This window comes from Nocardioides sp. P4_G4 (assembly GCF_056401085.1).
In genome coordinates this window covers 1-42,067 of sequence record NZ_JBFUKA010000030.1, presented here as the reverse complement: position 1 = coordinate 42,067, position 42,067 = coordinate 1, and the positions used below count along the sequence as shown (strand labels likewise).

Annotated in this window: 46 protein-coding genes; 23 read left to right on the top strand and 23 right to left on the bottom strand. The window is 71.7% G+C overall.

Translation table 11 applies throughout. The features are described 5' to 3' along the window. Position 1: 1 nt before the first annotated feature. From AC1DQF_RS09125 to AC1DQF_RS09115, 3 genes are read left to right on the top strand one after another with little or no spacing between them, the layout of a single operon-like run. Positions 2-175, top strand: a complete 174-nt coding sequence (locus AC1DQF_RS09125; RefSeq protein ID WP_477524905.1) for a C40 family peptidase — start codon at positions 2-4, stop codon at positions 173-175. A gap of 37 nt (positions 176-212) precedes the next feature. Continuing rightward, positions 213-1,433 (top strand): hypothetical protein, encoded by a 1,221-nt coding sequence (locus AC1DQF_RS09120; protein WP_477524903.1) that lies wholly within the window; start codon positions 213-215, stop codon positions 1,431-1,433. Between the two features lie 21 nt (positions 1,434-1,454). Further along, positions 1,455-2,681 carry a M48 family metallopeptidase gene (locus tag AC1DQF_RS09115; RefSeq protein ID WP_477524902.1) on the top strand — a complete coding sequence of 409 codons (1,227 nt, stop codon included), beginning with the start codon at positions 1,455-1,457 and terminating at the stop codon, positions 2,679-2,681. Positions 2,682-2,698: 17 nt separating this feature from the next. Here the strand turns inward: AC1DQF_RS09115 and AC1DQF_RS09110 are convergent, their stop codons facing one another. The 11 genes from AC1DQF_RS09110 to AC1DQF_RS09060 all read right to left on the bottom strand — a co-directional run bounded on the left by AC1DQF_RS09110 (position 2,699) and on the right by AC1DQF_RS09060 (position 14,256). Next, positions 2,699-2,854: a Flp family type IVb pilin gene (locus AC1DQF_RS09110; protein ID WP_477524901.1), complete on the bottom strand. Its 156-nt coding sequence runs from the start codon at positions 2,852-2,854 to the stop codon at positions 2,699-2,701. An 86-nt stretch (positions 2,855-2,940) separates the two neighbouring features. After that, the gene (locus AC1DQF_RS09105) at positions 2,941-3,117 is read right to left on the bottom strand and encodes a Flp family type IVb pilin (protein ID WP_477524900.1); all 177 of its coding nucleotides are present in this window, start codon (positions 3,115-3,117) and stop codon (positions 2,941-2,943) included. A 252-nt stretch (positions 3,118-3,369) separates the two neighbouring features. Continuing rightward, a complete protein-coding gene (locus AC1DQF_RS09100; protein WP_477524899.1) occupies positions 3,370-3,546 on the bottom strand; it encodes a Flp family type IVb pilin in 177 nt (58 codons plus the stop codon). 167 nt (positions 3,547-3,713) lie between these two features. Further along, positions 3,714-4,361, bottom strand: a complete 648-nt coding sequence (locus tag AC1DQF_RS09095; RefSeq protein WP_477524898.1) for a response regulator — start codon at positions 4,359-4,361, stop codon at positions 3,714-3,716. Further along, on the bottom strand, positions 4,333-5,838 hold the full coding sequence (locus AC1DQF_RS09090; RefSeq protein ID WP_477524897.1) for a sensor histidine kinase: 1,506 nt from the start codon (positions 5,836-5,838) through the stop codon (positions 4,333-4,335). The genes AC1DQF_RS09095 and AC1DQF_RS09090 overlap by 29 nt, the downstream gene beginning before the upstream one ends. A 77-nt stretch (positions 5,839-5,915) precedes the next feature. Next, positions 5,916-6,860, bottom strand: coding sequence for a type II secretion system F family protein (locus AC1DQF_RS09085; protein ID WP_477524896.1), 945 nt, complete (start codon positions 6,858-6,860; stop codon positions 5,916-5,918). 3 nt (positions 6,861-6,863) lie between these two features. Beyond that, positions 6,864-8,768 carry a type II secretion system F family protein gene (locus AC1DQF_RS09080; RefSeq protein WP_477524895.1) on the bottom strand — a complete coding sequence of 635 codons (1,905 nt, stop codon included), beginning with the start codon at positions 8,766-8,768 and terminating at the stop codon, positions 6,864-6,866. Continuing rightward, on the bottom strand, positions 8,768-10,228 hold the full coding sequence (locus tag AC1DQF_RS09075; protein ID WP_477524894.1) for a CpaF family protein: 1,461 nt from the start codon (positions 10,226-10,228) through the stop codon (positions 8,768-8,770). The genes AC1DQF_RS09080 and AC1DQF_RS09075 overlap by 1 nt, the downstream gene beginning before the upstream one ends. A 1-nt stretch (position 10,229) precedes the next feature. Beyond that, on the bottom strand, positions 10,230-11,450 hold the full coding sequence (locus AC1DQF_RS09070; RefSeq protein WP_477524893.1) for a CpaE/TadZ family protein: 1,221 nt from the start codon (positions 11,448-11,450) through the stop codon (positions 10,230-10,232). Beyond that, positions 11,447-12,220 (bottom strand): Flp pilus assembly protein CpaB, encoded by a 774-nt coding sequence (gene cpaB / locus AC1DQF_RS09065; RefSeq protein WP_477524892.1) that lies wholly within the window; start codon positions 12,218-12,220, stop codon positions 11,447-11,449. The genes AC1DQF_RS09070 and cpaB overlap by 4 nt, the downstream gene beginning before the upstream one ends. A gap of 239 nt (positions 12,221-12,459) precedes the next feature. Beyond that, positions 12,460-14,256, bottom strand: a complete 1,797-nt coding sequence (locus AC1DQF_RS09060; RefSeq protein ID WP_477524891.1) for an AMP-dependent synthetase/ligase — start codon at positions 14,254-14,256, stop codon at positions 12,460-12,462. Positions 14,257-14,378: 122 nt separating this feature from the next. Here AC1DQF_RS09060 and AC1DQF_RS09055 point away from each other — a divergent pair, with 122 nt between their 5' ends. From AC1DQF_RS09055 to AC1DQF_RS09040, 4 genes are read left to right on the top strand one after another with little or no spacing between them, the layout of a single operon-like run. Continuing rightward, positions 14,379-14,822 carry an SRPBCC family protein gene (locus AC1DQF_RS09055; RefSeq protein ID WP_477524890.1) on the top strand — a complete coding sequence of 148 codons (444 nt, stop codon included), beginning with the start codon at positions 14,379-14,381 and terminating at the stop codon, positions 14,820-14,822. A 42-nt stretch (positions 14,823-14,864) separates the two neighbouring features. Beyond that, complete coding sequence (locus tag AC1DQF_RS09050) at positions 14,865-16,034, top strand: ArsA family ATPase (RefSeq protein ID WP_477524889.1); 1,170 nt, start codon at positions 14,865-14,867, stop codon at positions 16,032-16,034. After that, on the top strand, positions 16,031-16,504 hold the full coding sequence (locus AC1DQF_RS09045) for a hypothetical protein (protein ID WP_477524888.1): 474 nt from the start codon (positions 16,031-16,033) through the stop codon (positions 16,502-16,504). The genes AC1DQF_RS09050 and AC1DQF_RS09045 overlap by 4 nt, the downstream gene beginning before the upstream one ends. Beyond that, a complete protein-coding gene (locus AC1DQF_RS09040; protein ID WP_477524887.1) occupies positions 16,501-17,451 on the top strand; it encodes an ROK family glucokinase in 951 nt (316 codons plus the stop codon). The genes AC1DQF_RS09045 and AC1DQF_RS09040 overlap by 4 nt, the downstream gene beginning before the upstream one ends. A gap of 32 nt (positions 17,452-17,483) precedes the next feature. Here the strand turns inward: AC1DQF_RS09040 and AC1DQF_RS09035 are convergent, their stop codons facing one another. Beyond that, positions 17,484-18,659 carry a TadE/TadG family type IV pilus assembly protein gene (locus AC1DQF_RS09035; protein WP_477524886.1) on the bottom strand — a complete coding sequence of 392 codons (1,176 nt, stop codon included), beginning with the start codon at positions 18,657-18,659 and terminating at the stop codon, positions 17,484-17,486. Further along, positions 18,656-19,081: a TadE/TadG family type IV pilus assembly protein gene (locus AC1DQF_RS09030; RefSeq protein ID WP_477524885.1), complete on the bottom strand. Its 426-nt coding sequence runs from the start codon at positions 19,079-19,081 to the stop codon at positions 18,656-18,658. Before AC1DQF_RS09030 ends, AC1DQF_RS09035 begins: the two co-directional genes overlap by 4 nt. Positions 19,082-19,255: 174 nt before the next feature. Between AC1DQF_RS09030 and AC1DQF_RS09025 the strand changes: the two genes are divergently transcribed. After that, positions 19,256-20,227, top strand: coding sequence for an ROK family protein (locus AC1DQF_RS09025; protein WP_477524884.1), 972 nt, complete (start codon positions 19,256-19,258; stop codon positions 20,225-20,227). Here AC1DQF_RS09025 and AC1DQF_RS09020 read toward each other — a convergent pair. From AC1DQF_RS09020 to AC1DQF_RS09010, 3 genes are read right to left on the bottom strand one after another with little or no spacing between them, the layout of a single operon-like run. Further along, positions 20,212-21,438 (bottom strand): ornithine cyclodeaminase, nickel-pincer nucleotide-dependent, encoded by a 1,227-nt coding sequence (locus AC1DQF_RS09020; protein ID WP_477524883.1) that lies wholly within the window; start codon positions 21,436-21,438, stop codon positions 20,212-20,214. The genes AC1DQF_RS09025 and AC1DQF_RS09020 overlap by 16 nt on opposite strands. Positions 21,439-21,467: 29 nt before the next feature. After that, positions 21,468-21,893, bottom strand: coding sequence for a hypothetical protein (locus AC1DQF_RS09015; protein ID WP_477524882.1), 426 nt, complete (start codon positions 21,891-21,893; stop codon positions 21,468-21,470). Next, on the bottom strand, positions 21,890-22,711 hold the full coding sequence (locus AC1DQF_RS09010) for an alpha/beta hydrolase (RefSeq protein WP_477524881.1): 822 nt from the start codon (positions 22,709-22,711) through the stop codon (positions 21,890-21,892). Before AC1DQF_RS09010 ends, AC1DQF_RS09015 begins: the two co-directional genes overlap by 4 nt. A 62-nt stretch (positions 22,712-22,773) precedes the next feature. Between AC1DQF_RS09010 and AC1DQF_RS09005 the strand changes: the two genes are divergently transcribed. Genes AC1DQF_RS09005 through AC1DQF_RS08995 form a run of 3 tightly spaced genes read left to right on the top strand, consistent with a single transcriptional unit; the run spans position 22,774 to position 25,180 of the window. Continuing rightward, positions 22,774-23,505 carry a lysophospholipid acyltransferase family protein gene (locus tag AC1DQF_RS09005; protein WP_477524880.1) on the top strand — a complete coding sequence of 244 codons (732 nt, stop codon included), beginning with the start codon at positions 22,774-22,776 and terminating at the stop codon, positions 23,503-23,505. Continuing rightward, on the top strand, positions 23,502-24,662 hold the full coding sequence (gene macS, locus AC1DQF_RS09000) for a MacS family sensor histidine kinase (RefSeq protein WP_477524904.1): 1,161 nt from the start codon (positions 23,502-23,504) through the stop codon (positions 24,660-24,662). The genes AC1DQF_RS09005 and macS overlap by 4 nt, the downstream gene beginning before the upstream one ends. After that, entirely contained in the window at positions 24,659-25,180 is a 522-nt protein-coding gene (locus AC1DQF_RS08995; protein WP_477524879.1) for a flavin reductase family protein, read from the top strand. Before macS ends, AC1DQF_RS08995 begins: the two co-directional genes overlap by 4 nt. Positions 25,181-25,184: 4 nt before the next feature. On the opposite strand, the gene AC1DQF_RS08990 is transcribed toward AC1DQF_RS08995, so the two are convergent. Genes AC1DQF_RS08990 through AC1DQF_RS08980 form a run of 3 tightly spaced genes read right to left on the bottom strand, consistent with a single transcriptional unit; the run spans position 25,185 to position 27,300 of the window. Beyond that, complete coding sequence (locus AC1DQF_RS08990) at positions 25,185-25,877, bottom strand: hypothetical protein (protein WP_477524878.1); 693 nt, start codon at positions 25,875-25,877, stop codon at positions 25,185-25,187. Then, positions 25,874-26,539, bottom strand: coding sequence for a class F sortase (locus AC1DQF_RS08985; RefSeq protein WP_477524877.1), 666 nt, complete (start codon positions 26,537-26,539; stop codon positions 25,874-25,876). The genes AC1DQF_RS08990 and AC1DQF_RS08985 overlap by 4 nt, the downstream gene beginning before the upstream one ends. After that, a complete protein-coding gene (locus tag AC1DQF_RS08980) occupies positions 26,536-27,300 on the bottom strand; it encodes a DUF4397 domain-containing protein (RefSeq protein ID WP_477524876.1) in 765 nt (254 codons plus the stop codon). The genes AC1DQF_RS08985 and AC1DQF_RS08980 overlap by 4 nt, the downstream gene beginning before the upstream one ends. A 143-nt stretch (positions 27,301-27,443) precedes the next feature. On the opposite strand from AC1DQF_RS08980, the gene AC1DQF_RS08975 reads away from it, so the two are divergent. Genes AC1DQF_RS08975 through AC1DQF_RS08960 form a run of 4 tightly spaced genes read left to right on the top strand, consistent with a single transcriptional unit; the run spans position 27,444 to position 30,307 of the window. Further along, positions 27,444-28,088: a response regulator gene (locus AC1DQF_RS08975; protein ID WP_477524875.1), complete on the top strand. Its 645-nt coding sequence runs from the start codon at positions 27,444-27,446 to the stop codon at positions 28,086-28,088. Next, positions 28,081-28,953 carry an arylamine N-acetyltransferase family protein gene (locus AC1DQF_RS08970; protein WP_477524874.1) on the top strand — a complete coding sequence of 291 codons (873 nt, stop codon included), beginning with the start codon at positions 28,081-28,083 and terminating at the stop codon, positions 28,951-28,953. Before AC1DQF_RS08975 ends, AC1DQF_RS08970 begins: the two co-directional genes overlap by 8 nt. Beyond that, positions 28,950-29,420 (top strand): GNAT family N-acetyltransferase, encoded by a 471-nt coding sequence (locus AC1DQF_RS08965; RefSeq protein WP_477524873.1) that lies wholly within the window; start codon positions 28,950-28,952, stop codon positions 29,418-29,420. The genes AC1DQF_RS08970 and AC1DQF_RS08965 overlap by 4 nt, the downstream gene beginning before the upstream one ends. Then, positions 29,417-30,307, top strand: a complete 891-nt coding sequence (locus AC1DQF_RS08960) for a hypothetical protein (RefSeq protein WP_477524872.1) — start codon at positions 29,417-29,419, stop codon at positions 30,305-30,307. The genes AC1DQF_RS08965 and AC1DQF_RS08960 overlap by 4 nt, the downstream gene beginning before the upstream one ends. On the opposite strand, the gene AC1DQF_RS08955 is transcribed toward AC1DQF_RS08960, so the two are convergent. Beyond that, the gene (locus AC1DQF_RS08955; protein ID WP_477524871.1) at positions 30,297-31,553 is read right to left on the bottom strand and encodes an FGGY family carbohydrate kinase; all 1,257 of its coding nucleotides are present in this window, start codon (positions 31,551-31,553) and stop codon (positions 30,297-30,299) included. The two genes, AC1DQF_RS08960 and AC1DQF_RS08955, sit on opposite strands and share 11 nt — an antisense overlap. A gap of 99 nt (positions 31,554-31,652) precedes the next feature. Between AC1DQF_RS08955 and AC1DQF_RS08950 the strand changes: the two genes are divergently transcribed. Then, complete coding sequence (locus AC1DQF_RS08950) at positions 31,653-32,258, top strand: class I SAM-dependent methyltransferase (protein WP_477524870.1); 606 nt, start codon at positions 31,653-31,655, stop codon at positions 32,256-32,258. Here AC1DQF_RS08950 and AC1DQF_RS08945 read toward each other — a convergent pair. Further along, positions 32,255-33,067 carry a DUF1028 domain-containing protein gene (locus AC1DQF_RS08945; protein ID WP_477524869.1) on the bottom strand — a complete coding sequence of 271 codons (813 nt, stop codon included), beginning with the start codon at positions 33,065-33,067 and terminating at the stop codon, positions 32,255-32,257. The two genes, AC1DQF_RS08950 and AC1DQF_RS08945, sit on opposite strands and share 4 nt — an antisense overlap. Before the next feature lie 54 nt (positions 33,068-33,121). Here AC1DQF_RS08945 and AC1DQF_RS08940 point away from each other — a divergent pair, with 54 nt between their 5' ends. From AC1DQF_RS08940 to AC1DQF_RS08920, 5 genes are all read left to right on the top strand, one after another. After that, positions 33,122-33,934, top strand: coding sequence for an HAD-IIA family hydrolase (locus tag AC1DQF_RS08940; RefSeq protein WP_477524868.1), 813 nt, complete (start codon positions 33,122-33,124; stop codon positions 33,932-33,934). A 45-nt stretch (positions 33,935-33,979) separates the two neighbouring features. Next, positions 33,980-35,008 (top strand): 6-phosphofructokinase, encoded by a 1,029-nt coding sequence (locus tag AC1DQF_RS08935; RefSeq protein WP_477524867.1) that lies wholly within the window; start codon positions 33,980-33,982, stop codon positions 35,006-35,008. Positions 35,009-35,090: 82 nt separating this feature from the next. Continuing rightward, the gene (locus AC1DQF_RS08930) at positions 35,091-36,542 is read left to right on the top strand and encodes an APC family permease (protein ID WP_477524866.1); all 1,452 of its coding nucleotides are present in this window, start codon (positions 35,091-35,093) and stop codon (positions 36,540-36,542) included. A 76-nt stretch (positions 36,543-36,618) separates the two neighbouring features. Further along, positions 36,619-37,962, top strand: a complete 1,344-nt coding sequence (locus AC1DQF_RS08925; protein ID WP_477524865.1) for a class II 3-deoxy-7-phosphoheptulonate synthase — start codon at positions 36,619-36,621, stop codon at positions 37,960-37,962. Between the two features lie 229 nt (positions 37,963-38,191). Then, positions 38,192-39,202: a threonine aldolase family protein gene (locus AC1DQF_RS08920; protein WP_477524864.1), complete on the top strand. Its 1,011-nt coding sequence runs from the start codon at positions 38,192-38,194 to the stop codon at positions 39,200-39,202. On the opposite strand, the gene AC1DQF_RS08915 is transcribed toward AC1DQF_RS08920, so the two are convergent. Beyond that, positions 39,171-39,653 carry an N-acetyltransferase family protein gene (locus AC1DQF_RS08915; protein WP_477524863.1) on the bottom strand — a complete coding sequence of 161 codons (483 nt, stop codon included), beginning with the start codon at positions 39,651-39,653 and terminating at the stop codon, positions 39,171-39,173. The two genes, AC1DQF_RS08920 and AC1DQF_RS08915, sit on opposite strands and share 32 nt — an antisense overlap. Positions 39,654-39,774: 121 nt before the next feature. On the opposite strand from AC1DQF_RS08915, the gene AC1DQF_RS08910 reads away from it, so the two are divergent. Together AC1DQF_RS08910 and AC1DQF_RS08905 are read left to right on the top strand one after the other, a co-directional pair. After that, positions 39,775-40,671: an ABC transporter ATP-binding protein gene (locus AC1DQF_RS08910; protein ID WP_477524862.1), complete on the top strand. Its 897-nt coding sequence runs from the start codon at positions 39,775-39,777 to the stop codon at positions 40,669-40,671. Then, positions 40,668-41,486 (top strand): ABC-2 transporter permease, encoded by an 819-nt coding sequence (locus tag AC1DQF_RS08905; protein WP_477524861.1) that lies wholly within the window; start codon positions 40,668-40,670, stop codon positions 41,484-41,486. Before AC1DQF_RS08910 ends, AC1DQF_RS08905 begins: the two co-directional genes overlap by 4 nt. 55 nt (positions 41,487-41,541) lie before the next feature. On the opposite strand, the gene AC1DQF_RS08900 is transcribed toward AC1DQF_RS08905, so the two are convergent. Further along, the coding region (locus tag AC1DQF_RS08900) for an NADase-type glycan-binding domain-containing protein (RefSeq protein WP_477524860.1) at positions 41,542-42,067 on the bottom strand (526 nt) is incomplete at its 5' end.

Here is a 42,067-nt window from a genome sequence, read left to right as displayed (position 1 = left end):
CATCGCGGCGAGCGCCCTGCAGCCCGGCGACCTGGTCTTCTACTACAGCCCGATCAGCCACGTCGGCATGTACATCGGCAACGGCATGATCGTGCACGCGGCCAACCCGGGCACCGGTGTCGCGGTGGCGGGCCTGTACTCGATGCCCTTCGTCGGCGCGGTCCGCCCTGGCTGACAGCTCGACCTCGAGGACCGGTCACCCACGCCTGTGGGTGGCCGGTCTTTCGCTGTTCGCGGCCCTTGCGGTCGTCGTCGCCCTGCTCGTCGGCCAGCGTGGGGACACCCACCTGGCCACTCCCGGCGCTCCCGCCGTGGACGGGCCACGGCCCGGTGCGGCGGCGGCGACCCTGCACCTGCTCGAGGAGGCCGTCGGGTCGCAGGACCCGGATGCGGCACGTGCCCTCGCACCGTCGGACGACAGCGTCGCGCGCACCCTGCTGGCCTCGGTCGCCGACAACGCCGGGGCCCTCGACGTCACGGACTTCTCCGCGCGGTACGTCGACGAGACCGGCGCCGGCGCCGGCGATGGCTCGTGGACGGCCGAGGTGGCGCTCACGTGGGCCTTCGGGGGCTTCGACCGACGGCCTGCCAGTGCGGAGGTGGCCGTCACCTTCGTCTCGGACGGCGACACGGTGTCCATCCGCCGCTTCGGTGGCGTCGGCGACGGTGTCGAGCCGCTGTGGTTGCAGGGCGCCGTGGCGGTGCGCCGTACCGGCACCACGCTGGTGGTGGTGTCCGCGGTGCGGCCGGGAGCCGGCCGGGAGGTCGCGACGTACGCCCGCCGGGTCGCACGGGGGATCGAGGTCGTGCGCCGCGTGCTGAYGGACTGGCGCCCGTCGGTGGTCGTCGAGGTGCCGTCCTCGGCCTCGGCGCTCGACGCCACCCTCGATGCGGCCGACGGGACCTACGCCGGCATCGCCGCCGTGACCACCACGGTCGACGGGTCGGGGCGGACCGGGGCGCCGGTCCACGTCTTCGTCAACCCCGACGTGACCCGCGGACTCAGGGGCGCCGGGGCGCAGGTCGTGATGAGCCACGAGCTCGCCCACGTCGCGACGGGTGCCGCCACCAGCGCGGTGGACCTGTGGCTGCTCGAGGGCTTCGCCGACTACGTGGCGCTGCGGGACGTGCCGCTGCCGCTGTCCACCACCGCGGGCCGTGCCGCCGAGCTGGTACGCCGTGACGGCCTGCCCCGCAGCCTGCCCGGCCCGGAGGAGCTCGACACCCGGGCCACCGACCTCGAGGCGGCCTACGAGCTGGCGTGGCTGGCCTGTGACACCCTCGCCGAGCAGGTGGGGGAGCAGGCCCTCCTGGACATCTACCGCCGGGCCTCGGCAGGGATGCCCCTGGCCGCCGCCCTGCGCCGTCACGGCGCCACCGTCGAGGGTCTCGTCGAGCGGTGGCGGGACCGGCTGGCCACGTTGGCGTCGTGACGGGCTGGCTACGTTGACGTCGTGACCGGGTGGAGCGAGCGACGTACGGCGGCGACCGTCACGGCGGTCGCCGGGCTCGCCCTCGTGGTGCTCGCGGTCGTGCTGGTGCCGTGGCACCCGGTCCCGGGAGGATCGCGGCCGCCGGTCGATGCCCACGACCTCTTCACCGCCGAGCAGCTGGCGCGTGCCGAGACCTACGCCCGCTGGAGCCGGTTGTGGGGCTGGAGCGGCCTCGGGGTGTCCCTCGCGGTCACGTGCGCGCTGGGCTTCAGCCGCTGGGGGCGCCGGCTGGTCGACCGGTTGCCGGGCCCCTGGTGGGTGCAGGCCGTGCTGGCGGTCCTCGGCCTCGGGCTCGTCGGCCGTCTCGTGACCCTGCCGTTCTCGGTCGCGAACCACCGCCACCGGCTCGGCTACGGGCTCACCACGCAGACGGCGGCCGGCTTCGCGGGCGACGTCGTCCGCAGCGAGCTGGTGGGAGCGGTCAGCACCTCGATCGGCGTGCTGGTGTTGCTTGCGATCGCCCGGCGCTGGAGGCGCGCCTGGACCGCCGTCGCGGGCCTCGTCATGGCCGGGCTGGTGGTCGTCGCGTCGTTCGCCTACCCGCTGGTGGTGGAGCCCGTCTTCAACCACTTCGAGTCGCTGCCGGCAGGTGAGCTGCACACCGGGATCCTGCAGCTGGCGGACACCGAGGGGGTGCCGGTCGACGAGGTGCTGGTCGCCGACGCGTCCCGGCGCACGACGTCGCTGAACGCCTACGTCTCCGGGTTCGGCGGCACCCGGCGGGTGGTCGTCTACGACACGCTCGTCGAGTCGCTGCCGCAGGACCAGGCGCTCAGCGTGATCGCCCACGAGCTGGCGCACGCGCGCCACGACGACGTGATCGTCGGCACGGTGCTCGGTGCCCTCGGGGCGGCGGCCGGAGTGGGGTTGCTCGGCCTGTTGATCGGGTCCCGGCTCAACCGTGGGGGAGCGCGGGCGGGAGATGCGGCGGTCGTGCCGTTCGTGCTGGCGGCCCTGGCGGTGGGGACGCTGCTGTCCAGCCCGGTCCAGGCGGGGATCAGCCGGCAGATCGAGACGCGGGCCGACGTCGAGGCCCTGGTCGCGACGCGTGACCCGGATGCGTTCGTGCAGGTGCAGCGCACGTTGGCGCTGCGGTCGATCGCGGATCCCATCCCACCGGCGTGGTCACAGTGGTGGKGGGGAAGTCATCCGACGGTGCTGGAGCGGGTGGCGCTGGCGAAGCGGTGAGAACCGGGGACCGCCAGTCAGAGACCGGCCATCACGGGCGAGAAGAGCGCCGCGACCTGGGCGCCGAAGGTGGTGACGGACCCTGCGATCACCACGGCGATCATCGTGCACATGATCGCGTACTCGGTGGCCGTGRCGCCGTCGTCGTCCCGCCGGGGAGGCGTGAGGTTCATGGGGGTGTCCGTTCGCGGGGGGTGCGGAGAAACGGCGAAGGCCGGCGCCGCCGAGGGCGACGCCGGCCTTCCGTGGCTGACTCAGGTCAGAGCGAGCCGGAGATCTGGGTGAAGAGGCCGTTTAGCTTGCCACCGAGGGCGCCGACGGTACCGATGATCGCGACCGCGATGAGGGCGACCATCAGGCCGTACTCGACGGCGGTGGCGCCCTTGTCGTCGCGCTTGGCGAGCATGAGGGTCAGGAAGTTCTCGATGATCTGCATGATGAATCCTCTGGATGGCAGTGATGAGTCCGGATGTGTCCGAGTCCAGGAGGACCCGTCGATGACAATCTTGGACTTTCGGCGACCGTGCCGAATCGGGTGATCGGACGTACGTGGGTAGTTCGATGTGACTAGCGCAGATCCTCACCAGGACCGGCCCCGCATGGTCCTGCCGGGCGGGGCGTGCACGCTGTCCGGGAACGCCGAAGGCCGGCGTCGCACACGCGACGCCGGCCTTCGGTGGAGATGGGATCAGAGCGAGCCGGAGATCTGGGTGAAGAGGTCGTTCAGCTTGCCGCCGAGGGCGCCGACGGTGCCGATGATCGCCACGGCGATGAGGGCGACCATCAGGCCGTACTCGACGGCGGTGGCGCCCTTGTCGTCGCGCTTGGCGAGCATGAGGGTCAGGAAGTTCTCGATGAGCTGCATGGTGCTTCCTCGGGGTCGTGGTGACGAACGGAGACGGGGGCCTTGACCCGAGAGGCCCTCACGCCCGATTGTCCGGGCCGCCGCACAGGAGCACGTCGGACGGTCGGCTCGACCCCGCTGGTCCTTTGTGACCACCTCACCGCAGCCCGGATGGATGGCGGGAGTGGTCAGAACTGCTGCGGGGAGAGGTGGTCCAGGAGACCCATCCGCATCGCGGTGACCAGCGCCTGCGCCCGGTTGGCGGCGCCGAGCTTCTGGTAGATGTGCGTGATGTGCGTCTTCGCGGTGGACTCGCTGAGGTAGAGCCGTCCCGCGATCTCGCCGGTCCCGAGCCCGTCCGCCAGCAGTGCGAGCACTTCCTCCTCGCGCCCGGAGAGCTTCGGCGTCACCGGCGCGGTGGCCCGGCGCATCATGGCAGCACTCAGGGCCGAGCACAGGAAGGTGCGAGGGGCGACTGCGGCGTGCTTGGCGGCGCTGATGACCTCGGTGGCGCGACGGTCCTTGCCGACGAAGCCCGAGGCACCCGCCTCCATGGCGGCGAAGATCTGGTCGTCGCCCGCGTGCATGGTGAGGACCACGACTCCGGCGGTGTCGTTCACCGCGCGGATGGCGCGTACGACGTCGAGGCCGTGGCCGTCCGGGAGCTGGAGGTCGGTCACCACCACGTCGGGGTCGAGCTCACCGAAGGCCGCGACGGCCTCGGCCACGCTTCCGGCCTGGCCGACGACGGTCATGTCCTCGTCGCGCTCGAAGGCTCGGGCGAGGCCCTGGCGGATCAGCTCGTGGTCATCGACGAGAAGGACTGTGGTGCTCATGTGAGCGGTTCCCTTCGGGTAGCGCGGCGTGGCGGGTCTGGAGGCGGACGACGGTGCCGCCGTCGTGCCGCGGGATGATGCGCAGGTCGGCACCGACGGTCTCGGCCCGCTCCCGCATGGTCTGGAGGCCCCAGTGACGTTCCTTCGGCAAGGCGTTGCCGACCCCGTCGTCCTCGATCTCGAGCCGCACGCACGAGCCGTCCGAGACGAGGGTGACCCACAGGTTGGTCGCGTGAGCGTGCCGGCGCACGTTGCCGATGGCCTCCTGCGCGATCCGGAGGAGCTCCATCTCGGTGCGCGAGGGCAGAGCCGGTCCGGACTCGTCGAGGAGGAGGTGGACACGCAGGTCGCTCCCGTGACTTACCTCGCGGACGTATTCGGCGAGCGCCCCTGAGAGGCGGTGGTCGGCGATCTCGTGGCGGAGGTCGAAGATGGAGAAGCGCAGCTCGGTGACGACCCGGCTGATCTCCTCGCGCAGCGACGAGGCCAGCTCCTGGGTCTGGCGCTGGTCGGAGACGGACTCGATCTCGTCGACGATGTAGCCGAGGGCGACGATCTCCTGTGCCACCCCGTCGTGCATCTCCCGAGCGATCCTGTTGCGCTCCTCAGCGGTGGCCATGAGGCGTACGTCGTCGAAGAGGACCGCGGTGTCCAGGCGCAGGACGAACTCGTCGGCGATGGCCTGGGCCTGCTCTCGCAGCACGTCGTTCCACCCCGCGTCGCGCACCAGGACGACGGAGCCGAGCTGGTGCTCCCCGCGGTGGAGCCACACCGTCAGGATGCTCGGGTCGGTCTGGGCGGAGGCCCCGGCGGGGGGTGCGACGACGCCGTCGCCGAACGACGAGAGCAGGTCGGGCTCGGACCGTCGCCCGCGGACGAAGACGGCGGACCGGTCGGCGCCCGTGGCGGAGCGCAGGGCGGTCTCCAGCTCCGCCGCGAGCTGGACGCTGTCCAGACCGACCGCTCCGCGGCTGGCCAGGGTGTGGAGCTGCGACACCAGCTGGTTGGCCGTGGCGTACGGCGCCTGGCGGGTCTCGAGCTCGCGCATGGAGCGGGACTGCCAGCTGGCCAGCAACCCGACCCCCATCCCGATGACCAGCCAGGGGGCCGACTCGGTGATCCGGTCCCGCATCAGTGCCGCGGGAGTCATCAGGGCCAGGGTGGACAGGGTGGTGGCGACGAGGACGACTGCGGCGTTGACCGTGGTCACCCAGCCGTGCCGCACGCCTGCCGCGATGGGCGGAACGCTCAGGTAGACGAGCAGGCTCGGCTGAGAGGGGGCGCTGGCCAGCAGGACCCCGATGAGCAGTGCCTCGCCGACCGGGATCCACGGACGGCTGAGCCGGGGCGCGTTCCACTCGAGGGCCGACGACACCCCCGCCACCAGCGTGATCGCGGCGAGCAGGGGGGCCACCTCGCGGGCCGACCCGGCACCGAGCGCGGTGCCGAGGGCCAGGGAGAGCGCAAACGCGCGCACCGCAGTCGTGACCCGCCATGGGGTCAGCGCTGGGCTCGGTGGAGTGTGGACGGGAGGTACGGTACGCGACCGCATCGTCACTGTCCGGTGGCGGAGAACGTCTGCACGATCTGGATGCCGGCGGGACCGAGGATCACGATGAAGAGGCAGGGGAGGATGAAGAGCACGAGCGGGATCATGATCCGCACCGGCACCTGCTGCGCCTTCTCCTCGGCGCGCTGGCGGCGCATGGTCCGCATCTCCTGGCTCTGGATCCGCAGGACCCGTCCGATCGGGATGCCGAGACTGTCGGCCTGCACCATGGCCAGGCAGAAGGACTTGAGGTCGCCCAGCGAGGTGCGCTCGGCCATGGCGCGCATGGCCTCGGTGCGTCCCACGCCGATCTGCATCTCCTGGAGCAGTCGGGCGAACTCCTGGGAGAGCGGGCCCTTGGTGTTCTTCGCGACCCGGCTGACGGCTGCGTCGAACCCGAGCCCGGCCTCGACCGAGACGGTGAGCAGGTCGATGGCGTCCGGGAGGGCGTTGCGCATCAGGGACTCACGCTTGCTGCCGGCGTTGTAGAGCAGCACGTTGGGCAGCACATAGCCGAAGGCGGCGGCGGCCAGCGTCGCCAGGACCACCCGGTAGAAGGGCCAGCCGAAGCCCAGCAGGTACAGGAAGCCCACGGAACCCAGGACCGACATGCCCAGGAACTTGAGACCGATGAGCCGGTTCACGTCCCACGCCGGCGGGTTGCCGGCGATGTCGAGGCGGTACTGGAGTCGCTGGGCGGTGTCCGCACGCACGAGGCGGCGACCGATGTCCACGAAACGGTCACCCAGGGGACCCAGGACGCGCTCCGCGAAGGGTCGCTCGAGCTCCTCCTTGAGCACGTCCGGAGCGGAGTCGATCGCCTGGACGGCGGCGATCGAGCGGGCCACTCCCCGACGTTCGCTGGTGGCGACCCCGATGAGGGACAACGAGAGTGCCAGGGCGACGAAGAGGAAGCCGGCACCGAGGAGCAGGGTCATCGAGCTGGACATGGATCAGACCTCGACCTTCGCGAGTCGGGACATGGCGAACGTGCCGATTCCGAGCAGTCCTGCTGCGGCGGCGAGGAGCAGGGCTCCGGGGAAGGTGGTGTAGAGCACCTCCATGTACGAGCGGTTGACGAAGTACATGTACACGGCGATCAGCGGAGGCAGCCCGGTCAGGATGTAGCCCGACAGGCGACCTTCCGCGCTCAGGGCGCGGACCTGGCGCCGGAGGTACTCGCGTTCGCGCAGGGTCTCGGCGACGGTGTGCAGGATCTCGGCGAGGTTGCCACCGACCTCGCGCTGGATGCGGATGGCCATGACCACCCAGCCGAAGTCCTCGCTGTCCATCCGCTGCCCCACCCCCTCGAGGGCGTCCGAGATGTCGATGCCGAGGCGCTGCTCGACCAGGGCACGGCGCAGCTCGCCCGCCATGGGCTCGTGCCCCTCGCGCACCACCGTGTCCACTGCCTGGGGGAGTGACAGGCCGGCCTGCAGCCCACCGGCCATGAGGCCCAGGGTCTGGGCCAGCTGCCCGTTGAACGTGTTGAGGCGGCGACGGTGGCGCCACTTGAGGTAGACCCAGGGGATCGCCACGCCACCGAGGAGACCGATGACGCCCAGCACCCCTCCGCCCATCAGGAAGCCGACCGCGGCAGCGCCGACAGCGATGCCGGCGTGGAGGAGGACCCACTCGGCCGCGGTGAGGGCCGAGCCCGCGCCGGCCAGGCGCTGGGAGATGCGAGTCTCGAGGTCGGCGTTGACGACCTTGGAGGTCATCGCGACGGCGGACTCCTTCAGGTCGGCGGAGCCGGAGCCGGAGGCACGTCGCTTGCCGCTCTTGCCTCCCGCGCCGCCCTCGAAGTAGGCGTCGAGGCGTCGCTCGGCGGAGGACTTGCCGGGCGACGCGAGCACCATGGTGAGCAGTCCGACGAGGCCGAGGAACACTGCGAGAGCGCCGGCGAGCATCACCGGCTTGCTGACGAGGGCCTTGCCCCGGTCGACGACCTGCGGAGCCGAGGCGCCGCCTGAGTCGAGGGTCACGAAGGCGGAGTCGACGTACGTCGTCCCGCCGGCCTCGGCGCTGACGGTGATGGTCGCCTCGCCGTCGACGTCGGAGGGCGAGTCGAAGGTGAGCAGGAGCTGCTCGGCGAGGGCGTCGGCCTGCGCGGTGAAGACGGCGCCCAGTGCCGCGGGGTCGGCGGGGATGACCGCGCCGCCCGTGTCCTGGGCGAGGGCAGCGAGGGACCCGGCCTTGTCGGCCGTGCCGATGGAGACGACGTCGACGACGACTCCCGCCTCCTTGGCGTCGTTGATCGCCACGGCGAGGGTCGCGTTGCTGCTCGTGTCGGCGCCGTCGGACAGGACGAGGAGCGAGCGGGAGCCCTCGTCGCCGGCGAGGTCGACTCCAGCCCGGATGGCGTCGTAGACCCCGGTGCCCTTCGAGAGGGTCACCGCGTCGAGGGCAGTGGCGACCGAGGCGTGGTCCGTGGTCGGCTCGATCGAGTCGACCACCTCACCGGCGAAGGTGACCATGCCGATGGTCACGTCCTCCGGGGCGGCCTCGAGGTAGGCGCCGACGGCGGCCGTTGCGGCGTCGAACTTGCCGTTGGCGGCCATGCTGTTGCTGGCGTCGAGCACGAGCACCGTGGAACGTGAGATGTCACCGGCGGCCACGGTCTTGGCCTGCGACTCGACCTGGCGACCGTCCACCTCGACCACGACGCCGGCCGGGTCGACGGTGCCGCTCGGGACGCCGTCCACGGACAGCACCATGGAGACGGTGCCGTCGGCGGTCTCGACGTGGTCGATAGTGATCTCGTCGGCCGCGTGAGCCGGTAAGGCGAGTGCGAACGTGCCCAGGGCAGCGAGGACGGCGGGGACGACGAGACGACGCGTCCGAGATCGCGACGTCATCAGAGTCCGCCCCCGGTGGCGAAGATGGAYGGGTCGACGTGGACGCCGTGGTCCGTGAGCCGCTCGAGGAAGCGTGGGCGCAGGCCCATCGACTTGAGGCCACCCTTGAACTTGCCGTTCTCGTCGACGCCGGCGGCGTAGTCGAAGAGGAACACGTCCTGGGTGGTGATGATGTCGCCCTCCATGCCCACGATCTCGGTGATGGCGGTGATCCGACGCGTGCCGTCCTTGAGACGGGTCTGCTGGATGATCAGGTCGACCGCGCTGGAGACCTGCTCGCGGATGGCACGGACCGGCAGGTCCATGCCCGCCATGAGGACCATGGTCTCGAGGCGGGCGAGCGCGTCGCGCGGGGTGTTGGCGTGCAGGGTCGAGATCGAGCCGTCGTGACCGGTGTTCATGGCCTGGAGCATGTCGAGTGCGGCGGCGTCACGGATCTCGCCGACCACCACCCGGTCGGGGCGCATGCGGAGCGAGTTCTTGACGAGGTCGCGGATGGTGACGGCGCCCTTGCCCTCGATGTTGGCCRGTCGGGACTCGAGGCGCAGCACGTGGTCCTGGTGCAGCCTCAGCTCGGCGGCGTCCTCGATGGTGACGATCCGCTCGTCGTGCGGGATGAACGAGGAGAGCACGTTGAGGGTGGTCGTCTTGCCGGCGCCGGTGCCGCCCGACACCAGGATGTTGAGGCGACCCTTGACGCAGCCCTCGAGGAGGTTGGCCGAGGGCCGGGTGAGGGATCCGAAGTTGATCAGGTCCTCGACCGTGTAGGGGTCCTCGGAGAACTTCCGGATGGTGAGCTTGGAGCCGTCGAGCGCCAACGGCGGGATGATGGCGTTGACGCGGCTCCCGTCCGGGAGGCGGGCGTCACACATGGGGCTGGTCTCGTCGACGCRTCGACCGATCTTGCTGACGATCTTGTCGATCGTGCGGCGCAGGTGGGCCTCGTCGTTGAACGCCGCGTCGGTCTTGACCAGCTTGCCGCTGCGCTCGATGTAGATGCTGTTGAAGGCGTTGACCATGACCTCGGACAGATCGGGGTCGCGCAGCAGCGGCTCGATCGGCCCGTAGCCCAGGATGTCGTCGGCGATCTCCTGCGAGACCCGGGCGCGGTCGGCGCTCGACATCGGCTGGTCGGTCTCGGCGATCGCCGTCTGCAGGGCGAAGTGCACCTGCTGCTCGAGCTCGGACTGGGTCATGTGCGCGTCGTACAGCTTGGGACCGAGGGTCTCGACCAGGCGGGCGTGCACGAGTCGCTTCACGTCGCCGAAGGGGTCCCGTCCGGCAGTCTTCTTGCCGACCTCCGCCGAGGTGCGCGCGGCCAGGGAGGTGCCGGCCGGAGGTGCGGYAGCCTCCGCAGCCGCGGCCGCGGAGGCGTCGACGGTCGCCACGGGGCCGGCGTGCTGCCCGTTGAGCTGGGAACGGTTGCGCTGTGCGGCTGCGATCCGATCGGTGAGACTCATGTCAGGACCTCCTCAGGCGGCGCCGGGACGCCTTCTTGACCGATGGGTTCTCCGCGGTGGCGAACGTCGTCGCGAAGTCCACGAGAGCCTTGCTGTTGGCGTGGCCGGGATAGGCACGCACCAGTGCCTCGCCCCGGTTGACGGCGGCCAGGACCTCTCGGCTGGACACCAGGGTGGCGTCGGCCTTGATGCCCAGGGTCGACTCGAACTCGTCCACCGTGAGGCCGACCTTGCCGTCGGCCCGGTTGAGGACGAACTTCCAGGTGTCCCGGCTGAAGTTGAGCAGGTCGAGCGTCCCGGTCGCCAGCTTGAGGGCCTTGAGCGCGGGGATGTCGAGGGTGCCGACCAGCACGATGGTGTCGGTCCGGTCCAGGGCCGTGAGGGCGTTGTCGTCGAAGACGCCCGACGTGTCCACCACGATGAAGTCGAACATGCCCTTGAGCACGTCCATCATGGCGCCGATGTCGGTGGCCGCCGCGTGGTCGGGGGAGTCGAGCCGGACGGGCGCCGCGACCAGCGAGAGCCGGTCGGACGCCGTGGTCAGGATCGAGCTGAGGGCCTCGGGGTCGAACTGCCCGCCGAACGCCACGAGGTCGTTGATCGTGCGTGTCGGGGTGAGCTGGAGCATGATCGCCACGTCGCCGCTGTTGACGTCGAGGTCGACCAGGCAGACGTGGTGGCCCTGCTCGCTGAGGGCCACGCCGAGGTTGGTGGCCACCAGGCTCTTGCCCACGCCACCCTTGGTGGAGAAGACCGTGATGACCTTCGCCTGGGGGGCATCGGCGGCGGCCTGGGCCGCGGCACGCGCCTCGCCGGCCTCGGCCAGGGCGGCATCGGCGGCCGCCCGGGCGTCCTCCTCCAGCGCCTGGGAGATCTCCTTGGCGACGCTGCGGGCCCGGTGCACGGCGGTGGTGAGGCCCGCCAGGTCGCGCGCCTCGACCACCTCGCGCATGCCGCTGCGGAGGGCCGCCGTGAGCGTCTCGCTGTCGACGCCGTGGCGGAGCAGGATGACGCCCAGGTCCGGCCGGTTGATCCGGGCGTGCCGGGCGAAGTCCATGGCGTCGTCCACGGCCACCGACGGACCCAGCACGACGGCGAACTCGTGCGGGCTGGCGTCGAGGTGCGCCTTGAGCTCCGCCATGCTGGTCGTCGCGGTGGAGCCGTGGAGCATCGCGTTCATGATGCCGAGCTGCCCGACGTCGGGCTCGAGGATGGTGGTCACGGCTTGGTCCTGAAGGCGCCGGGCATGATGTCGGCCGCGCTGACACCGGCGTTGGCACTGACCTGCGAGTCACCGGTCAGCAGGGCGAAGGAGATGTCGCCGTTGCGGTCGGCGTAGATGAGCTTCTCCGCCTGCTCCTGGTCGACGGCGACCGTGAGGATGGTGCGGGCCACCTGCTCGGTCTCCTCACCCTCCTCGCTGGTGGTCGTCTTCGCGGCGATGCTCGTGGTGCCGACGCCGACCACCTCGACGTTGGGCAGCAGCAGCCCGGTGTACTGCGGGAGCTTCTGCTCCTTGCCGTCCGGCTTGTAGAGGACCGGGTCGGCCGAGACGAAGATCGCGACCTTGGAACCGGGGTTGACGAAGCCGGCGACGCGCTCGGGGTCGGTGAGCTCGACGGAGACGGCCAGCTTGTCGTCGGGGATCACCAGGGTGCCTGCGTCACCGACGTTGGCGAACTTCTTGGCGAGGATCTGCTCACCCGGGAAGATCGCGTTGATGGCGACCAGGTCGGCGATCGAGCTCGTGGACGTGAGAGCGCCCTCGACGAGGTCCTCGCGACGGACCTCGGACTTCTCGAACTTGCCCGCCTCCTGGGCGGCGGTGACGTCCTCGCCCGGGTCGATGGTCTCGGTCGCGGTGAGCACCTCGACGAGCTCTTGACCGGCGGTGGCACGGGAGTCGATGCCCTGGACGTAGAGAACGATCAGTGACGTGCCGACCAGGGCGATCAGGACGGCGACGATGAGGAGAACGGAACGACGGGCCATGAGGCGATCCTTCGCAGAGCAGTGACCGGGGGTTCTGGGAAGTGCTTCAGGTGTGGTGCCCTGCGGGAGAGGTCCCAGATCCCTTCCCAGTGCGCGAATCTAGGCACGGCGCAGCGGCCTCGTGGGCTAAACCGAACAAACCGCCCAGAGGTGGCCCGGACACCACCCGATATGACTAGTCGGCGCGCCTGCCGAGTAGTCCTGACGGACGGCGGCCGGCGTCGTGCTATGTGGCCCCGTCAGGACAGGTAGAGGGCCTCGACGTGCTCGCGGAACTCACGCATGACGACGTTGCGCTTGAGCTTGAGGCTGGGCGTCAGGTGCCCGCCCTCCTCGGTCCACTCGTCCCGCAGAATGGTGAATTTGCGGATCGCCTCCGCCTTGGAGACGGCCTTGTTGGCGTCCTCGACGGCCGCCTCGATCGCGGCATGCAGGTCGGGGTCGTCGAGCAGGTCGTCGAGGTCGCCGGACTTGCCGTGCGCCTCGGCCCACGCAGGGAAGGACTCGCGGTCGATCGTGACGAGCGCGGCGATGAACGGCTGCCCGTCACCGACGACCATGCACTGGTCGACGAGCGCGTGGGCGCGCAGTCGGTCCTCCAGCACGGCAGGGGCGACGTTCTTGCCACCCGCGGTCACCAGGATCTCCTTCTTGCGTCCGGTGATGCGGACGAAGCCCTCGTCGTCGACCTCGCCGACGTCCCCGGTGTGGAACCAGCCCTCACGGGACAGTGCCTCGTGGGTGGCCTCCTCGTTGCGCCAGTAGCCGGCGAAGACCTGGCCGCCGCGGAACAGCAGCTCGCCGTCGTCGGCCACGCGCACGGACGTGCCTGGGAGGGGACGGCCGACGGTGCCGATCTTCTGGGCGTCGGGAAGGTTCACGGTGAGCGCCGCCGTCGTCTCGGTCAGTCCGTACCCCTCCAGGACGGTCACCCCGATGCCCCGGTAGAAGTGGCCGAGCCGGTCACCGAGCGGAGCCCCGCCGGAGACGGCGTACTGGCAGTTGCCGCCCAGGGCGGTGCGCAGCTTTCCGTAGACCAGCCGGTCGAACACGGCGTGCTGCGCCTTGACGCGCCACGGGACCCGGCCCGAGTCCTGGGCCCGCGACCAGGCGATGGCCGTCTCCGCGGCGCGGTCGAAGATCTTGCCGCGGCCGTCGGCCGTCGCGCGCTGGGAGGCACTGTTGAAGACCTTCTCGAAGACGCGCGGCACGGCCAGGATGAACGTCGGCTGGAAGACCTCGAGGTCGCCCAGCAGGTTCTTGATGTCGGCGCTGTGCCCGACCCGGACGCGCTTCTTGATCGCGCCGACCTGGATGATGCGGGCGAACACGTGTGCCAGCGGGAGGAACAGGAGCGTCGAGGCGCCCTCGGTGTCGAAGAGGTGGTGCAGCTCGTCGGTCGCCACGCCCAGCTCGAACATGAAGTTGCCGTGGGTGAGCATGCAGCCCTTGGGTCGGCCGGTGGTGCCACTGGTGTAGATCAGCGTCGCGAGGTCGAGGGGCGTCACGGACGTACGACGCTCCTCGAGCGCCTCGTCGGAGATGTCCTGGCCCAGCCGGCCGAGCACGTCGACGGCGTTGTCGTTGATGGACCAGACGTGGTTGAGGTCGTCGCCGGCCCCGGCCTGTCGCGCCTCGTTGACGCGGGCCAGGTGCTCCTTGCCCTCCGCGACGACGGCCTTGGCACCGGAGTCGGTCAGGATCCAGGCGACCTGTTCCGCGGAGGAGGTCTCGTAGACGGGGACGGTGGCGGCTCCGGCGAACCAGATCGCGTAGTCCAGCAGCGTCCACTCGTAACGGGTCTTGGAGATCAGCGCGACCCGGTCTCCCGGCTCGATGCCCGCCGCCATGAGTCCCTTGGCCACGGCGCTGACCTCCGCGAGGAACTCCGTCGCCGTGACGTCGCTCCACTCCCCGTCGACCTTGCGGTTGAAGACCACGGCGTCCGCGGCCTCGCGGGCGTTCGCGACGACGTCGTCGGTCAGGTTGCCCGTAGCGGGGATCTCGATGGTCAGGGGCGTGGAGAACTCACGCAACGTCGGCCTCCTCAAGCGCGGTGGTCCGGGCAGGCTATCGCTGCCTCCGGGTCCCCGTCGTCGCGGTCCGGGCGAGGCGCGGTTCCGGTAGGGGTGAGGCGTGGTTCCGGTAGGGTCGCCGCATGGCCGAGCAGACCACTTCGTCGATCCTGATCGATGCCCCCCCGACGGCCGTCATGACGGTGATCGCGGACTTCGAGTCCTACCCCTCGTGGGCCAAGGGCGTGAAGACCGCACGCGTGGTGGAGCCCGACGCGCTCGGAGGCGACCGCGCCGAGCAGGTCTACTTCGAGCTCGACGTCTCGCCCATCAAGGACGAGTACACCCTCGCCTACGACTGGGACGGCGACCGTGAGGTCACCTGGACCCTCGTGGAGGGCAAGATGCTCAAGGCGCTCGACGGCGCCTACGAGCTCCGCGACCTCGGCAACGGCTCGACCGAGGTGACCTACCGCCTCGCCCTGGACGTCTCGATCCCGCTCATCGGGATGCTCAAGCGCAAGGGCGAGAAGATCCTCATCGACACGGCTCTCAAGGGGCTGAAGAAGCGCGTCGAGACGCGCTGACCGCGCCTCGTCCCTGACCTCCCACGGCCTCGATCTCCCACGGTGCGCATCCTCCTCTTCACAGGCAAGGGCGGCGTCGGCAAGTCGACCGTCGCAGCCGGTACGGCGGCCCTGGCCGCCGCCGCCGGCCACCGCACGCTGGTGTTGTCCACCGACACCGCCCATTCCCTCGCGGACGCGTTCGGCGTCGAGATCRGCGCAGAACCCGTCCGCGTCGCTCCCGACCTGCACGTGCAGCAGGTCGACGCGCAGCTGCGGTTCCAGCAGTCCTGGGCCGACATCCAGCGCTACCTCGTCAGCGTCCTCGACGTCGCCGGGGTGGATCGCGTCGCGGCCGAGGAGCTCGCGGTACTTCCCGGTGCCGAGGAGGTCCTCGCGCTGCTGGAGCTGCGCGTGCACGCCCTGTCGGGGGAGTGGGACGTCATCGTCGTGGACTGCGCCCCGACCGCCGAGACGCTGCGGCTGCTCGCGCTCCCCGAGGCCCTGGGGTGGTACATGGATCGCGTCCTTCCCGCGGAGCGACGCATCGTCAAGGCCATGCGACCCGTGCTGAGCCGAGCCGCGGGGGTCCCGATGCCCACCGACACCGTCTTCGACGCCCTCCAGCGGCTGCACGCCGAGCTCGACGAGGTGCACGCGCTGCTCACCGGCCCGGCGTCGACCGTCCGGGTGGTGCTCACGCCGGAGTCCGTCGTCCTGGCCGAGGCCCGGCGTTCGTTCACCATGCTGTCGCTCTTCGGCTACCGGGTCGACGGAGTGGTGGTCAACCGCATCTTCCCCGACACGGACGCCGACGAGTGGCGGGCCGGTTGGATCCGGTCGCAGCAGGCCGTCCTGGCCGAGGTGGCCCAGTCGTTCGCCGGGATGCCGCTGTGGCGCTCGCTCTACCGGGGCACCGAGCCGGTGGGCGTCGACGCGCTGCGCGAGCTGGCCGGCGAGGTGTACGACGACGCGGACCCGCTCGCCGTACCGACCGGCCCGGGGCCGTTCACGATGAGCCGCACGCCGACGGGAGCGCTCCTCGGCCTGACCCTGCCGCACGTCTCGCGGGACGAGGTGGACCTCGCGCGCCACGGCGACGAGCTGGTGGTGACGGTGGGGTCGTATCGTCGCCTCCTGACCCTTCCGTCGGGGCTGGCCCGACACCGGGTCGCCGGGGCCCGCGTGCAGGACGGCGTCCTGCAGGTGAGGTTCGAGGAGGAGACGGCGTGACGCGGCAGGACAGCGAGCCCGATGACGACCACGCGCGCGACCCGGAGGTCGGCAGCCTGGCCGAGGAGACCGCCAAGCTGCTCGGCGCACTGTCCGGCTGGGCCCGTGAGCACGGGGCCGACGTCGGCGACACGGCCGGCGGTCTCGCCGACCACCTCGTCGACCAGGTCTCCGGCGCCGCCCACCAGGTCGACGAGCACCTGGCGACGGGCGCACCCGAGTGCACGGTGTGCCCGATCTGCCGGACGGTGCACGTGGTCCGGCAGCTGAACCCCGAGGTCAGGGCGCACCTCGCCGTGGCGGCCTCGTCGCTGGTGCAGGCCGCGGCCGGACTGCTCGCGACGGTCGTGCCCGATGCCGACGACGCCCCCGACGAGCCGGACCGCCGCTCGCGGCGCGGCAGTGGTCGTCGTACCGAGACTGTGGAGAAGATCGTCCTCGACGAGGACTGGCCCGAGGAGGACTCGTGAGCACCAGTGGACTGGCGTGCGGCATCGACGTCGGCGGCACCAAGATCGCCGGTGGTGTCGTCGACGCCGACGGGCGCATCGTGGAGGAGCTGAAGGTCGAGTCACCGGCCGAGGACGTCGAGGCCATCGAGCGCGCCATCGCCGGGCTGGTCACCGAGCTGAGCTCGCGCCACGACGTCACCTGCGTCGGCGTCGGCGCGGCGGGGTACGTCGACAACACCCGCTCGCGTGTCTACTTCGCCCCCAACCTGGCCTGGCGCGACATCGACCTCAAGGCCGAGCTCGAGCAGCACGTGGACCTGCCGGTGGTGATCGAGAACGACGCCAACGCAGCGGCGTGGGGCGAGTTCCGATTCGGTGCTGGCGCCGCCGTGGACGACTTCCTGCTCGTGACGGTCGGCACCGGTGTCGGCGGCGGCATCGTGCTGGGCGGTGAGCTGCACCGCGGCGCCTTCGGCGTCGCCGCGGAGATCGGCCACATGCGCGTCGTCCCGGGTGGGGTCATGTGCGGCTGCGGCAACCGCGGCTGCCTGGAGTCCTACGGCTCCGGCACGGCCCTCGTGCGCGCGACCCGTGAGGCCGCCCAGGGGCCGTCGCTGCTGGCCCGCGACCTCATCGACCGAGCCGGCGGGGACCCCACGGCCATCGACGGTCCGATGATCACCGCGGCCGCCCAGGCGGGCGACCCGTTCGCGATCGACCAGCTCGCCGACCTCGGCACCTGGCTGGGCGAGGGCATCGCGTCCCTCGCGGCGGTCCTCGATCCCGCGACCGTCGCCATCGGGGGAGGGGTCAGCGAGGCGGCCGACCTGCTCCTCGAGCCGATCCGGACCGCCTTCCGGCGCCAGCTCACCGGTCGGGGGCACCGGCCGGTCGCCGACGTCGTCCTGGCGGAGCTCGGCAACAAGGCCGGACTCATCGGCGCCGCGGACCTCGCCCGGCGCTGACGGCCGGGCTGCGCCGGGTGGTCGCGGGACCGTCAGTTGCTGAGGCGGGTCCGTCGGACGCCGCCATCGCAGCCGGTCGTGCTGCCGAGGGAGCAGCCCGAGTCCTCGTTGGAACCGGAGGCGCTGAGCTGCACGTACTTGATGATCAGGTAGTTGACCTGGTTGCCGGCAGGGTCGTCCCCGGCGTACATGTTGCTCGGGAGACCGGCGCACTCGCCCGATGCGGAGTGGTACTTCTCGTTCTGGCTGAAGTGGTAGCCGCAGATGACGGCACCGAGCAGCTTGTAGATCGGGAACGTGGCGTTGTTGCCGTTGCCGTCGATGGTGGTCGACGTGCACTGTGGTGGGGCGCAGAAGACCGGGAAGACGGCCTTGACCTGGTTGTCCACGAGGAACTTCCAGGAATCCGCGACCTGGCCCGAGTCGAGGTTTCCGGGGTTGGACTCCAGGCACCCGCCTTCGGGGGTCGTGTTGCCGAGGCATGCCGCGGTCAGCGTGTTCGTGAGCTGTCCGGAGGTCTGAGTGCTCGTCTGCCCGGAGACGATGGACGCCCCCTTGGGGCACCCGTCGCGGACCTGGGCAACCATGACGCTGGTCGAGTTCGAGGGATTGCCGGGGCAGTCGACGGTCCACCAGGCGCCGGATGCGTTGCCGCACGAGGGAGGCGCGTCCTTGGGGTAGTCGAGACGCACGAACGGCCCGGTGGTCAGCTGCGTGGAGCACATGGCCAGCGGCCGCATGCGGGTGCTGGTGTGCGGGCCGACCTCGACCACGGCCTGCGCCCGGCGCTGGGAGGTCATGGTGTTGCTCCCGCCGGCCAACGGTCCGAACGCCGACGACGTGGTGCCCTTGAGGCCGTAGTTCACGACGACCGCGGACTTGGCCGTGTTGCAGTCGACGCTCCACTCGGTCTCGACCGACGAGGGCAGGTACGTCTCACGGTTCTTGGCGCTGTACTGGGTGGCGGCGGCATGAGCGGCAGCGACGGCGACGGCGTTGCCCTTCACGACGTCACAGGTCCCGGGGTAGCCGGCCAGCACCTGCGCGGCCGCCAGGGCGCCCGCGTCGGCGGCCTTCTGGAGGTTCCGCTTGGCCATCCAGGCCTGACCGAAGTCGACGGTGAAGCCGCTCAGCACCAGGAGGACGGACGCCATCAGGGCGACGATGACGACGGTGGCCCCCCGGTCGTCGCGGTCGCGCCCGCTCACGAGTACTCGCATACGTATTCACCCCTGCTCTGCCAGTCGATCTTCTTCGGGATGCCCGGAACGAGCCACGGGAAGAGGAAGGTGGAGGTGAAGGTGCCGGTGGCCGCCACCGGGGTGCCGAAGGCCGTGCCCTTGCAGGCGCCCACGGTGATCGTGGCCACGGAGCTCGTTCCGCCGATGGCGGAGTTGTTGAAGGTCGTGACCCCGGCGGCCTGGAGCTGTGCTTGGGTCTGGCCGGTGTCGACCGCGGCCGACCGAGCCGTCTCGCGCACGGCGTTGTCGAGGGCCAGCTTCTGCGAGAAGGCGAAGCCGAAGTTGATGATCCCGCCCAGGATCAGGAGCAGGACAGGCACGATGAGCGCGAACTCCAGCGCCGCAGCCCCGCGTTCACCACGCCCACGACGTGAGAGCACTGTGCGCATTACGACCCCTCGATCACATCTCCGGCGGATATCAGATCGAGAGTAGGGAGCCCGGGGACCACCCGACAGGCGTGTGGCGCGAAATGACCCGACTGACCATCCGCACTAGTCACTTCGGGCCATGCGCGAGGTCCATGCGGTCTGGACGCCCGCGCGTACGACAGGATCGGACGCGTGACGAACGCGATGGAACCGGTCTGGGTCGGCGTCGACGTCGGCGGCACCAAGGTGCTCGCCGGAGTGGTCGACGAGCACGGGCGCGTGGTGCGCACGGCGCGGCGGGCCACGCCCGGCCGGCGGGTCGACACGGTGCGCGTCGAGGACGCGCTCGTGCATGCCGTGCTCGAGGTGGCCGGTGGGTCGCCCATCGCCGGCGTGGGCGTGGCCGCGGCCGGCTTCGTCGACGCGAGCGGCACCCGCGTCATGTTCGCCCCGCACCTGCCGTGGCAGGGCGAGGACGTGCGCGACCGGCTCGCCGACCGCTGGGGGGTTCCGGTCACCCTCGAGAACGACGCCAACGGCGCCGCCGTCGCCGAGTGGACGTACGGCGCAGCGCGGGGCGCCCGCTCGGCCGTCGTGGTCACCATGGGCACCGGCATCGGCGGCGGGATCATCATCGACGACCACCTGGTGCGCGGGGCCAACGGCATGGCCGGCGAGTTCGGCCACATGCAGGTCGTGCCGGGCGGCCAGCCCTGCGAGTGCGGTGGCCGCGGGTGCTGGGAGCAGTACTCCTCCGGCAACGCCCTGGTCCGCTTCGCCCGTGCCCGGATGGGGGAGCAGCCCTCGGTGCTGGAGGAGGCGACCGGCGGCAACCCGGACCTGGTCACGGGCCCGATGGTCACCGAGGCCGCCGCCGACGGCGACCTCGTCGCCCGTCAGGCCTTCGCGAGCGTCGGGGACTGGCTGGGTGTCGGCGTCGCCAACCTCGTCGCCGCCTTCGACCCCGAGGTGGTCGTCATCGGCGGCGGTGTCTCCGCCGCGGGGGACCGGCTGCTCGAGCCCGCCCGGACCGCCCTCGTGCGCTCACTCGTGGGAGCCGCCCACCGGAAGGTGCCGGCGCTCGTCGCGGCCCAGCTCGGTCCCGAGGCCGGGCTGGTGGGCGCGGCCGAGCTGGCCCGACGCGCGGCTCAGGGGCGGCGGTAGTCCGGGACCAGCTCGACGGCCAGCTGCTCGAGGAAGAGACCGACGTCGGTGACGATGCCCTTGGCGTGGCTCGACCCGCGGTCGGCCAGCTTGGTCACCGTGGCCGGGTTGATGTCCACGCAGACGAGCGGGATGGAGGCCGGCAGGATGTTGCCGGTCGCCACCGAGTGCAGCATGGTCGCCACCATCAGGCAGAAGCCGACGTCGGTGAGCTCGGCACGCATCGCGCGCTGACCGACGATCACGTCGGTGTGGACGTCRGGCAGGGGGCCGTCGTCGCGGACGGAGCCCACGAGCACGAACTTCTTCTCGTGCGTCACCATCGCGTGCATGATCCCGCCGGTGAGCACGCCGGAGTCGACGGCCGACTTGATCGAGCCGGCCTTGCGGATCGTGTTGAGGGCCCGGATGTGGTGCTCGTGGCCGTGCTCGACGCCCTGGCCCTTGGCCAGGTCGACACCCAGGCTGGTGCCGTACAGCGACGACTCGATGTCGTGGGTGGCCAGCGCGTTGCCTGCGAAGAGCACGTCGACGAACCCGGCGTTGACCATCGCCACCATCGCGGGAGCGGCGCCCGTGTGCACGACGCCGGGACCGCCGACCCACAGCACCTTCTTGCCCGCGGCCTTGGCCTCGCGCATGCCGTCGGCGACCTGGCGCACGAGCACCGCCTGAGGCTTCTCCGAGGAGACGTCCGACTCCATGAACCCGAAGGCGTCGCTCGACTTGGCGACCACCGGCGCGGTGACCCGGATGCCCGAGGCGCCGGTGACGACCTGCATGCCGACCTTCACGTCGGACATCGGGAGGGTGTGGATGCGGTCCCCCTCGACGACCAGGCCGCAGTCCATCTCGGGGTTCTCGACGTCGTACCAGCGGCCCTCGAGGCGCACCCGCGTCGGCAGATTGGTGGTGGAGTAGAAGCCGTCGGGGAACACCCCGTCCATGTCGGCCTCGGAGACGCTCGCCTCGCCCGGGTCGGTCTGGTTGACCGCGTGGGTCTGCAGCCGCATGAGCAACCGCTGGAGCGCCTCGTCGTCGTCCGTGGTCACGGTGATCGTCGCGTGGCTGGTGTCGGTCTGCTCATGACCCAGGTCGATGTCCTTGATGACCCAGTCACCGCCGTACTGGCGGATGTCGTCGAGGACGCGCGACAGGATGCCGCTGTCCATCAGGTGGCCGGTGACTTCGACGTTCTCGCTCACACTCACCCGGCCGACGATAGCGCCCGCGCTGCCGATCAGATGCGGGAGCCGTCGTCCCAGGGCTCGCGGGGCTCGCGCGACATCGTGGCCACCAGGTAGAGGAAGCCTCCGACGAACCACGCCAGCAGCAGGTAGTCGATCAGGGTGGGCAGGTAGATGTGCGCGAAGAGGCACACGAGCAGGACCACGGGAGCGCCGAAGACGCCCGCCCAGGCGACGGCGCGCGGCGGTGCCGGCCGGGGGAGCGGCGGGGGCGGGGGCGGGATGTACCGCTCCTCGGCCTCCGGACGTACGGCGACCGGTTCAGGCTCGGGCTCGGGCTCCGGGGCCGGGACGACGAAGTGCGCGGGCGCGGGGGCCGGCGGCTCGTCCACCTCGGGACGCGCGCCGTAGTTGTCGACGATCTCGCGCCAGGCCGCGTCCTCGCGTGTCCGGCGTTCGTCGTCACCGCGTGAGCTCACGGAGCCACGGTAACCCGGGCCACGAAGTCGGCGGACTCGCTGAAGATCGTCTCCGCGTCGTTGTCGAGGGTCGCGACGTGGTAGCTATCGGTGAGCATCCGCTCGGTGAAGTCCCGCGACGAGACGTTGCTGCGGATGATGTCGAGCGACGAGGGGTCCACGAGGTGGTCGACGGTCGACTTGAAGCACAGCAGTGGGGCGGTGATCCGGGCCAGGTCCGCGCGCAACGGCTTCCAGCCCTCGCGCATCATCGAGTCGGCCGCCTTGAGGGGCGTGCGCGAGTAGCCGAGCTCCTCGACGCCGGGCTTCTTGATGTCGTTGGCGACGCCGGGGAAAGACCCCACGAGCCACTTGAGGACGGGCAGTGCCTTGACGTCGAGGCGCGCGAGATTGACGGCCGGGTTGACCAGCACGATGCCGGCCACCGCATCGGGGTGGTCGGCGGCGAGGCGCAGCACGAGCGAGCCACCCATGGAGAGGCCCCCCACGACGACCGCGTCGTTCTCGGCGCGCAGCCTGTCGAACGCGCGCGAGGTCTCGGCGTACCAGTCCTGCCACCGGACCGTGTTGCACTCCTGCCACGACGTGCCGTGACCCGGCAGCAGCGGTACCTCCACGGCGTACCCCCGCTCGGCGAGCGACCGACCCCACGGCTTCATGGAGTACGGCGAGCCGGTGAACCCGTGCTGCAGCAGCACACCGATGCGTCGACCGCCGGTGAGCTCGGGGCGCGCGGGCGCCGAGAAGGGGCGGGTGATCTCGGGGTCCGTGGGCTCGACGGGGGCGGCCGGACCGCCGCGCTTCAGGGGATTCCTCACGGGGGGAAGTGTGCACCACGTGGAGGGCACCGGGGAGGGTCTTTCGGGGCTAGGCTCACCCCGTGCTTTATTGGTTCCTCAAGTCGATCGCGCTCGGCCCGATCCTCCGCGTCGTCTTCCGCCCCAAGGCGTACGGCGTCGCCAACGTCCCCGACGAGGGTCCCGCGATCCTGGCGAGCAACCACCTCTCGTACGCCGACTGGCTCTTCATGCCGTTGACGCTCAGCCGTCGCGTCACCTTCGTGGCCAAGGCGGAGTACTTCACGACACCCGGCATCAAGGGCTGGTTCCAGAAGAAGTTCTTCTCCGGCGCCGGCCAGGTGCCCATCGACCGCTCCGGCGCCAACGCCGCCGAGGGCGCGATGAAGTCGGCCATCAAGATCCTCGACGGTGGCGACCTCTTCGGCATCTACCCCGAGGGCACCCGCTCGCACGACGGCAAGCTCTACCGCGGCAAGACCGGGGTCGCCCGGCTCGCGCTGGAGACCGGCGCCCCGGTGGTCCCGTGCGCGGTGGTGGGCACCGACGTGGTCGCCCCGAGCGGCAAGATCTTCGGCTCGTGGACGCGCCCCGTGGTGCGCTTCGGCCCGCCGCTCGACTTCTCGCGCTACGAGGGCATGGAGAACGACCGCTACATCCTGCGCTCGATCACCGACGAGATCATGTACGAGATCATGCGGCTCTCCGAGCAGGAGTACGTCGACATGTACGCAGCCAAGGCCAAGGAGCTCTCCAAGGAGCAGGCCAAGGACTCGACCCACACGGACCAGTCGCAGCGGAAGCAGGCGTCCTGACCGGCTCCGCCTCCGGCGTCGACGAGCGGGCCGCGGTCGCGGTCGAGGACCGGCTCCACCGGGCGCTCGCGCTCGTCCGCGTCGTGGTGACCATCAACATGGTCGCCCTCAACCTGTGGCGACGCGACAACTACGACCACCCGGGCCTCGGCGCCGTCGTGGTCGCGGTAGCGGTGGCGTGGACCGGCGTCGCCCTGTGGGGATACGCCGAGGCGCGACGGCGTACGCCGCTGCTGCTCGGCGCCGACCTCGCGATCGCCGCCGCCGCGATAGCCCTGACGCCTCTGGTGAAGGGCCCGGACTTCAACGCCACCATCCCCGGCTTCTGGGTGATGGGTGCCCTGCTCGCGTGGGCGATCCACTGGCACTGGAAGGGTGGCCTCGCGGCTGCGGTGGTGCTCTCCGTGGCCGACCTCGGCATCCGGATCTCCGTCGACCAGCCCCTCGACCAGGGCAACTACGGCAACGTCTTCCTGCTGATGATCGGCGGCCCGATCGTCGGCTACATGTGTGCGTCCCTCCAGCAGATGGCCGTCGAGCGCGACGCCGCGCAGCGTGCCGCGGCGGCCGCGGAGGAACGCACCCGCCTGGCCCGCGCGGTGCACGACGGCGTGCTGCAGGTGCTCTCCCTGGTGCAGCGCCGCGCGGGTGAGGCCGGTGGCGACCTCGCCGAGCTCGGAGCCCTCGCGGGTGAGCAGGAGCGCAGCCTGCGGTCGCTGATCCGGCAGCAGGACACGGTGACGGCTCCCGGGTCCACCGTCGACCTGGCGGGAGAGCTCGAACGCCTGGCCACCGCCCACGCCGGTCGCGTCGACGTCGCCTCACCGGGCACCCCGGTGCCCGTCCCGGCCCACGTCGCGCAGGAGCTGGTGGCCGCCGTGTCGGCCTGCCTGGACAACGTCCGCGCCCACGTCGGCGACGCCGCCCCGGCCTGGGTGCTGCTGGACGCCGTCCCCGGCCACGTCGTCGTCTCGGTCCGCGACGACGGACCGGGCATCCCCGCGGGCCGGCTCGACGCGGCGACGGCCTCGGGCCGCCTCGGCGTCGACCAGTCGATCCGCGGTCGGATCACCGACCTCGGCGGCACCGCCCACCTGGACACCGGGTCCTGGGGGACCGAGTGGGAGCTGACCGTGCCCGTGGAGGCGACCTCGTGACCATCCACTCCGACCACCCCTTCGCCGACCCTTCAGGGTCCCGGGACGCTGCCCGTCGACTGCGGGGCCGGCTGTCGGCGCGGGTGGGCCTCTGGACCACCGGCGCCGACCGCGACCGTGCAGGGCTGACCGTCTCGTCGATGCTCGTCGTCGGCGGGGAGCCACCGTTCGTGGTGGGCCTGCTCGACCCGGACTCGGCGCTCGGCGAGTCGCTGGAGGTCGGGGACCGCGTCGTCGTGCACCTCCTGGAGTGGGAGCACCGCGACCTCGCCGAGCAGTTCGCCGGCCTGATGCCCGCGCCGGGAGGCGTCTTTGCCTCGGCGACGTGGGAGCAGACCGAGGCCGGTCCCCGGCTGGACTCATCTGCCACCTGGGCGGCCTGCACGGTCACGGACGTGCGGCTCCTGGGCTGGTCCCTGGAGGTGGTGTGCTCCCTCGACGAGGTCGTGCTCGGTCCCGACGAGGAGCCGCTGCTGCACCGCCGCGGGCGCTACGTGCGGCCCGCCGCCGGCGGCTGAGGGATCACTCCAGCGTCACCTGGGCGAGCACCCGGTCGTCGGCCCGGTCGCCGGTCAGCTCGACGGTCCACCCGCCGCCAGGATCGACGGCGCCGCACGGCTGGGGCGCAGGTTGGCTCGTCGTCGGGGCGCAGGCCAGGGACAGCACCTCCGGCGCGAGGATGCTGCGGATCACGCGCACCGGAGCGGGCTCCTGCTGCACGTCCAGCGACGTCACCAGGGCCAGGCCCCGCCCGGGCACCGACGGGCTCCGCTCGACGGCGCCGGTCAGCCGGTAGCGGACCTCGACCGAGTGGGCGCCCAGCAGGGAGAACCGGCCGGGGGCGTCGGTGATCCGGTCCGGCCCGGTGACCGGGCGCCCGTCGGCCACCACCCGCACGTGATGGGCCGAGACGCCCTCGGCGCCAGTGACGCCGGGCACCGAGAGGTCGACGGTGAGGAGCAGGCGCGTGCTGTCGATCCAGTGCGTCACCTGCAGGTCGCCGGAGGGCAGCACCCGGGTGCGAACGAAGGTCTCGTCGGTGTCGACGCCCCGGTCCGGGGATAGCTCCTGGCCCTGGCTGCGCAACGTCACCTCCCGCGGCGCCGAGCCGTCCCGCCGGGCGGCGACCATGGCGAGGGTGGCCGCCGGGAGGAGGAGGAACACGAGGCCGAGCAGCACCAGCCGCGGTGCGCGGGAGGCGTCCAGGCCCCTCACGGTCGCGGCCTCCGGGTGGGCGCCGAGACCGGCACGGCGGTGACGACGGCAAGGTGCTGGTAGCCCCCTCGGCTCCGGACGTAGGGCGGTGCGCAGGTCACCAGGGTGAGGCGCCGCGGTCCGCTCGCCGCGAACAGCTCCGCGCGCTCGGTGAGGGGCCCCTGGGGCACCAGCCGGAGCGAGCGCACCTCGAACTCCTGCGTGAGGCCGGCCGAGGTCAGCCGGATGCGCTCCCCGCCCGCCACGGAGAGCAGCGCGGCGAACGGACCCAGCCCCTGGGTCGTCGAGTCGACGTGGGCCGCCACCAACGTGGAGCCGAAGGGGTCGCCCAGCCGCGCGCCGCCGTCCCACCACCCGGCCACGCCGATGTCGTCGGGGACGTCGAGCAGGCCGCCCCGGGTGGTCGAGGCCGGCCGGACGGGCACGGCGACGCCACCGGGCAGCCGTACGACGACCGGACGCTCGGGCCGCACCACGGATGTCGCCCGTCGTGCGGGTGACACCGGCACGGGGGAGGCGGGCGAGCCGGCTGCGGGAGCCGGCGACGAGGACGTCGCCGGCTCCCGTGCCTCCCGCCCGGGACCGGAGCCGGGGGAGCAGCCGGTCAGGGCGAGCAGGACGACCAGAGGGAACACCTGGGCGAGTCGCCCGGGCGTGCTCATCTGGCCAGGCGGAAGGGAGTCACCGTGACGCCACCGACCAGTCCGGCGGACCCGGTGTCGATGGTCGTCGGTCGGACGGTGCCGTCGGCCGTGAGGGACGAGGTGTGCGCGATGACGTTCATCGAGCCGTCCTTCGGGTTGCCGTAGGCGTAGATCATCGACAGGGTGCGGGCCTCGAGCGGCACCTCCAGCGGGCCGAGGATGGGGTTGCTGGTGGTGCCGGTGGGCAGGAGCGCGACCTCCTGGGTGCCGGCCGGGACCTCGGCCTCGGCGTATTCGCCGTTGGCGATGTTGGTGAAGACCGTCTTGCCGTTGACCTGCACGTCAGCCGGGGCCACGGTCGCCGTGTGGGCCAGCACCACGCGCGCCTTGTCCGGTCCGATGGCCCCGGTGGGGGCGGCGTAGGAGTGCACGACGGGGTCGCCGTTGACCTGTGCAGGCAGGTGCAGCACGACGTCGGTGCTGTCGCCCGCGGCGACGTCGAGGCTGGAGGCGACGTCCATGCCGTCGTCGCTGAAGGTCACCTCGTGGCTGCCGGGGGCCAGGTCGAACGGCCCCAGCACGTCGCCGACCTCGGCCCCGGTCGCCACCGATCGTCCGTCGACGGAGACGTCCACCGAGGCTCCGGGGACGGCGAGGACGACGGTGACGTGGCCCTGGGCGGCGGGCGGCGCGACCGCCTGGCCGGGCTGGCCGATGCCCAGCAGGGGCAGGAGCAGGGCCGCCGACGCGACCGCGGCCCACGACAGTGCACGTCTCATCCGAACATCCCCCGGCAGATGACGGCCCGCGTCCCGAGCCTCGGACCTCACGACACCACCGCGGGAGCAGGCCGGACAACCCCTCGATTGGGTAAACCCACCGGTCGGGCCCGTGCGGACCGACCCTGTGTAGGTTCGCGCCCATGACCAGGGTGATGGTGGTCGACGACCACCCGATGTGGCGCGACGCGGTGGAGCGAGACCTCGTGGCGGCGGGCTTCGAGGTGGTCGCCGTCGCCGCCGACGGCCACCAGGCGCTGGCCCGCTTCCCGGCGTCGCGTCCCGACGTGGTGGTGCTGGACCTGCAGATCCCGGGGCCCAACGGCGTCGAGGTCACCGCGCAGGTGCTCCAGCACGACCCGTCTGCACGCGTGCTCATCCTCTCCGCGTCGGGCGAGCAGTCCGACGTGCTCGAGGCGGTCAAGGCCGGCGCCACCGGCTACCTCGTCAAGAGCGCCTCGCGCGAGGAGCTGCTCGACGCCGTACGCCGCGTGGCCGCCGGCGACACGGTCTTCACGCCCGGCCTGGCCGGACTGGTGCTCGGCGAGTTCCGCCGGATGGCTGAGGGCCCCGCCGACGACCCGCGCGACGAGCTCACCGAGCGCGAGACCGAGATCCTCAAGATGGTCGCCAAGGGCCTGTCCTACAAGCAGATCGCCGAGCGACTCGTCATCTCCCACCGCACCGTGCAGAACCATGTCCAGAACACCCTGCGCAAGCTCCAGATGAACAACCGCGTCCAGCTCACGCGCTGGGCGATCGAGCACGGCCTCGACGACGATGAGTGAGGCCTACCTCGAGCGCCTGGGCCTGGCGACGACACCCGCGCCGACGCTGGAGGCGCTGCGCGTGCTGCACCGGGCGCACGTCGAGCGGATCCCCTACGACAACCTCTCGATCATGCTGGGTCGTCCCGACCCCACGGACGTCGACGCCTGCGTCGAGCGCGCCGGGAGCGGAGGCCGGCTCGGCTACTGCTTCCACCACAACTCCGCGCTCGAGGGTCTGCTGGTCGGCCTGGGCTACGTCGTCAGTCGTCGCCACGGCCACGTGTGGACGCGCCCCGAGCACCGGCTCGACGCGTCCCTCAACCACCTCGTCCTCGTCGTCAGCGGACTGCCCACCCCCGACAACCCGGGCGGGCACTGGTGGGTCGACGCGGGCCTCGGTGACGGCTTCTCCGAGCCCCTGCCCCTGGTCCGGGGCGAGCACCACCTCGACGGGTTCCGCTACGTCATCGGGGCCGGCTACGGCGCGCAGGCCTCCGGACGGCCGTCGGGGCCGGCGGCGTGGACCTTCGACCACGACCCCTCCGGTGCGTTCGCCGGCATCGTCGTCACCGAGCGACCGAGCGACCCCGCAGCCGTCGCCGTCGCGCACCGCACGCTGGGTGCCGGACCGGACTCGCCGTTCACGAGCAAGCTCGTCGTCCAGCGCCGCGAGGGCGCGGCGACCCTCACGCTGCGCGGCTGCCTGCTCACCGAGCAGACCGCGACGGGCGGGACCGAGACCGAGCTGACGTCGTACGACGCCTGGCGGGCCGCCCTGGTCGAGCGCCTGCTCCTGCCGATCGGCGCCCACGAGGACCTCGCCGACCTGTGGGACCGGACGTGCGCGAGCCATGCGGCGTGGACCGCGGCGGGTCGGCCGTGACGACCTCGGACGGGTGGCGGGCGGCCGGTCCCGGTGACGCCGGCCCCCTGCGCGACCTCGAACGCGCCGCCAACCTCGTCGGCCTGGCGCACGTCTTCCCGGCCGACCGCTTTCCCTTCCCCGACGACGCGGTGCTGGCGCGCTGGGCCCTGGTCCTCGAGGACCCGGAGGTGGTGGTCGAGGTGGTCGACGGGGACCACGGGCTGCTCGCGTTCGCGGCGTACGACGACGAGTCGTTGCGCCACCTGGCCGTGCACCCGGACGCCTGGGGGACCGGCCTCGCCCGCGCAGGCGTCGCCCGCTCGGTTGCCCACGGGGCGCGACGGCTGTGGGTGCTGGACGCCAACCACCGGGCCCGTCGCCTCTACGAGCACCTCGGCTGGCGTGCGACCGGCGTGCAGCAGGAGTGCCCGTGGGTGCCGCACCCGACGGAGCTGGAGTACGCGCTCCTAGGATCGGGTGCGTGACCGACCCGCTCCTCGAGCTCGCCGACGGGCTCTACGCGCTCGCGCTGGGTGACTTCACGCCGGCGCGCGACGCGCTCGTCAAGGAGCACAAGGGCGACAAGGAGCTGGCCGCCCGCCTGAAGGCGCTGCGGAAGCCGTCGCTGGCCGCCTGGGTCGTCAACCTCCTGGTCCGCCGCGACGCCGGTCAGGTCGACCAGGTGCTCCAGGTCGGGACGGCGTTGCGCGAGGCCCAGGCCAACCTCGACGGCGAGGAGCTGCGCTCCCTCACCCGCCAGCGCCGCCAGCTCACCGCGGCGATCACCACGCAGGCGCGCGGGCTGGCCCGCGAGGAGGGGGTCAAGGTCACCCCGGCCGTGGCCGACCAGGTCGAGGCGACCCTGACGGCCGCCATGGTCGACGAGGGAGCGGCCCGGGCCGTGCGGAGCGGCCTGCTCGTCGCGGCCCTCGCCGCGACCGGGGTGGGCGAGGTCGACGTGGCCCCCGCGCTGGCCGTCCCGGAGGCGCTCGACTTCACCGCGGCGGCCCGCGAGCCCGAACCCGTCGGACGGCCCGAGCTGCACGTCGTGCCCGACCCGGAGGCCGACGCCAAGGTGCTCCGGGCCGCCGAGGAGCGGCTGGAGGCGGCCACCGCCGAGCACACAGAGGCCGGCGAGGCGGCCGCGGCCGCGGCGGACGACGTCGAGCAGCTGCAGGCCCGGTCGCTCCAGCTGCAGGCCGAGGTCGACGAGCTGCGCGGACGCATCGCCCAGCTCGAGACCGACCTCGAGGACAACGACGACGAGCTCGCCGACGCCGAGGACGTGCGGGCCGAGGCCGACGAGACGGTGGCGGAGGCCGCCCGGGCGATGGCGGCCGCCGAGGCGGACGTCGCCCGGCTCAGTCGCTGACCCAGCCCTTCGACCGCCCCACGGCGTCGCGCCACCGCGCGTGGGCCGCGTCGGCGGCGGTCCGGTCGGTGCTGGGATCGAAGCGCCGGTCCAGCGCCCACGTCTCGCGCAGGTCGTCGGTGGACCCCCACACGCCGGTCCCCAGCCCGGCGAGGAACGCCGCGCCGAGCGCCGCGGTCTCGACGATCTCGGACCGCTCGACCGGCAGGCCCACCTGGTCGGCCAGCACCTGGCACAGCAGGTCGTCGACATCGCCGTCGACGCGCAGGCGCGTGGTGCCGGACGTCATCTCGGCGAGCAGCCCGTCACGCACCGGCTGCGCGGCGGCGCCGGTCACGGGGACGGCGCCCTCGAGGGCGTAGGTCAGCTCACCCGCCGGCGAGCGCCAGGCCGCCGTGGACAGCAAGCCGGCGTCCGAGCGTTCCAGCGTCGTACCGGTGTTGGCCATGACGGACGAGCCGGTGACGTAGGTGATCGTGGCGTCGCCCACCTCGAAGCATGCCTGCCCGAAGAGCGCCGCCTGCCGGTCGCCGGCGATGCCCGCGATCGGCAGCGCGAGGCCGAGGAAGGACCGGGGGTCCGATGCTGCGACCTCGCCCCAGCTGGGGACCAGGTCGGGCAGGGCGTCGCGGGGCACGCCGAACAGGCCGCACAGCTCGTCGGACCAGCCGCCGGCCCCGAGGTCGAGAAGCAGGGTGCGACTCGCGTTGGACACGTCGGTGACGTGCCAGGTGCCTCGGGTCATCCGGGCGACCAGGTAGGAGTCGACGGTGCCCACGGCGTACCGGCCGGACTGCACCAGCGCCCACGTGTGGGGCTCGTGCTCGGCCAGCCACGTCAGCGAGGTGCCCGAGAAGCAGGGGTCCAGTCCCAGTCCGGTCAGCTCGGCGACCCGCTCCTCGTGGCCGTCGGCGCGCATCCGGTCGCAGATCTCGGCGGTACGCCGGTCCTGCCCCGCGATCGCCCGCCGGGGGGACCCGAGGGTCTCGCGGTCCCACAGCACGACGGTCTCGCGCTGGTCGGTGATGCCGATGGCGGTCAGCTCGGACGCATCGACCGTGGCGAGCACCTCGCGGGTGGCCCGGAGCGTGGCCTGCCAGATCTCCTCCGGCGCGTGCTCGACCCACCCCGGGCGGGGAGACTGCCGGGTGAGCTCCTGGCTGGCCGCGGCGGCGATCCTGCCCCGGGGGCTCACGACGACGGCGGTGACTCCCGTCGTACCGGCATCGATGGCGAGGAGGGACATCGGGTTCCTTGGGCTGCGGCGGGCAACGGGACGTGGGTCAACCTAGTGCGCCCCGAGGGTCCTCAGGGGCAGGTGCCGAGCGGGGTAGGGTCCTTGGCCATGCGCGACACACGGGGCGAGGAATACGCGAAACGGCTGCACGACAAGGAGACGGCCCGCTGGAAGCAGGTGCTCAACGTCCAGGCGCCCTACCGGTGGAACCTGCGGCGCCACGACCTGGGCCGGACCCTCGACGTGGGGTGCGGCATCGGCCGCAACCTGGAGACGCTGCCGGCCGGCTCGGTGGGCGTCGACCACAACGAGACGTCCGTGGCGATCGCCCGCGAGCGTGGCCTGAATGCCCTCACCACCGCCGAGTGGGAGACCTCCGCCCTGCGGGTCCCCGAGTCGTACGACGGCATGCTCGTCGCCCACGTCATCGAGCACATGTCGCCCGAGCTGGGCCTCGAGGTCATGCAGTCCTACGTGCCCTACCTGCGTCCGGGCGGCCGGGTGCTGTTCATCTGCCCGCAGGAGCGCGGCTACGCCTCCGACCCGACCCACGTGCGCTGGACGACGGGTGAGGACCTCATGGACCTCTGCCGCGACCTCGGGCTCGAGCCGCAGCGGTGGCGCAGCTTCCCGCTGCCGCGGGTCACCGGCAGGGCCTTCACCTACAACGAGTTCAACGTGGTGGCCACCAAGCCGGCCGACGTGACCCTCTAGGAGTCCCGAAGGATGGCCAGCACGCGCCGGTCGATCCACCGCCCGTCGTCGTCGACGCGCATCTCGTAGTTCTCGCTGCCGACCCACGAACGCAGGTCGGGGTGTCCCTGCCCATGCACGAGCCCTGCGATCTCCGTCTCGAGCTCGGGGGTGATCGCGACCTTCTCGTCCTCGGTGGAGGCGGTGAGGTAGAGGTCGTTGAGGTCCAGCAGCCGGGCCAGCTCGCCGACGGGAGCCGGGTGGTCGTCGACGCGCAGGTCGACGGCGACGTCGTCGCCCGCGCCGTACCCCGCGTCCTCGCGCACCACGAGCAGGGCGGCGGACTGCCGGCCGCGCCTGTCGCCGCCGGCCTCGTCCCCGGCGCGCAGCGCGTCGAGAAGCCGGYGCTCGACCGGCCGGCCGACCGACCCCTGCCAGGACAGCTCCATGGCCTCCACGACCTCGGGGCCGGTGAGGATGTTGCCCTGGATCGCATAGCCCGGGCCGGTCACGCCGCCCGCCCAGTCGTAGCACTCGGCGCCGGTGTGGGTCGCCGCGTTGCCGTCGGAGTCGACGATGCCGGCCTGGCGGTGGTCGCGCTTGTCGTCCTCCTCGACGAGGCGGGCCAGGGCCACCTCGGCGGTCGCGCCGTCGTCCAGGTGGGCGAGCGCGACGAACTTCCAGGTCACGTTGGCCTCGGCCTGGGTCGCGATGGCGCCCACCTGCGCGACGGCGGCGGGGACGGCTGACCCCACGGCGAGGAACTTGGAGGCGACGGCCACGCCCCAGGACTCGCCGTCGTCGGACCGGGCCACGATGGAGAACGTCATGCGCCGACCCTAGTGGCGTGCGGTGGGTGGCACGCGAGGCGACACAATGGCGCCATGACGACGCATGTGCCGATCGAGACCCGCCCCATCGAGACGTGGCTGACCGACATGGACGGGGTGCTGGTCCACGAGGAGCACGCGATCCCCGGGGCGGCCGACTTCGTCGAGGCGCTCAAGGCGTCCGGTCGGCGCTTCCTGGTGCTCACCAACAACTCGATCTTCACACCACGGGACCTGCGCGCCCGGCTGCTCGGGAGCGGCATCGACGTCCCCGAGACCGCGATCTGGACCTCGGCGCTCGCCACCGCCCAGTTCCTCGCCGACCAGCGACCGGAGGGCACGGCGTACGTCGTGGGCGAGGCCGGGCTGACCACCGCCCTGCACGAGATCGGTTACGTGATGACCGACCGCGACCCCGACTACGTGGTGCTGGGGGAGACCCGCACCTACTCCTTCGAGGCGATCACCCGGGCGATCCGGCTCATCGAGGCCGGCGCGCGGTTCATCGCCACGAACCCCGACGTCAGCGGCCCCAGCCAGCAGGGCACGTTGCCGGCCACCGGCTCCGTCGCCGCCCTGATCACCACGGCGACCGGCCGGGCGCCGTACTACGTCGGCAAGCCCAACCCGCTGATGATGCGCAACGCCCTGAACCGCATCGACGCCCACTCCGAGACGACCGTGATGGTCGGCGACCGGATGGACACCGACATCGTGTCCGGGCTCGAGGCCGGCCTGCGCACCATCCTGGTCACGACCGGCTCGACGAGCCGCGGCCAGGTCGAGACGTTCCCCTACCGCCCCAGCCAGGTCGTCGACTCGGTCGCCGACCTGGTCGCCATGGTGGCGCCGCCGGCCGTGCAGTGACTACGCTCACACAGTCTTTGATCGATCCAACATGAGGAGATCAGCATGCGCGTCGGAGTGCTCACCGGAGGTGGGGACTGCCCCGGCCTCAACGCCGTCATCCGGGCGGTCGTCCGCAAGGGCGTCCAGGGTCACGGGTTCGAGTTCGTCGGCTACCGCGACGGCTGGAAGGGCCCCCTCGAGGGACTGACCATGGAGCTCGGTGTCGAGCAGTGCCGCGGCATCCTGCCGCGGGGCGGCACGATCCTGGGCTCCAGCCGCACCAACCCCTTCAAGGTCGACGGGGGCGTGGAGCGGATCAAGGCCAACCTCGAGCGCGACGGGGTCGACGCCCTGGTGGCCATCGGTGGCGAGGACACGCTCGGAGTCGCGACCAAGCTGGCCGACCTGGGCGTGGACGTCGTGGGCGTGCCCAAGACGATCGACAACGACCTCTCCGGCACCGACTTCACGTTCGGCTTCGACACCGCGGTCAACATCGCCACCGAGGCCATCGACCGCCTGCACACCACCGCCGAGTCGCACCACCGCGTGCTCGTCGTCGAGGTGATGGGTCGTCACGCCGGGTGGATCGCCCTGCACTCCGGGATCGCCGGCGGGGCCAGCATGGTGCTCATCCCCGAGCAGCCGTTCGACATCGACGACGTGTGCGCCCGCGTCGAGACCCGCTTCGAGAGCAAGTACGCCCCGATCATCGTGGTCTCCGAGGGCGCGGTCCCGCGCGACGGCGGCGACATGACGCTCGTCAGCGGCGAGAAGGACGCGTTCGGCCACGTCCGTCTCGGCGGCATCGGCGACCGGATCGCGGGGGAGATCGAGCAACGCACCGGCAAGGAGGCCCGCGCCGTCGTGCTCGGCCACATCCAGCGCGGCGGCACGCCCACCGCGTTCGACCGCTGGCTGGCGACCCGGTTCGGGCTGCAGGCCATCGACGCCGTCGCGGACGGCGACTTCGGCACGATGATGGCGCTGCGGGGCACCAAGATCGAGCGGCTCAAGCTCATCGAGGGCACCGGTGAGCTCAAGCTGGTGAGCGAGCGGGAGTACGCCGAGGCGCAGGTCTTCTTCGGCTGACCGACGCCTGCGAGGGTGCTTGCCTTCACCCCCTCGCGAGTCCAGAGTGTTGGAATTCACTTGGACTCCGAGGGGACTGGCCATGACCAGCAGCACTGCCGAGCCGGACGTCAACGGCACCGAGCCCGACCTCAAGCGGGTGATGGGCCCCAAGCTCCTGCTGTTGTTCATCGTCGGCGACATCCTCGGGGCGGGCGTGTACGCCGTCACCGGCAAGCTGGCCGGGCAGGTGGGCGGCATCGCCTGGCTGCCCTTCCTGGTGGCGTTCGCGGTGGCCACGGTCACGGCCTTCTCCTACCTCGAGCTGGTCACCAAGTACCCCCAGGCGGCGGGGGCCGCGCTCTACACGCACAAGGCGTTCGGCATCCACTTCGTCACGTTCCTGGTGGCCTTCACGGTGGTCTGCTCGGGCATCACCAGCGCGTCGACCTCCTCCAACCTGCTCGCGGCCAACCTGCTGATCGGCTTCGGCAACGAGGACCCGTCCACGACCACCACCCTGATCACCGCGATGCTCTTCATGGTCCTGCTGGCCGCGATCAACCTGCGCGGAGTCGGCGAGAGCGTGAAGTTCAACGTCGTGCTCACCATCGTGGAGATGTCGGCGCTGGCCATCGTCATCGCCATCGGCTTCTACGTCGTGGGCAAGGGCGACGCCGACCTCGGTCGCATCACGGTCTTCGAGAACCCCGACGACAAGGGTCTCTTCATGGCCGTCACGGTCGCCACCGCGATCGCGTTCTTCTCCATGGTCGGCTTCGAGGACTCGGTCAACATGGTCGAGGAGACCCAGGACCCGATGAAGATCTTCCCGCGCACCATGCTCACCGGCCTGGGCATCGCGGTCGTGATCTACATGCTGGTCGCCATCTCGGTGGTCGCGGTCATCCCGTCCGGCCAGATCGCCGAGCCGACCAACGCCGAGGCCGGGATCCTGCTCGACGTGGTCAAGACCGGGGTGCCCGACCTCCCGATCGACAAGCTCTTCCCGTTCCTGACCGTCTTCGCGGTCGCCAACACCGCCCTCATCAACATGCTGATGGCGAGCCGGCTGATCTACGGCATGGCGCAGCAGGACGTGCTGCCGCGCAGCCTCGGCAAGGTGCTCCCGGGTCGTCGCTCGCCCTGGACCGCGATCGTCTTCACCACGCTGCTGGCGCTCGGCCTGATCGCCGTGGTCACCCTGATGTCCGACAACTCGGTGGTCGGGGCGCTGTCGGGCACCACGGCCACGCTGCTGCTGGCCGTCTTCACCGTCGTCAACATCGCCTGCATGGTCCTGCGTCGCGACCCGACGCCCGAGAGGGCGTTCCGCGCGCCGACGTACCTCCCGGTGCTCGGCGCCGTCTGCTGCGCCTACCTGCTCGGGCCCTGGGCGCGCACCGAGGCGGACATGATCCAGTACAAGATCGCCGGTGGCCTGCTGCTGCTGGGCATCGTGCTGTGGGCGCTCACGTGGTTGACCAACCGCGGGGTCCGCGCCAAGAAGACCGGCTTCCGCGACATCGAGCACATGGAGGACGACCCGCACTGAGCGTGCGGCTCGGTCCGGTAGCCCGCCCAGCGGTCAGGAGTCGGGGCGACCGGCCCACCCGCCGTACCCTTGACGGGTGAGCACCATCCCCACCCTCGAGCAGCTGCACGCCCTCGGCGCGGCCCAGCAGCCGACGTACCCCGACCAGGCGGCGGTCGACAAGGCCGTCGCGCGGCTGCGTACCGTCCCGCCGCTCGTCTTCGCCGGCGAGTGCGACGAGCTGAAGGACAAGATCGCCGCGGTCAGCCGCGGCGAGGCGTTCCTCCTCGCGGGCGGCGACTGCGCCGAGACGTTCGACGGCGTCACCGCCGACAACGTCCGCAACAAGCTGCGGGTGCTGCTCCAGATGGCCGTCGTCCTGACGTACGCCGCCTCGGTCCCGGTCGTGAAGCTCGGCCGGCTGGCCGGCCAGTACGCCAAGCCGCGCTCGAGCGACCTGGAGACCCGCGACGGCGTCACGCTCCCGGCATACCGTGGCGACGCGGTCAACGGCTTCGACTTCACCCCCGAGTCGCGCATCCCGGACCCGCAGCGACTCGTGGACGTCTACAACTCGTCCGCGGCGACGCTCAACCTGGTCCGCGCGTTCGTCACCGGTGGCTACGCCGACCTGCGTCAGGTGCACACCTGGAACAACGACTTCGTGCGCGAGTCGCCCTACGCCCAGCGCTACGAGCTGATGGCCGGCGAGATCGAGCGCGCCCTGACCTTCATGAAGGCCATCGGCGCCGACCCCGACGAGTTCCACCGCGTCGACTTCCACTCCAGCCACGAGGCRCTGCTGATGGAGTACGAGCACGCGATGACGCGCATCGACTCGCGCACCGAGCTGCCCTACAACGTCTCCGGCCACATGGTGTGGATCGGTGAGCGCACCCGGCAGCTCGACGGCGCCCACGTGGAGTACTTCCGCCACATCCGCAACCCGATCGGCTGCAAGCTCGGCCCGACGGCGACCCCCGACGAGGCGCTCGCGCTCGCGGCCCGGCTCAACCCGGACAACGAGCCCGGCCGGCTCACCTTCATCACCCGCTTCGGCGCCGGCAAGGTCCGCGACGGTCTGCCGCCCCTGGTCGAGAAGGTCACCGCGGAGGGCGTCCAGGTCGCCTGGGTCAGCGACCCGATGCACGGCAACACGTTCGAGGCGTCGACCGGCTACAAGACCCGTCGCTTCGACGACGTGCTGGACGAGATCCAGGGCTTCTTCGACGTGCACCGCGCCCTCGGCACGGTGCCCGGCGGGATGATGGTCGAGATGACCGGCGACGACGTCACCGAGATCGTGGGCGGCGGCGAGGAGATCGACGAGCACGGCCTCGCRCACCGCTACGAGTCGGTCGTCGACCCGCGCCTCAACCGGGTCCAGTCCCTCGAGCTCGCCTTCCTCGTCGCCGAGATGCTCCGGGCGCGCACGGCCTGAGGGGGCGGACGCCGGCCGTCCCTCGCGCCTGTCCCTCGCGCCTGTCCCTCTGCGAGCGGTGGGTCAGCCACATTCCCGTCGCGGCGAACGTGGCTGGGTCACCGCCTTACGGGCATGTCGCTGCGACCCGCCGGGGTGGCGGTGCGCCAGCCACCGTCGTACGCCGCGAAATGTGGCCTGCGCACCGCTCCCCGGGGGCGCGCCGGAGCGCCCGTGATGGGATGAGCGCGTGATCGACCTGCGCTCCGACACCCTGACCCGTCCGACCGAGTCCATGCGCGCCGCGATGGCGAGCGCCGAGGTGGGCGACGACGTCTACGCGGAGGACCCCACGGTCAACGCGCTCGAGGACCGGGTCGCGGAGCTGTTCGGCCACGAGGCGGCGCTCTTCACCGCCACCGGCTCGCTGGCCAACGTGCTCGCGGTGCGCAGCCTGGTCGGCGTCGGCCAGGAGGTGCTGTGCGAGTCCAGCGCCCACATAGCGCGGGCCGAGCTCGGCGCCCACGGCGCGATCACCGGCCTGACCATGCGCACCTGGACCGATCCCCGCGGGCAGGTGGACCTGCCCGCCATCGAGCGGCTCCACGCCCCCGACATGGGTCCGTTCTTCGTCGCCACCGCTGCGGTGTCGGTCGAGTGCACGCACAACTTCGCCGGGGGCACCGTGCTGCCGGTCGAGGACCTCAGGGCGCTGCGCGCCTGGGCCGACGGCGTCGACTGCCGCCTCCACATGGACGGTGCCCGCATCTGGAACGCGCACGTCGCCACCGGCACCCCGCTCGTGGAGTACGGCGGGGTGGCCGACGTCATGGCCGTCTGCCTCTCCAAGGGACTGGGCGCCCCCGTGGGGTCGCTGATGATCGGCGGCCGGGACGCGATCGCCGAGGCCCGGGTGTGGCGCAAGCGCCTCGGGGGTGGGATGCGCCAGGTCGGCATCCTGGCCGCGGCCGGCCTGCACGCGCTCGACCACCACGTCGAGCGGCTGGCCGAGGACCACGCCCACGCCCGCCTGCTGGCGGAGGCGTGCGGCGTCGACCCCGACACCGTGGACACCAACATCGTCGTGGTCGAGCGCGACGACGCGGGCCGCTTCGTCGCGCAGGCCGCGGAGCAGGGCGTGCGGGTCGCGCCGGTCGGACCACGCGCCGTACGCCTGGTGACGCACCTCGACATCAGCGCGGACGACGCCCGTCAGGCCGCTGCCGTGCTCAGTCGGATCGCCGCCACTCCAGCCGGATGATCTCCGCGCCCTCGTGCAGGTGGGCGCGGTCACCGGAGTCGACGAAGCCGCACGTGCCGTAGAGGCGCAGCGAGCGCCGGTTGGTGGCTCGCGTCCACACGCTCAGCCTCGTCCACGCCGTGCCTGCCGGGGGTGCCTGCAGGGCGCGGACGAGGGCACCGCCGATGCCGCTGCCCCAGTAGCCCGGATCGACGAACACCATCGCCACATGACCGCACGACGGGTCCTCGACCCCGTCCTCGACGTACGGCTCGGCCACCAGCATGCCGGCCGGCTTGTCGCCGTACGTCGCGAGCAGGGCCACGCGGCCGCCACGGACCGTCGCCTCCACCCGGGCGCGCCGCTGGGGTGACGGCGCGGCGCCGACGGCCTCGCGGGCCGACGCCCAAACGGCGACCGCCGCCGCCACCTGCTCCGGCGCGGTGACGGCGTCGATGACGGTGCGCGGCATGGGGCCAGCCTAGGAGGGCGGGTCTCGGGGGCGACCCCGAGACGATCTCAGGGTGCGGCCGTGGTCGGTCCCAGCGTTGTCCCCGATGTGCGCGGGTGCCCGTCCGGGAGAGCGTGGGCCCATGATCACAGTCGAGTCACTCACCCGGAAGTACGGCGGCTTCACGGCCGTCGACGACGTCACCTTCACCGCCCGGCCCGGCCGGGTCACCGGCTTCCTCGGCCCCAACGGCGCGGGCAAGTCCACCACCATGCGGATCGTCGTGGGCCTCACCCCGGCCACGTCCGGCTCCGCCCTCATCGACGGCGCCCGCTTCGCCGACCTCACGAACCCCGGCCACGAGGTCGGCGTCCTGCTCGATGCCTCGGCCCAGCACGCGGGCCGCACCGGTCGCGAGATCCTCACCATCGCCCAGCGCACCATGGGGCTGCCCCGGAACCGGGTCGAGGAGATGCTCGACCTGGTCAGCCTGACGCCCGACGAGGCCGGTCGCAGGGTGCGGCACTACTCCCTCGGCATGCGGCAGCGCCTCGGCATCGCGGCGGCACTGATCGGCGACCCGCGGGTGCTGATCCTCGACGAGCCGGCCAACGGCCTCGACCCGGCTGGCATCCGCTGGATGCGGGACCTGCTGCGCGACTTCGCCCGGGACGGCGGCACCGTGCTGCTGTCCTCCCACCTGCTCCACGAGATCGAGGTCATCGCCGACGACATCGTGGTCATCGGGCAGGGCCGGATCGTGGCCCAGGGCACCAAGGCCGAGCTGCTCGCCGGGGCCGGCACCCTCGTCCGGAGCCCCGAGGTCGAGACCCTCGGCCGGGCCCTGGTCGCCGCGGGCGTCGCGTGCAGCGCCGTCGATGGCGGCCTGCGCACGGACGCCACCCCCGACCAGGTCGGCCGTGTCGCCCTCGGCGCGGGCGTCCCACTCACCGAGCTCAGGGCCGGCGACGGCGCCGGCCTGGAGGACATGTTCCTCGAGCTCACCGCCGACACCCAGCGAGAAGGAGCAGCGGCATGACCGCCACGACCGTCCAGCCCACGACCATCCCGACGACGTCGACCGCGCGCGAGCGCAAGGCCGTCCCCCCGATCACGACCGGCCGGATCGTGTCCGTCGAGCTTCGCAAGATGTTCGACACCCGAGCCGGCTTCTGGATGATGATGAGCATCGCCATCCTGTCGGTCCTCGCGACCGGCGCGGCGATCCTCTTCGCGCCCGACGCAGACATCGATTTCGAGCTCTTCGCCAGCGCGATCGGCATCCCCATGTCGGTCATCCTGCCGATGATCGCGATCCTCTCGGTCACCGGTGAGTACACCCAGCGCACGGGCCTCACGACGTACACCATGGTCCCGCGCCGCGGCCGCACCATCGCCGCCAAGGGGATCGCCGCGGTGCTCGTGGGCGTGGTGTCGATGTTCGTCGCGCTGGGGATCGGCGCGCTCGGCAACCTGCTCGGCTCGGCGATCGTCGGGGTCGACCCGGTGTGGAACATCTCCGTGGTCGAGTTCGCCCAGATCGTGCTCGCCCAGGTGCTCGGCATGATCGTCGGCTTCATGCTCGGCGTGCTGCTGCGCAGCTCGGCGGCGGCGATCGTGACGTACTTCGTCTACTCGCTCGTGCTGCCCGGCCTGCTGATGCTGCTCGCCGGCGCCCAGTCGTGGTTCGCCGACATCCAGCCGTGGATCGACTTCAACATGGCCTCGTCGCGGCTCTTCGACCTCACGATGACGGGGGAGTACTGGGCGCAGCTCGCCACCAGCGGGCTCATCTGGCTGGTCGGCCCGCTGGCCGTCGGCCTCGCGATGGTGATGCGCTCGGAGGTGAAGTGACCGCAGTCGTACGACGCACGGCCGGACCCCGAGAGGGGTCCGGCCGTCGCGCTGCTCAGGCGGGGGTGCCGGACAGCAGGACCTCGCTGATGGCGGTGTAGTCGCGGCCGAGGGGCCCGGATCCGGGCGGGGTGACAGAGGCGATCCGGAGCTGGACGGTCCGCGTCGTGACCGGGTCGATCCGCAGGCGCTGGAGGCGGCGTACCTCGCCGAGGTCGTGGCCGACCGTGGAGCCGTCGTCGAAGACCCACAGGACCCGGGTGATGCGACGGTTGAGGGGGTACCAGTCGACCTGCGACGACCCGTTGGACACGCGCCTGGCGTAGCCGTTGACGAGACCGACGGAGGTCAGGGTCGTGGGGCGGGGCAGGGTGAAGGTGATGGTGGTGCCGGTGGCGTCGCCGGCGACGCGCCACGAGGTCGCGGGCTCCCCGTCCACCATCTGCTCCGCCGAGAAGCCCACCGTGCTGCCGTCGAGGTCGGTCGTGGCGGGCGCGGCCGCGGGGGCGTCGACACGGGCCGTTCGCGCGACGTCGCTCGGCCGGACGCTCTCGCCACCCGCGGCGGGCCCGGCGCCGGTG

Excerpts from the sequence above, each read along its gene's own strand:
- AC1DQF_RS09105 (WP_477524900.1), bottom strand. The coding sequence starts at position 3,117 with ATGCAGATCATCGAGAACTTCCTGACCCTCATGCTCGCCAAGCGCGAC.
- AC1DQF_RS09100 (WP_477524899.1), bottom strand. The coding sequence starts at position 3,546 with ATGCAGCTCATCGAGAACTTCCTGACCCTCATGCTCGCCAAGCGCGAC.
- AC1DQF_RS09095 (WP_477524898.1), bottom strand. The coding sequence starts at position 4,361 with ATGAGCACCACAGTCCTTCTCGTCGATGACCACGAGCTGATCCGCCAG.
- AC1DQF_RS09085 (WP_477524896.1), bottom strand. The coding sequence starts at position 6,860 with ATGTCCAGCTCGATGACCCTGCTCCTCGGTGCCGGCTTCCTCTTCGTC.
- AC1DQF_RS09080 (WP_477524895.1), bottom strand. The coding sequence starts at position 8,768 with ATGACGTCGCGATCTCGGACGCGTCGTCTCGTCGTCCCCGCCGTCCTC.
- cpaB (WP_477524892.1), bottom strand. The coding sequence starts at position 12,220 with ATGGCCCGTCGTTCCGTTCTCCTCATCGTCGCCGTCCTGATCGCCCTG.
- AC1DQF_RS09055 (WP_477524890.1), top strand. The coding sequence starts at position 14,379 with ATGGCCGAGCAGACCACTTCGTCGATCCTGATCGATGCCCCCCCGACG.
- AC1DQF_RS09030 (WP_477524885.1), bottom strand. The coding sequence starts at position 19,081 with ATGCGCACAGTGCTCTCACGTCGTGGGCGTGGTGAACGCGGGGCTGCG.
- AC1DQF_RS08985 (WP_477524877.1), bottom strand. The coding sequence starts at position 26,539 with ATGAGCACGCCCGGGCGACTCGCCCAGGTGTTCCCTCTGGTCGTCCTG.
- AC1DQF_RS08980 (WP_477524876.1), bottom strand. The coding sequence starts at position 27,300 with ATGAGACGTGCACTGTCGTGGGCCGCGGTCGCGTCGGCGGCCCTGCTC.
- AC1DQF_RS08975 (WP_477524875.1), top strand. The coding sequence starts at position 27,444 with ATGACCAGGGTGATGGTGGTCGACGACCACCCGATGTGGCGCGACGCG.
- AC1DQF_RS08970 (WP_477524874.1), top strand. The coding sequence starts at position 28,081 with ATGAGTGAGGCCTACCTCGAGCGCCTGGGCCTGGCGACGACACCCGCG.
- AC1DQF_RS08955 (WP_477524871.1), bottom strand. The coding sequence starts at position 31,553 with ATGTCCCTCCTCGCCATCGATGCCGGTACGACGGGAGTCACCGCCGTC.
- AC1DQF_RS08950 (WP_477524870.1), top strand. The coding sequence starts at position 31,653 with ATGCGCGACACACGGGGCGAGGAATACGCGAAACGGCTGCACGACAAG.
- AC1DQF_RS08940 (WP_477524868.1), top strand. The coding sequence starts at position 33,122 with ATGACGACGCATGTGCCGATCGAGACCCGCCCCATCGAGACGTGGCTG.
- AC1DQF_RS08935 (WP_477524867.1), top strand. The coding sequence starts at position 33,980 with ATGCGCGTCGGAGTGCTCACCGGAGGTGGGGACTGCCCCGGCCTCAAC.
- AC1DQF_RS08930 (WP_477524866.1), top strand. The coding sequence starts at position 35,091 with ATGACCAGCAGCACTGCCGAGCCGGACGTCAACGGCACCGAGCCCGAC.
- AC1DQF_RS08915 (WP_477524863.1), bottom strand. The coding sequence starts at position 39,653 with ATGCCGCGCACCGTCATCGACGCCGTCACCGCGCCGGAGCAGGTGGCG.
- AC1DQF_RS08910 (WP_477524862.1), top strand. The coding sequence starts at position 39,775 with ATGATCACAGTCGAGTCACTCACCCGGAAGTACGGCGGCTTCACGGCC.
- AC1DQF_RS08905 (WP_477524861.1), top strand. The coding sequence starts at position 40,668 with ATGACCGCCACGACCGTCCAGCCCACGACCATCCCGACGACGTCGACC.